Source organism: Hydrogenophaga sp. GW456-12-10-14-TSB4, assembly GCF_059424305.1.
Genome location: NZ_JBWKZH010000045.1, coordinates 1 through 50,302 on the forward strand (window position 1 = coordinate 1; position 50,302 = coordinate 50,302).

The 50,302-nt window shown below is 69.2% G+C and carries 43 protein-coding genes; 15 read left to right on the forward strand and 28 right to left on the reverse strand.

The features are described 5' to 3' along the window. Positions 1-1,082 (forward strand): murein transglycosylase A (mltA, locus tag AC07ZS_RS20085; protein WP_494800297.1); only part of this gene is annotated, 1,082 nt, incomplete at its 5' end. Here mltA and AC07ZS_RS20090 read toward each other — a convergent pair. The 18 genes from AC07ZS_RS20090 to wbaP are packed head-to-tail and all read right to left on the reverse strand — an operon-like array spanning position 1,022 to position 21,487. Beyond that, positions 1,022-1,489 (reverse strand): hypothetical protein, encoded by a 468-nt coding sequence (locus AC07ZS_RS20090; protein WP_494800298.1) that lies wholly within the window; start codon positions 1,487-1,489, stop codon positions 1,022-1,024. The genes mltA and AC07ZS_RS20090 overlap by 61 nt on opposite strands. Position 1,490: 1 nt before the next feature. Further along, positions 1,491-3,878: a GumC family protein gene (locus AC07ZS_RS20095; protein ID WP_494800299.1), complete on the reverse strand. Its 2,388-nt coding sequence runs from the start codon at positions 3,876-3,878 to the stop codon at positions 1,491-1,493. A gap of 13 nt (positions 3,879-3,891) precedes the next feature. Further along, the gene (locus AC07ZS_RS20100) at positions 3,892-4,629 is read right to left on the reverse strand and encodes a polysaccharide biosynthesis/export family protein (RefSeq protein ID WP_494800300.1); all 738 of its coding nucleotides are present in this window, start codon (positions 4,627-4,629) and stop codon (positions 3,892-3,894) included. Next, a complete protein-coding gene (locus tag AC07ZS_RS20105) occupies positions 4,626-5,909 on the reverse strand; it encodes a glycosyltransferase WbuB (protein ID WP_494800301.1) in 1,284 nt (427 codons plus the stop codon). Before AC07ZS_RS20105 ends, AC07ZS_RS20100 begins: the two co-directional genes overlap by 4 nt. Then, positions 5,906-6,787 carry a LamG domain-containing protein gene (locus AC07ZS_RS20110; RefSeq protein WP_494800302.1) on the reverse strand — a complete coding sequence of 294 codons (882 nt, stop codon included), beginning with the start codon at positions 6,785-6,787 and terminating at the stop codon, positions 5,906-5,908. Before AC07ZS_RS20110 ends, AC07ZS_RS20105 begins: the two co-directional genes overlap by 4 nt. A gap of 17 nt (positions 6,788-6,804) precedes the next feature. Beyond that, complete coding sequence (locus tag AC07ZS_RS20115; RefSeq protein ID WP_494800303.1) at positions 6,805-7,788, reverse strand: glycosyltransferase family 2 protein; 984 nt, start codon at positions 7,786-7,788, stop codon at positions 6,805-6,807. Positions 7,789-7,798: 10 nt separating this feature from the next. Next, the gene (locus tag AC07ZS_RS20120) at positions 7,799-8,755 is read right to left on the reverse strand and encodes a nitroreductase family protein (protein ID WP_494800304.1); all 957 of its coding nucleotides are present in this window, start codon (positions 8,753-8,755) and stop codon (positions 7,799-7,801) included. Then, on the reverse strand, positions 8,748-9,320 hold the full coding sequence (locus tag AC07ZS_RS20125) for an LbetaH domain-containing protein (protein WP_494800305.1): 573 nt from the start codon (positions 9,318-9,320) through the stop codon (positions 8,748-8,750). Before AC07ZS_RS20125 ends, AC07ZS_RS20120 begins: the two co-directional genes overlap by 8 nt. Beyond that, positions 9,317-10,468 carry a polysaccharide pyruvyl transferase family protein gene (locus tag AC07ZS_RS20130; protein WP_494800306.1) on the reverse strand — a complete coding sequence of 384 codons (1,152 nt, stop codon included), beginning with the start codon at positions 10,466-10,468 and terminating at the stop codon, positions 9,317-9,319. Before AC07ZS_RS20130 ends, AC07ZS_RS20125 begins: the two co-directional genes overlap by 4 nt. Further along, positions 10,465-11,577 carry a glycosyltransferase gene (locus tag AC07ZS_RS20135; RefSeq protein ID WP_494800307.1) on the reverse strand — a complete coding sequence of 371 codons (1,113 nt, stop codon included), beginning with the start codon at positions 11,575-11,577 and terminating at the stop codon, positions 10,465-10,467. The genes AC07ZS_RS20130 and AC07ZS_RS20135 overlap by 4 nt, the downstream gene beginning before the upstream one ends. Before the next feature lie 17 nt (positions 11,578-11,594). Beyond that, positions 11,595-12,581, reverse strand: a complete 987-nt coding sequence (locus AC07ZS_RS20140) for an acyltransferase family protein (protein ID WP_494800308.1) — start codon at positions 12,579-12,581, stop codon at positions 11,595-11,597. Position 12,582: 1 nt separating this feature from the next. Then, positions 12,583-13,908, reverse strand: coding sequence for an O-antigen ligase family protein (locus AC07ZS_RS20145; RefSeq protein WP_494800309.1), 1,326 nt, complete (start codon positions 13,906-13,908; stop codon positions 12,583-12,585). Next, on the reverse strand, positions 13,896-14,834 hold the full coding sequence (locus AC07ZS_RS20150) for an aldo/keto reductase (RefSeq protein ID WP_494800310.1): 939 nt from the start codon (positions 14,832-14,834) through the stop codon (positions 13,896-13,898). Before AC07ZS_RS20150 ends, AC07ZS_RS20145 begins: the two co-directional genes overlap by 13 nt. After that, the gene (locus tag AC07ZS_RS20155; protein WP_494800311.1) at positions 14,831-16,423 is read right to left on the reverse strand and encodes a GMC oxidoreductase; all 1,593 of its coding nucleotides are present in this window, start codon (positions 16,421-16,423) and stop codon (positions 14,831-14,833) included. Before AC07ZS_RS20155 ends, AC07ZS_RS20150 begins: the two co-directional genes overlap by 4 nt. Next, positions 16,420-17,742: a lipopolysaccharide biosynthesis protein gene (locus AC07ZS_RS20160; RefSeq protein ID WP_494800312.1), complete on the reverse strand. Its 1,323-nt coding sequence runs from the start codon at positions 17,740-17,742 to the stop codon at positions 16,420-16,422. The genes AC07ZS_RS20155 and AC07ZS_RS20160 overlap by 4 nt, the downstream gene beginning before the upstream one ends. Positions 17,743-17,755: 13 nt before the next feature. Then, on the reverse strand, positions 17,756-18,922 hold the full coding sequence (gene gmd / locus AC07ZS_RS20165) for a GDP-mannose 4,6-dehydratase (protein ID WP_494800313.1): 1,167 nt from the start codon (positions 18,920-18,922) through the stop codon (positions 17,756-17,758). Continuing rightward, positions 18,919-19,896: a GDP-L-fucose synthase gene (gene fcl / locus AC07ZS_RS20170; RefSeq protein WP_494800314.1), complete on the reverse strand. Its 978-nt coding sequence runs from the start codon at positions 19,894-19,896 to the stop codon at positions 18,919-18,921. The genes gmd and fcl overlap by 4 nt, the downstream gene beginning before the upstream one ends. Position 19,897: 1 nt before the next feature. Continuing rightward, the gene (gene wbaP / locus AC07ZS_RS20175; protein WP_494800315.1) at positions 19,898-21,487 is read right to left on the reverse strand and encodes an undecaprenyl-phosphate galactose phosphotransferase WbaP; all 1,590 of its coding nucleotides are present in this window, start codon (positions 21,485-21,487) and stop codon (positions 19,898-19,900) included. A 339-nt stretch (positions 21,488-21,826) separates the two neighbouring features. Here wbaP and AC07ZS_RS20180 point away from each other — a divergent pair, with 339 nt between their 5' ends. Beyond that, the gene (locus AC07ZS_RS20180; RefSeq protein ID WP_494800316.1) at positions 21,827-22,255 is read left to right on the forward strand and encodes a helix-turn-helix domain-containing protein; all 429 of its coding nucleotides are present in this window, start codon (positions 21,827-21,829) and stop codon (positions 22,253-22,255) included. A 127-nt stretch (positions 22,256-22,382) separates the two neighbouring features. Here AC07ZS_RS20180 and AC07ZS_RS20185 read toward each other — a convergent pair whose 3' ends face one another. From AC07ZS_RS20185 to AC07ZS_RS20215, 7 genes are all read right to left on the reverse strand, one after another. Next, on the reverse strand, positions 22,383-22,850 hold the full coding sequence (locus tag AC07ZS_RS20185) for a hypothetical protein (RefSeq protein ID WP_494800317.1): 468 nt from the start codon (positions 22,848-22,850) through the stop codon (positions 22,383-22,385). 63 nt (positions 22,851-22,913) lie between these two features. After that, entirely contained in the window at positions 22,914-24,764 is a 1,851-nt protein-coding gene (locus AC07ZS_RS20190; protein ID WP_494800318.1) for a carboxypeptidase-like regulatory domain-containing protein, read from the reverse strand. 111 nt (positions 24,765-24,875) lie between these two features. Continuing rightward, positions 24,876-25,691 (reverse strand): fimbrial biogenesis chaperone, encoded by an 816-nt coding sequence (locus tag AC07ZS_RS20195; protein WP_494800319.1) that lies wholly within the window; start codon positions 25,689-25,691, stop codon positions 24,876-24,878. Between the two features lie 7 nt (positions 25,692-25,698). Continuing rightward, complete coding sequence (locus tag AC07ZS_RS20200) at positions 25,699-26,160, reverse strand: hypothetical protein (RefSeq protein ID WP_494800320.1); 462 nt, start codon at positions 26,158-26,160, stop codon at positions 25,699-25,701. Then, positions 26,157-26,816: a hypothetical protein gene (locus AC07ZS_RS20205; RefSeq protein ID WP_494800321.1), complete on the reverse strand. Its 660-nt coding sequence runs from the start codon at positions 26,814-26,816 to the stop codon at positions 26,157-26,159. Before AC07ZS_RS20205 ends, AC07ZS_RS20200 begins: the two co-directional genes overlap by 4 nt. A gap of 132 nt (positions 26,817-26,948) precedes the next feature. Then, a complete protein-coding gene (locus AC07ZS_RS20210; RefSeq protein WP_494800322.1) occupies positions 26,949-27,539 on the reverse strand; it encodes a hypothetical protein in 591 nt (196 codons plus the stop codon). Between the two features lie 207 nt (positions 27,540-27,746). After that, positions 27,747-28,250, reverse strand: coding sequence for an Lrp/AsnC family transcriptional regulator (locus AC07ZS_RS20215; protein ID WP_494800323.1), 504 nt, complete (start codon positions 28,248-28,250; stop codon positions 27,747-27,749). Positions 28,251-28,432: 182 nt separating this feature from the next. Between AC07ZS_RS20215 and AC07ZS_RS20220 the strand changes: the two genes are divergently transcribed. From AC07ZS_RS20220 to AC07ZS_RS20240, 5 genes are all read left to right on the forward strand, one after another. Continuing rightward, positions 28,433-32,032 (forward strand): indolepyruvate ferredoxin oxidoreductase family protein, encoded by a 3,600-nt coding sequence (locus AC07ZS_RS20220; protein ID WP_494800324.1) that lies wholly within the window; start codon positions 28,433-28,435, stop codon positions 32,030-32,032. A 121-nt stretch (positions 32,033-32,153) separates the two neighbouring features. Beyond that, positions 32,154-32,480 (forward strand): preprotein translocase subunit YajC, encoded by a 327-nt coding sequence (gene yajC, locus AC07ZS_RS20225; RefSeq protein WP_291121741.1) that lies wholly within the window; start codon positions 32,154-32,156, stop codon positions 32,478-32,480. Positions 32,481-32,568: 88 nt separating this feature from the next. Continuing rightward, a complete protein-coding gene (gene secD / locus AC07ZS_RS20230) occupies positions 32,569-34,443 on the forward strand; it encodes a protein translocase subunit SecD (protein WP_494800325.1) in 1,875 nt (624 codons plus the stop codon). 15 nt (positions 34,444-34,458) lie between these two features. Then, complete coding sequence (gene secF, locus AC07ZS_RS20235; protein ID WP_494800326.1) at positions 34,459-35,412, forward strand: protein translocase subunit SecF; 954 nt, start codon at positions 34,459-34,461, stop codon at positions 35,410-35,412. Between the two features lie 148 nt (positions 35,413-35,560). Continuing rightward, a complete protein-coding gene (locus AC07ZS_RS20240; protein ID WP_494800327.1) occupies positions 35,561-37,903 on the forward strand; it encodes a DUF1631 family protein in 2,343 nt (780 codons plus the stop codon). 19 nt (positions 37,904-37,922) lie between these two features. Here the strand turns inward: AC07ZS_RS20240 and dprA are convergent, their stop codons facing one another. Both dprA and AC07ZS_RS20250 read right to left on the reverse strand, forming a co-directional pair. Next, on the reverse strand, positions 37,923-39,029 hold the full coding sequence (dprA, locus tag AC07ZS_RS20245) for a DNA-processing protein DprA (RefSeq protein WP_494800328.1): 1,107 nt from the start codon (positions 39,027-39,029) through the stop codon (positions 37,923-37,925). A gap of 8 nt (positions 39,030-39,037) precedes the next feature. Further along, positions 39,038-40,279 carry a LysM peptidoglycan-binding domain-containing protein gene (locus AC07ZS_RS20250; protein WP_494800329.1) on the reverse strand — a complete coding sequence of 414 codons (1,242 nt, stop codon included), beginning with the start codon at positions 40,277-40,279 and terminating at the stop codon, positions 39,038-39,040. 221 nt (positions 40,280-40,500) lie between these two features. Between AC07ZS_RS20250 and def the strand changes: the two genes are divergently transcribed. The 4 genes from def to AC07ZS_RS20270 are packed head-to-tail and all read left to right on the forward strand — an operon-like array spanning position 40,501 to position 43,073. Beyond that, positions 40,501-41,022 carry a peptide deformylase gene (def, locus tag AC07ZS_RS20255; protein ID WP_494800330.1) on the forward strand — a complete coding sequence of 174 codons (522 nt, stop codon included), beginning with the start codon at positions 40,501-40,503 and terminating at the stop codon, positions 41,020-41,022. Continuing rightward, positions 41,022-42,002 (forward strand): methionyl-tRNA formyltransferase, encoded by a 981-nt coding sequence (fmt, locus tag AC07ZS_RS20260; RefSeq protein WP_494800331.1) that lies wholly within the window; start codon positions 41,022-41,024, stop codon positions 42,000-42,002. The genes def and fmt overlap by 1 nt, the downstream gene beginning before the upstream one ends. Next, complete coding sequence (locus tag AC07ZS_RS20265; RefSeq protein ID WP_494800332.1) at positions 42,002-42,745, forward strand: AzlC family ABC transporter permease; 744 nt, start codon at positions 42,002-42,004, stop codon at positions 42,743-42,745. The genes fmt and AC07ZS_RS20265 overlap by 1 nt, the downstream gene beginning before the upstream one ends. Then, the gene (locus AC07ZS_RS20270; protein WP_494800333.1) at positions 42,738-43,073 is read left to right on the forward strand and encodes an AzlD domain-containing protein; all 336 of its coding nucleotides are present in this window, start codon (positions 42,738-42,740) and stop codon (positions 43,071-43,073) included. The genes AC07ZS_RS20265 and AC07ZS_RS20270 overlap by 8 nt, the downstream gene beginning before the upstream one ends. Positions 43,074-43,097: 24 nt before the next feature. Here AC07ZS_RS20270 and AC07ZS_RS20275 read toward each other — a convergent pair whose 3' ends face one another. Further along, positions 43,098-45,785 (reverse strand): sulfatase-like hydrolase/transferase, encoded by a 2,688-nt coding sequence (locus AC07ZS_RS20275; protein WP_494800334.1) that lies wholly within the window; start codon positions 45,783-45,785, stop codon positions 43,098-43,100. Between the two features lie 106 nt (positions 45,786-45,891). Here AC07ZS_RS20275 and AC07ZS_RS20280 point away from each other — a divergent pair, with 106 nt between their 5' ends. The 4 genes from AC07ZS_RS20280 to pgk form a co-directional block, all read left to right on the forward strand. Then, complete coding sequence (locus tag AC07ZS_RS20280) at positions 45,892-46,617, forward strand: response regulator (RefSeq protein ID WP_494800335.1); 726 nt, start codon at positions 45,892-45,894, stop codon at positions 46,615-46,617. Next, positions 46,614-47,960, forward strand: coding sequence for a sensor histidine kinase (locus AC07ZS_RS20285; protein ID WP_494800336.1), 1,347 nt, complete (start codon positions 46,614-46,616; stop codon positions 47,958-47,960). Before AC07ZS_RS20280 ends, AC07ZS_RS20285 begins: the two co-directional genes overlap by 4 nt. Positions 47,961-48,115: 155 nt before the next feature. Continuing rightward, on the forward strand, positions 48,116-49,786 hold the full coding sequence (locus AC07ZS_RS20290; protein ID WP_494800337.1) for a phosphoethanolamine transferase: 1,671 nt from the start codon (positions 48,116-48,118) through the stop codon (positions 49,784-49,786). A gap of 73 nt (positions 49,787-49,859) precedes the next feature. Next, the coding region (pgk, locus tag AC07ZS_RS20295; RefSeq protein ID WP_494800338.1) for a phosphoglycerate kinase at positions 49,860-50,302 on the forward strand (443 nt) is incomplete at its 3' end.

Sequence of the window (50,302 nt, forward strand, 5' to 3'; positions counted from 1 at the left end):
CCTATCCCCCCATGCCCCCCACGGGCACCGGGGTGCCCCCGGTGGTGACGGCGCCCGACGACACGGTGCTGCCGGCCCCGGTGCAGCGCGGCAAGAGCCTCTGGGTGCCGGTGCGCTGGAGCGAGCTGCCCGGCTGGGGGCAGGACAGCCTGCACGAGGTGTGGAATGCCTGGGTGCGCGGCTGCGAGCGGCCGGTGGCCGGCCACGCGGGCCTGTGCGCCGAAGTGCGCCAGCTCTCCATCGGCACCGCCACCGAGCAGCAGGCCTGGGTGATGCGGCGCTTTCTGCCCTACCGCGTCACCGAGCCCGATGGCAGCCTGCCCAGCGGCCTGCTCACCGGTTACTACGAACCCATCATGGCCGCCAGCCGCGTGCCCACCGCCACCTACCGCGTGCCGCTCTTCGGCCCGCCGCCGGGCTTGCGGCCCGGCCAGCCCTGGTACAGCCGCCAGGAGATCGATACCCTGCCTGCCGCGCAGTCGGCCCTGCAGGGCCGCGCCGTGGCCTGGCTGGCCGACCCCATCGACGCATTGATCCTGCAGATCCAGGGCTCGGGCCGCCTGAACCTCGTCGAGGCCGACGGCCGCACGCGCCAGGTGCGCGTGGCCTTCGCGGCGCACAACGGCCACCCCTATCAAAGCGTGGGCCGCTGGCTGCTCGACCAGCGCGCCATCAACGAGGCCTCGTGGTCGGCCATCAAGGCCTGGGCCCTGCAGAACCCGCAGCGCCTCAACGAAATGCTGTGGAGCAACCCTCGCACCGTCTTCTTCCGCGAGGAGGCGCTGTCGGAGCTGGACGCGCGCTTCGGCCCGCGCGGTGCGCAGAACGTGCCGCTCACGCCCGGGCGTTCCATCGCGGTCGATCCGCAGAGCATTCCCTACGGCACGCCGGTGTGGCTGGCGACGCAGGGCCCCACCCTGAACCTGCAGCGGCTGGTGATGGCGCAGGACACCGGTGGCGCCATCCTGGGCGCGGTGCGCGCCGACCTGTTCACCGGCTGGGGCGGGTGGAGCGACGAGGCCTACCTCACGGCGGCGGCGCTCAAGCAGCCACTGCAGCTGTGGGTGCTTTGGCCGCGATGACGCAGTGACAGCAGGTCCCTGGCCAGGTTGACCCGGGTGGCCGCGCCGGTGGGCCAGCGTTCGCCGGCGGCCTCGAAGTCCGGGTGCGTGAGGCGGATCATCAGCCGGTAGTGCTCGCGCAATTGCGCCGGCTCGAAATCCGGCGTCAGCCCCAGCAGGGTGTAGGGGTCCGAGCCCGGGCGCAGCATCACCGTGCGCACGAAGAAGCGCGCCGCGCGGCCCAGCTCGAGGTTGGTCGCGGCGGCGACCGGCAAGCCCTCCACCGCCCGCCCGGCGGCCAGCCGCATCACGCTGTCGATGTGCGCGAACAGCGGGCGCGGCTCGCGCCGCGCCACGGCGTAGCGACCGGGTGCTCGCTCGAAGGCGAGCAGGGCGGGCAGCAGGCGTCTCCCGTCGGGCGGGTTCATTTCAAGCGGTGGACGGGTCCAGGGTGGGCTCGATGCGGGTGCCTGGCGGCAACGCGACCGGGGGCGGGCTGCGCACCGGTGCCGGGCGCGGCGCGGGGGGCGCGCCGTGGCCGTAGTAGGCCGCGTAGGCGTGGTCGTTGTTGTGCTCGTTGCGCGCGTGCGTGAGGACCACGCCCATGGGCGACAGACCCGCCGTGCGCAGGCGGCGAAGCCCGTCCTTCATGCTGTCCTTGCGCGTGCCGCCGGCCTTCACCGCCAGCACGATGTTCGGGATCTGGTTGCCCAGCACGATCGCGTCCGCCAGGCCCAGCAGCGGCGGCCCGTCGATCACGATCTGCGTGTAGCCCAGGGCCTGCGCCTGCTCCAGCAGGGTGCCCAGCCTTGGGCCCATCAGCAGCTCCACCGGGTCCGGCGGTGTGGGGCCGGCCGTGATCACGCCCAGGTTCGCCACCGTGGTGTCCTGGATCGAGCCCGCGATCGCACGGTCGGCCTCCAGCAGGGTGGACAGGCCGCGCTCGTTGGACAGCTTGAGCATCTTGTGCAGGCCGCCCTTGCGCATGTCGGCGTCGATGAGCAGCACCTTCTGGCCCAGCTGGGCGAAGTTGATGGCCAGCGCCAGCGCGGTGGTGCTCTTGCCTTCGCCGGTGCCGCAGCTCGTCACCATGAAGCGCTGGGGCGGGCCCTCGGCCGAGCCGAACTGCAGCACGGTGCGCACGGAGCGGTAGGACTCGGCGAAGGTGCTGCGCGGTTCCCGGTGGGCCAGCAGGGCCACCGGTTCGCGGCGGACCCCGGCGCTGCGGGTGTACGGGATCAGGCCCAGCAGGGGCAGGCGGTACTGGCCCTCGATGTCGTTGACGCTCTTGACCGAATCGTCCATCTGCTCGCGCAGCAGGGCGGCCAGCATGCCCAGGAACAGGCCGAGCAACACGCCGAGCCCGATGTTGACCTTGAGGTTGGGCGCGGCCGGGAAGCGCGGCACCGAGGCCTGGTCGACGATGCTGATGTTGTTGGTGGTGATGCCCGCGGTCACGCTCACTTCGCGCAGGCGCTGCAGCAGGCTGTCGTACACCTGCCGGTTGGTGTCGAGCTCGCGGCTGAGCAGGTTCATGTCCACGCTGCGGTCCTGCACGGTGAGCACCTCGCTGCGGCTGGCGGCCACCTTGTTCTTGAGCTGCTCCTCGGCCTTCACGGCGGCCATGTACTGGCCCTGGATGCTGGACAGGATGTTGTTCACCTCGGTCTTGATGCGGCCGTCGAGCTCGGCGATCTGGGCCCGCGCCTGCACCATGGCGGGGTAGTCCGGCTTGAACACGCTGCGGTTCTTGGCGTAGTCGGCTTCCAGCCGGGCGCGCTGCTCCTTGTAGGCGCGGATCGCCTCGTTGACCACCGCCTGCGGCGCGCTTTCGGGGTTGAGCCGGACCTGGTTGTACAGGGTCTCGGCCTTGATGCGCTCTTGCTGCGCGTGGGTCAGCGCGGTCGAGAAGTCCACGAAGGTCTGGGTGGTGGCGCTGCCCTTGTCGCCCAGGTTCAGGATCTGGTTCTTCTTGGCGTACTCGTTGATGACGCGCTCGCTGTCTTCCAGCTTGGTTTTGCTCTGGCGGATCTGTTCCTCCAGGAACTGGCGCGCATAGACCGACGATTCCAGCCGGCGCTCGATGTGCATGGCGATGAAGGTCTTGGCCATGGTGTTGGCGATGGCGGCGGCCAGCGCCGGGTCGGCGTTGCGCACGCCGATCTGCACCAGGCGCGAGTTGCGCACCGGCTCCACGGTGACCGCCTGCTGGAACTGCGCCACCGTGGCCGCCCGGCTGAGCGAATCGGGGGCGGGCGGTGCCGGGGCGATCAGCGCGTGCAACTGGCTCCACGCCTGGCGGCCCACGGCCGCGGCCTGGTCCATCAGCCCGCTGCTGGCCGCCGAGGCGGCCTCGGGTGCGAGCGGTTCGGGTGCGGTGCTCATGCCACCAGGCTTGTGCAGGCCCATTTCATCGATCACGCGCTCGGCCAGGCTGCGGCTCTTGAGCAGCTCGACCTGGGTGCGCAATTGCAGCTGATCGGACAGCGGGCCCTCTTCCACCTCGACCTCGGTGTTGAAGCCCACCACCTTCTGCGCCGCGCGGTCGATCTGCAGCATGGCCGAGCTCTGGTACTCCGGCGTGATGCTCAGCGTGTACGCGCCGGCCGCCAGGGAGCACAAGGCGGCGATGCCCAGGATGGTCCCCTTGCGCCGCACCATCGCGCGGTAGATGGTGCGCAGGTCGAGGCGGTCCTCGGTCAGCGCGATGGTTTCGCCGCGGGAACGCGACCGCTCGGACGGGCCGGCCTCGCGGTACAGGCTCGGTGCGTCCCGTGGGTCCGGGACGTAGGGCAGGTGGTGTTGGTCGGTGGTCATGGCGGATCTCCCGTCACTTGAAGGGGTTGAGCGTGCTCAGGATGTCGCTGAAGAGCGAATCCCTCAGCGCGGTGCGCCGGGCATTGCGCTGGACCACGATCACGTCGTCCGATCGGATGTTCGGGTCTTTCTCCTGGCCGGCACGCACCTTGTCGAGGTCGTAGGTGAACTGCTCGCGCGCGCCGGCTTGCCCCTGGCGGTAGACGACGATCTGGTTGATGTCGGCATAGGGGGCGAAACCGCCCGACAGGGCCAGGGCGCGCAGCAGCGTGAGCTGGCCCGTCATCGGGTAGATGCCGGGGCGGATCACCGCGCCCTCGATGGCCACGCGCTGCGTGGTGAACTCCTTGATGAAGAGCGAGACCTGCGGGTCCTGCAGGTACTTCTCCTTGTACCTGGTGGCGATGCGGTCTGCCGCCGCTTTCGCGGTGAGGCCCGCCACCGGCACCTGGCCGATGAGCGGCAGCGAGATCTCGCCCGAGGCGTTCACGCGCACGTCGCGTTTCATGTCGGGCACGCCGAACACGTCGAACTCCATCAGGTCGTTGGCGGTGATCTGGTAGTCGGCGCCCGCGGTGGACGGCGCGGCCAGTGGTGCGCCCATGGCCTCGGCACTCGACGCGCTGCGTGCCACCACGGGGTGGGCCAGGGTGCCGGTCGGTGCTTCGGGGGTTTGCGCGTGCAGCGGCAGGGCGATGGCGAGGGCCAGCAGGCCCATGAAGCCCAGGTACTGGGTGGGGGTGGTTTTCATCGTGTCACTCCTTGCTGTTGTGGCGCCGGTGAATCGTGCAGCGCGCTGTCGCCCGGCACCAGGGCTTGCAGCTGCGTTTCAAAGCGGCGCAGGATCGTGTCCTGGCTCAGTTCGGCTTCGGCGTAACGACGGCCCTGGGCGCCCAGCGCGGCGCGGCGCGCCGGGTCGGCGGCCAGTGCGCGCAGGGCCTCGGCCATGGCGGTGGGGTTCTCGGGCGGCACGACCACGCCGCAGGCCGCGTCGTGCTCGACCACGCGGCACAGCTCGGTGTCGGCCCGCGCGGTGGCGAGCACGGCGCGCCCGCTGGCCAGCATGCCGGTGAGCTTGGAAGGCATCACCAGGTCGGCCGCGTCGGCGCGCTGCGGCAGCAGGTGCACATCGGCGAGGCCCAGCCAATCGCTCAGCCGCTCCAGCGGTTGCAGGTCCAGAAAGCGCACGTTGGACAGGTCCGCGCAGCGCGCCTGCAGATCGGCCTTGCCGGAGCCGTCGCCGCCGATCACGAGCTGGATGCGCGGGTCGTCCTGCACCAGGCGGGCCACGTCGGCGAGGATGTCGAGGCCTTGCTTGTTGCCCATGTTGCCGGCGTACAGCGCCACCACGGCATCGGGCGCGAGCCCGAGCTCGGCGCGGTAGGGGCTGGGCGCGGCCAGCGGCGCGATGCCGCCGATGTCGACCCAGTTGGGGAAGTGCACGGCGCGCTGGGCCTCCACGCCCTTGCCGCGCGCGCGCTCGACCATGCGGCCCGAGAGGGTGGAGACGCGGTCGAAGCGGCGCATCAGCCAGCGCTCGGCGCGCTCCACCCAGCGGCGCAGCGTGCCGCCCTGGATGAGGCCGAGGTCGAATGCGGCGTCGACCTCGTAGTCCTGGATGTGAAGCCAGCTCTTGGCACCGCGCAGCGAGGCGAAGGCCACGGCGGCGGGTGCGCACATCAGAGGCGGCTCCACCACCCACACCACGTCGGGCTTCCAGCGCCATTGCGCGATCAGCACCGGCAGGCTGCTGAGCGCGAAGCTGCCCAGGTGCAGCAGGCGCTTGAGACCGCCCGGCCGTTGCGGCACCCACAGCGGCGTGCGGAACACGCGCACGCCGTGCCAGGTCTCGCGGCGGTAGCGGTCGGCGCGGTGGCCCTCGCCGACCTGCCAGGCCGGGTAGTAGGGCGGCGCGGTGATGGCGCGCACGTCGTGCCCGGCCTCGGCCAGCCAGCGCGCCATCTCACCGGTGTACTTGCCGATGCCGGTGAGCTCGGGCGCGAAGTTGATGCCATAGATCAGGATCTTCATGGCTTCCCCTTGGCCTTGGCTGTCGGCGCGGCCTCGCTCGAGAACGCGCGCACGCCCATGAACTTCGTCTGGTAGTCGTTGACGTTCTTGCGGCTCTGCGACGACACGATCAGGTAGAAGTTCTGCCGGCGCGCGATCTCGGGCACATAGGGCGCGGTGGCTTCGAGCACCTGCTGGCCGTTGACCCACCAGCGCACGGTGAGCGTGGCGGGGTCGTACGACACGCCGAACACGTTGGGGCGCGTGCGGTCCAGCGGCACTTTCGAGGTCGGGTTGGGGTTCTGGATCTTCTTGTAGTTGGGGTAGATGCCGGTCCACGAGATGGCGGTGTGGTGGCCGCCCGGGCCGAAGCCGCCTTCGTCGATGTCGAGCTCGAACCAGCGCTCGAAGCTCCTGGGGTCGCCTTCGTACACGTCTTCCATGCGCAGGTTGTGCTCGATCGGCATGAGCCAGATGGCGGGGAAGTTGTCCGGGTGGGTGTTCGAGAGCACGGTCTGGGCTTCGATGTAGAACGGCCGGTTGCCCGCGAGCAGGGGGAAGCCGCCCGGGGTCGCATCGGTCTTCACGGTGGTGAGCAAGGCGCCGCGCTTGATCACCACACCGTCCTGCGCCGTGTCGTACATGCTGGGGCTCTTCGCGCCGATGGCGTAGAAGCCGGCGTAGTACTTCTTCCCGTCGGCGCGGCCGGTGAAGTCGACGTCTTCGACGCGCGGGCAGTCGCGAAAGAGCGGCTGCGTCGCACCCACCTGTTGGGCGCCGGGCGGCACCGACGCGTCCTGGCAGATCAGCGCGTCCTCACTCTGTGCCCATGCGGAGGCCGACACGAACAGGCTGGCCAGCAGCCAGGCGCGCGACGGGGTGAAGGAGGTGCTGCGCATGGGGTTCCTTTCGTTCTTCAGGGCCGCGTGGCCAAGGGGCGCGGCGGGACATCCGGGCGCGGTGCCTCCGGCGGGGGTGCTGGCGGCTGCGCCACCAGGCGGTGGCCGGTGAGCCGGCTCAGCTCCGCGCAGATGAGGGCTTTGTCCTGCAGGTGGGCCACGGCGCGCTCCAGCTCCATCACCTTCGCGCCGACCAGGAAGCGGTACCAGCAGCCCTGGAGGAAGTGGTAGACCAGGCCGCTGCGGCCGTCGAGGAAACCGAGCTGGACGATGTAGCGCCACAGGAAGTACAGGGTGGCGCTGACGGTGAAGGGAATGCGGTTGTAGATGCGTTCCTTCACCCAGCGTTTGAGTGCGGCCTGGGTCGAGGCGCTGTGCGCGTTGAGCGCCTCGTCGCGTGCGAACAGGTGCAGGCGCTGGTTCAGGACCTCGATGGCTTCGCGCGTGGCGTACTTGTTGTGCTTGTCGGTGAAGTAGCCCAGGTCGTGCAGGTTGTGGTCGGCGAAGCCCCCGTCGAAGGTGACGGTGCGACCGCCCCAGACCACCATGTGCTCGTCCATCCAGCGGTCTTCGATGCGGCCGTGCCCATGGCGCCACAGGCGCAGCATCACGAGCGGGTAGCGCCCGCCGTGGCGCACCCAGCGGTCCATGAAGATGTGTTTGCGCTTGAAGTTGATGCCCACCACATCGGCCGGCAGGCCGGGCAGCTCGGAGGCGATGCGCTGGGCCAGGTCGGGCTCGATGATCTCGTCGGCGTCCAGGCGCAGCACCCATTCGCCGCGGATGTCGAGCGTGTCGAGCGCCCACTGGAACTGTTTGGCCTGGTTGATGAAAGCGTGGGTGTGGACCTCGGCGCCGAGTTCGCGGGCGATGTCGCGCGTGTCGTCGTTGGAGCCGGAGTCGACCACGCAGATCTGATCGGCGAACGGCCAGATGGAGCGGATCGCGCGCTCGATGTGGATCGCTTCGTTGTAGGTCAGGATGATGGCGGTGATGCGCATGGCACTCTCCTCACGCGTGCAGCGTGGCGATTTCGGCCGGCGGTCTTCTCGGCGAGAAGGCCACGCGGGTCTGGGGTGCGATGGGTTCGCCGAAGGCGATCATCATGATCAGCCGCTCGCCCGCGGGGATGCCCCCCACCCGGCGGATCGCGGACTCGGTCTTGTGGTCGATGGCGAGGTTGAGCGGGCAGGCTCCCCAGCCCATGGAGCGGCAGGCGAACATCAGGCACATCGCGAACAGCGCGCCGTCCACATAGGCCTGGTTGCGCTGGCCGGGGCCACCCCAGGCGCAGATCTCGGAACTCACCACGAACAGGTTGCCCACCGTGGGCGCAAAGCCGCGCGAACCGCCTTGCAGGGCCAGCAGTTCCTGGATGCGCGCGCGGTCCTGATAGACGTGCACGCGAGAGGCCTGGCGGTTGCACTGCGAGGGCGCCTGCTGGGCCTGCGCGATGGCCTCGACGATGCGCTCGCTGGCCAGCGGCGTGGGCCGCATCGCGCGGATGCTCGAGCGGCTGGCCAGCAGGTGCGGCAGGTCTTCGGGCATCTGCCCCTGAAAGAAGACTTCGCGCGTGCCTCCCTTCCACGGCCGCGGGACCCTGGCCTCCCAGGCCTTCAGGAAGGCCGTGATCTCATCGAGCAAGGGGTCGGTCAGGCCGGCCTTCGCGTGGAAGTCGGCATAGGCCTCCAGCGCACCCAGGGACATGTGGGCCGGCACCGTCGAATGGGCGATGTCGTAGTGCGACAGCGCGTTCATGACGAAGCGGATCTTGTCCTTGCCGAACAGCGGCTTGGGATCCGGCAGCGACAGGCCCTTCTCGATGGTGTGGGCCTCGATGAGGATTTTGTAGAACGCGCGCTTGGACTTGTCCACGAACGGCGAATACGAGTTGAAGCGCAGGAACAGCACGGCATCGCGCATCGCCTCGCTGAAGATGCCGGTGACCTTGAGCAGTTTGCTAAGCATGGCGGTGCTCCCTCACCACGCGGTCCTTGATCTTCCGGCAAGGATGGCCGGCGCAGACGGACCAGGCCGGCATCTCCTTGAGCACCACCGATCGCGCCCCGATGACGGCCCCTTCCCGGATCACCACGTTGGGATGCACAAAGCTCTCGGCCGCGATCCACACGTGGTCCTCGATCGCGATGGGACCGGTGATCAGCGGGCGGGACAGGGAGCGGATGTCGTGCGAGCCGGCGCACAGGAAGCTGCGCTGGCTGACCGCGACCTTGGAGCCGATGGTGATGCGGTCCATGCTGTAGCAGTCCACGCCATCGCCCAGGGCGGAGAACTCGCCCATGACCAGGTTCCACGGCGCCCAGACGCGGCACGACGGCGCGATGCGGCAACCGGTGCCGATCCGGGCCCCGAACGAGCGCAGCAGGAAGCGCCGCCACCCATGCAGGGCCCAGCGCGGTGTGGGCCGGAACGCGAGCAGCCACACCACTTCCCACGCCCAGCGCCGCAGCTTGTCCGAGGCGGTGAACCGGTTGCGGTACCGAAGGGAACCGAAGTCGCTCATGGGGTTCATGGGGTCACCGCCTTCAGTTGCCCGCTCAGGAACTCGTTGCCGGCCTGCCGCAGGTCCGCCAGACGCCGGTCCACCGCGGCCCAGTCGATCTCCGCGGTCATCAGGGCTTCGGTGTTGTCCGCCGAGAACGACGGTGCAAAGCGACTTTCCAGACCGACGGCCCGCAGCAGGTGGAGGGCTCGGGCATTGGCCGTCGCCTTGTCGCCGGTCAGCCCGGCCACGATGAAGGGCTTCTTGAACAACAGCGAGAACACGGTGCCGTGGAAGGAGTTGGTCACGACAAAGCGGGCGTTCTTCACCAGGGCCACCCACTCGGCCGGATCGGGGTAGACCGTCTGGCCGATCTCGACCCAGCGCCGGTGCGGGTTGTGCGGCGAGAGGATGGGGCAGCCCAGCTGGCTGGCCACGAGCTCGGCCGTCTGGCGGATGTTGTCGGGCGAGCGCAGCCCGTAGCAGAAGAGGTACGGGTCGGCGACGGGGTCGGTGGGCGCCGGGTCGGTCAGCTCCGCGTAGTTGTTGAGCAGCAGGGTCGGGTCGGGCACGTTGGCGGGCCGCTGCCCGGTGGTCCGCTCGACCAGCGTGACCCCGGAGGCTTCGCGCACCGAAATGGCGTCGAAGTTGTGCAGCAGCTCGGGCAGCTGCGCGGCCTCGTCCGAGGACACGCGGTCGCGGCCGAAACTGGCGGCGTACGAGATCTTGCGGGCCCGGAACGACTGGGCGAAGGCCAGGAAGTAGTTCGGGTCGAACCCGAAATGCTGGGACGGGCTCCAGATCTGGTCGCTGCCCGCCACGATCAGGTCGTAGGCCTGCGCCGCGGCCAGCGAGGCGCCGTTGTCTGCGGGTGCGGCATCGGACGGGATGCCCAGGAAGTGTTCCCGGAAGCGGACGAATTTTTCCCGCTGGCCCCGGTGGCCGAAGTGCTGGTGCAGGAACGAAGACACCGCCAGGTAGACCACCTTCAGGTCGGCCTTGAGCTTCGCGCGCGACGTGGGCACGCAGAGCCGGCCGCCGTGTTCGATGTGCGCGGGCCGGTAGTCGATGAAGCTGGCGCGGTGGCCCCGCTCCGTCAGCCAGCGGCGCAAGGCGTAGGCCTGCAGCGCGGCACCGTAGTTGTCGCTGAAATGGAAGGTGAGAATGCCGATGTTCATTGGGACACCTCCGGTTTCCATGGGCGGTTGGCCGGCTCGGATGCCAGCAGGCGCAAGACGTTCTTTTGAAAGCGGGCGGCCACCGCGGCCCCACCCAGGCGGGCCGACTCGGCGGCGGCCAGCGAGGCGCGGTTCCAGTGGAAGTCCTGGCAGAAGCTTTGCAGGCGCTCGCGCAGCGAGCGGGCGTCACCGGCCTCGAAGACGTAACCGTTGCGGCCGTTCTCGATCAGGTCGCTGGCGCCGCAGCGGTTGCTGCAGATCACCGGGGTGCCCACCATCAAGGCCTCGTTGACCACCGCGCCCCAGCCGTCGAAGCGGCTGGGCAGCACCAGCACGTCGGCCGTGGCCATGGCCGCGACGGTTTCGGCGTTGGGCATGCCCGGCGAGAAGCGCACCCGTTCGGCGATGCCGAGTTCCCGGGCGAGCTGCTGGAGCGGTTGTTCTTCCGGCCCCTTTCCGATGAGGCGCAGGCGGGCCGCGGGCGCGGCGAGCTGGCTGAAAGCCTGCAGCAGCAGATCCACCCGCTTGCGCGGAATCAGCTGGCCCACGTACAGGATCTCCGGGTGCTCGCGCTGCGCGGGCGCAGGCGGCACCGGCGTGCGGTCCACCACGTGCTCGAAGGGCACGATGTGCGCCCGGGGGTAACCGCAGGCCGCGAAGAAGCGCGCGCCGCCGTAGCGGCCCGAATGGCCGATGCAGAACACGCCGCTCAGGTGGCGCCGGTAGCGCAGCGCGTCCCAGGTGTAGGCCAGCCAGCGGGGCAGCAGGCGCGCGCCCGGTTCGTAGCGGTTTTCGGTCATCAGGAAGCGGTGCACCGGGGCGCCCAGGCTGGCCTGGAAGGCGGTCAGCGGCAGCGCGAAACCGCGCAGGCCGAAGAACACCTGCACCGAGCCGGGCAGCGTGGCCAGTTCGGCGATCTGCGCCGGCGTGGGCGCCAGGTGCACCCGCACCCGGCCGGTGTCGGGCACCGGGTAGCCGCGCTCGCGGTAGTAGGCAGGCAGGTCCTGCGTCACGCACCAGTGCACGGTGTGGCCGGGCTGTTCGGCCAGGGCCCGGATGTACGCGGCCTGGTGGAACATCAGGTAGGAATGCCAGAAGACGTAGGTCATGTCGGTGCTTCAGGTGATCAGACGGGCACGGGGGGCAGCAGGCGCGAGACGCCGTTGACCATGCGGTTGGAGAGCCATTGCGTGAGGACGGAGAACACCACCAGCGGCACCAGGGCCAGCGGCAGCAGCACGGCGTGGCTGTAGGGGTAGTTCTGCGCCTCCAGCCAGTGGATCCACGCGGTCTGCGTGAGATAGATCTCCAGCGTGAGGCCGGCCAGCAGCGCGATGGCCGGGAAGAAGGGCATGGCGCGCAGGGGCCGGACCACCGTGTCGGCCGCCAGCACCTGGTAGCTGAAGAAGATGATGGGATAGAGCAGGACGTGGAAGACGAACTGCAGCTGGCCCAGGTCGAAGCGGAACACGGTGAGCTTGGCGACCAGGAACGCCAGCAGCGACAGCACCAGGCCCGCGATGGCCGCCAGGCTCAGCTCGGGCGTGAGCCGCAGGCGCGCGACCAGGCAGCCCATGAGGGTGATGCCGAAGTAGTTGATCCACTTGAAGTAGTCGTCGCCTTCGACGACGAAGCGGCTCAGATCGAGCTGGCTGTAGAAGACGGCGTAGGGGATCAGCAGCAGGCCCATGGCGATGGCGATGCCGCGCGCTGGCAGGCGGGCCAGGTAGAAGATCGGCACGTAGAACGCCATCACGGCCGAGATGAACCAGAACGGCGTGGGCCAGACGAAGGTCTTCACCAGGTCGGCCGGGCTGGCGATGTCGATCATGCCGACCGCGAGCATCACGCAGGCCACCAGGATGGCCGCCGGATACAGGCGCAGCACGCGCTTGCGCAGGTACGCCAGCAGCGACAGCTCGGCGCCGCCCGACCCACCGGCGTTCAGGCTCATGGTCAGCCCGAAGCCGGAGAGAAAGAAGAACAGCGCGTTGCCGATGGCCCCGCCGGTGGCGATGCGCGGGTCCGGCACGAAGGCGTCCAGGTGCGACAGGGTGATCAGGCACGTGGCCATGAACAGCATCAGCGTGGTGTCGGTGGGTCTGCGGGTCATTTCAAGCTCCCATCCTGGGTTCCTGACGCGACGTCAGGTGAGAGAAGGTCTCGCGACCGGGCGCCAGCGGGCCACGGGCGCGCGGGCGGAACTCGGGCGGGCGCCGGGTCTGTGGGATCGGGCGGGCGATGGCGATGGGGTGCAGGTTGAGCTGCAGCACCAGCACGAAGATCCAGAGCGAAAACGGATTGCCCACGCCGATCAGGTAGCGGTTGAAGATGGACTGGGCGAGGATGAAGACCACCATCAGCCCGGCGAGGAACAGCTGGTAGCGGGCATGGCCCGGGCGCAGGCCGTGGGTCAGGGCGCGGCAGGCCGTGACCACGAAGGTGAGCAGGATGAGCGTGCCGAACACGAGGCCGTGTTCCAGCGCCAGGTTGATGTAGGAACTCTCCACCGGGAAGCCGATGAGTTCGGGCAGCGCCGAGCGGATGCCGGTGCCGGTGAGCATGCGCACGCCGTCGGAGAAGATCAGCTCGATGCCCGCGCGCCAGATGTCGGTGCGCCCGGTTGCACCGGAGTCCACGCCCCGCGTGGGCGACTCCAGGTCGAGGATGAGGGTGAGGTAGGCCTGGATGTCGGCCCACTTGAAGACCACGAACGCCAGCGCGGCGATCGCCGCCAGCACCAGGCTCAGGCGCGAGCGGGCCGAGCCGCGCAGGGCGATCAGGATGACGCCGGTGGCGCCCGCGACGGCCAGGGCCAGCATGCCCGCGCGCGCCGACGCGGCCAGCAGCACACACAGGCACAGACCCACCATGGCCAGCGCGAAGGCCTTCTGCAGGTTGCGCGGCGCGGCCAGGAAGCGCTGGAAGAACAGCAGCGCGCCACCGCCGTACACGAGACCGCTCAGGTTGGGGTGCATGCCCAGGGGCTGGTAGCGGACCAGCCCGAGGCCGTACTCCACATTGCCCGTGAGAGACGCCAGGAGATCCTGGTGTTCGAGCAGCAGCACCGAGGCCACCAGCGCCACATAGGCCCAGCGGAACACGGCGATGAGCTCGCCCGCCGTGCGGTGCCGCACCAGCATCGACATGCCCACCAGCACCAGCAGCAGCATGGCGCCGTACAGGGTGGAGAGCACGTTGCCGGTGAACCAGGCCACCAGCATGGCGAACAGGAAGGCGGTGCCGAAGATCCATTCCACCAGGCTGATGCGAACGCGCTGGGTGTCGCCCGAGAGCACGGAGAAGAAGGCGGCCATCAGCAACAGGCTGATGGCGCCCATTTGCGCGGCCTGCAGCGCCGGGCCTTCGTAGTACCAGCCCGTGAGGTAGATCGAGGCGCCCAGGAGCCAGCGCGAGAGCTGCGTGTTCAGGGCGCGCATGGGACACCCGCAGGGGCGAAGGCCGCGTGGAGGTTCTGCATCGCGGGCCGCCAGTCGGGCGAGGCCGTGATGTGCCGCAGCTGCTCGACCGTGGTGACCAGGCGGCGCGGCTCGTTGGTCGACAGGAGCAGGCGGGTGTTGAAGCGGGCCAGCGCATAGGCCAGTGCCAGCGAGCCGCTCGCGCTGGCCGGCTCCGTGCCGCGAGGCAACAGGCTGGCCAGCTGCTCGGTGAGGCGGCGGTCGAGCGCCATGGCCTGCTGCACGGCGGGCGCGGTGAAGCGCAGGGCGCCGTGCAGCACATCGGAGGGGTCGACCGTGGTCCACGTGGCGTCGGGTGGCGGGCAGCGGTACTGCAGCACCGAGCCGAAGCGCACCAGCTGGTACAGCGGGTCGCCGGTGGAGCTGCCGTAGGCGCCCAGGCGCCCTGTGTCGACGTAGCGCTCGAACAGCGCTTCCAGGGGCGCGAGCGCGTGGTGGCTGCGGGCCTCGTGCAACAGCAGGAAGTCCACGCGATCGCGCTGCAGCTGCTGCAGGCTGGTCTCGAACGATTGGGCGACGAAGCCGGCGTCGAGGTTGCTCGGCGCCGCGCGCCGCGTCATGCCTTGGAGAACGGCCTGGCGCAGCCCCGGCACCCAGCGCGCCAGCGGCTTGACCACTGCGCGCGCCTTCTGCATCAGCCCCGGGGACGCGGGGCGCGCAAGGCCGACCTTGGTGGCGACCAGCACGTTCTCCTGCCGGCCCTTGAGCGCATCGCCCAGCACGGACTCGGACGACCCCAGGCCATAGGGCGGCGCGGTGTCGAAGTAGCGGATGCCCAGGTCCAGCGCGGCGTGGATCAGGCGCAGCGAGGTGGCCTTGTCGCGACCGCCCTTGAGGCGGCCACAGCCAAAGCCGAGCCTGCCCGTGAGCAGATCGGGGGTGTTCATGTCGAGGCCTCCTGGCGCAACTGCTCGGCCAGCCGGGCCGTGAGGGCCATGGCGGTGAACGTGGGGTTGGCGTAGCTGGAGGTGCGGAACACCGCGGCCCCGGCCACATAGAGGTTGTGGGTGCCGAACACGCGCAAGTCGCGGTCGACCACGCCGTCGCGCGGGTGGTGGCCCATGCGGGCACCGCCGCACTGGTGGTAGGTGTCGGTGGCGCGGTCGAGCGCGCGCGTGTCTTCGTCGGCGAGCAGCGCGTCGATCTCCACGCGGGCCAGTCCCGCCGCCTGCAGGCTGTCGCCGATGCGGCGCATGAAGGCGGCCATGGCGCGCAGCTCGGGCTGGCCGCCGATGCGCCAGTCCAGCGCGGCCAGCGGCATGCCGAAGCGGTCCTTGCGCTCGGGGTCGAGGGTGATGCGGCTGTCGTGCCGGGGCAGCTGTTCGGCGTGCATGACGAGCCAGACGCCGCGGTCGGCCGGGTTGTGGATGCGGTGGTGCCGCAGGTACTGCACGATCATCGGCAGCCAGGCGCTGCCCATGCCCCGCAGGTGGCGCAGCAGCTCGCCCAGGCCCTGGCGCGGCAGGGCACCGCGCATCAGCGAGCGGGCCATCACCTTGAGGTGCTGCAGGTGTTCGGCGATGCTGGACTCGAACGCGAAGTAGCCGGTGACCTGGAGCGCCGGGTCGGCGCCGATGCCGGCCGCGCCGGTGGCCAGCCGCAGCTTGGGCTGGTACTTGTGGCCGCCCAGCACGATGTTCTGGAAGGTGCGCAGGAAGCGGGGCTTGTCCAGCAGGTGCACGCGGCCGCCGCGCATCTCGAGGTGGTCCTGGAAGCCGCCGCCGACCCAGGGGTTGCCGATCCAGGGTGCCTGGGGCTGCTCGGCCGCGCAGGCCAGCAGCAGGCGGGCGATCTCGATGGTGCCGTTGGCCAGCACGACGCGCTGGCCGGCGACGGCGGTGAGGCTGCCGTCGGGCCGTGCCACGCGGACCGTGCTGACGCGCTCGCCATCGGGCGACAGGTCCAGGCCCGTGACATGGGCGTGCAGCAGCACGGTGAGGTTCGGCGCGTTCTGCAGGCGCTCGCGGAAGTGCCGCGCCATGGCGGGTTCCTTGAGCCAGCGCGTGAGGAACAGCGTGAACCCGGGAATCTCGGGGTATCCGCCGCCGAAGAGCTTGCGGGCCTGGGGCGTGTCTTCGTCGAGCGCATCGGCCAGGCGCAGCTCTTTCGCCACCGCTTCGTACCAGGGCAGCAGGTCTTCGTAGCGGATGGGCCAGGGCGCGTCGGACACGCCTTCTCGGGCCTCGAAGTCGGCCGGCACGAAGCCGGTGAGCTGGCCGCCCCAGAGGTTGGAGGTACCGCCCAGGGCACGCCCGCGCGCCACGGCGATGCCGCTGTGGGCCCGGCCGACGACGGTGGCGTCGTTGAGGGCCTGGGCCGGCGTCTCGAAGCCGCCGCCGCCGCTTTCCAGCACCACGACGCGCTGGCCCTGGCGCTCCAGCAACACCGCCAGCAGCAGGGCCACCGTGCCGCCGCCGACGATGACGACGTCGTGCGCGGTGTCCGGCGGCGGGGTGTGGTTCAGGTCGATGATCATGCGGCGACCTTCGGCGTGCGCAGGCGGCGCACGGCGCGCGTGGCGGTGAACCACACCAGGGCCTCGCCCAGCAACATGGCGCCCACCACGCCGGCCATGCCGGCCTGGCGCCAGGCCAGCCAGGCCACGCCGAGCGAGATCACGGCGGCGGCCACGCTCTGCCAGGCCAGGCCGCCGTGTCGGTTGATGGACATGAGCACGACGCGCGGGACCTGGGTGGCCGAGCACACGCCGGCGTAGAGCAGGAACAGCGCCATGCTGGTGGCGGTGAAGGGGATGTGGCCGTGGGTCCAGACCTCCAGCAGCGTGGGCGCGGCGCCGTACACCAGCAGCGCGCCTGCCGCGGCGATGAGCAGGCCCAGGCGGTTGGCCCGGCGGTAGAGCTTCCAGAAAGCGCCGTCGTCCTTCTGGCCGCGCAGGGCGGTGAGTTCGGGCCAGAGCGGGTTGCTCAGGGCGTTGGTGACCTGCACCACGATGCGGGCGATGGTGCGGTAGGTGTTGAACACGGCGGTGGCGGCGGGGCCCAGGGTGGCCGCCACGAGCAGGGTGAAGCCTTGCAGGCTCAGCGCGTTGGTCAGCGAGAGCGAGAGGAACAGCAGGCCCGGCGCCGCGGCCTGCCGGATGTCGGCCCGGCTGGCGCGCCGCACACCCCAGCGCAGGAAATCGGTGCGCCGCTGGCTCAGCCAGACGCTCCACACGGTGTAGCCCAGGCGCGCCAGCAGCGCCGAGGCGGCGACGCCGATGAAGGTCTGCGTGAGCACCAGGCCGGCCAGGCCGCCCGCCCACTCGACCAGGCGGCCGGTGGTGACCAGGTAGGTGCCTGCGGCGTAGCCACCGGTGGCCTTGTAGACCACCTCGGCCAGGCTGCAGAAAAGCCCGAGCACCACGCTGAAGGACAGCAGCATGAGCACCGCCTTCCAGTGCGGGATCTGCAGCACGCCGGCCGGCAGCAGCCACAGCACGGCGCCGACGGTGAGCAGCACCAGCAGCGAGGCCGACGACAGAAAGGCGACCGCACTCTGGAACACATCGGCCGCGCGCGCCTTCTGGCCTTGCGCGATCAGGCCGATCATCTGGTTGCTCGAGGCCGTGGAGATGCCGGCATCGGCCAGCGAGAGGTAGAACGGCAGCGCGGTCAAGGCCAGCCAGGTGCCGTAGGTGGCCATGTCCCAGTAATGCAGGAACAGCGGCAGCGCCACCAGCTGGGTGCCGATGCTGACCGCCTGCGCATAGCCGTACGCGCCCGCGCCCGAGGCGATGCGCCGGGCAATCGACGAGAGACCGAGGGTCGGCGTGGGCAAGGGGTGTGGGACAGACATTGGCGTGGGGCGTTCAGTGTTCGCTGGACACCGCAATGGCGTAACCGTGGTGCTTGAGCAGGGCGTGGCGCTGTGCGTCGGCGAGGTCGGAGACCACCATCTCCGCCACCATGTCCTGCAGCGTGATGTGGGGCACCCAGCCCAGCGTCTGCTTGGCCTTGGCGGGGTCGCCCAGCAGGGTCTCCACTTCGGTGGGGCGGAAGTAGCGCGGGTCCACCTTCACGATCACCTGGCCCGGTTTCAGCGCCGGGGCCTTGTCGCCCTCGACGGCCTGCACGACGGCGCGTTCGTTCACGCCTTCGCCCTCGAAGCGCAGGGTGATGCCCAGTTCCTTCGCGGCCATCTCGATGAACTGGCGCACGCTGTATTGCACGCCGGTGGCGATGACGAAGTCTTCGGCCTGCTGCTGTTGCAGCATCATCCATTGCATGCGCACGTAGTCCTTGGCGTGGCCCCAGTCGCGCAGCGAATCCAGGTTGCCCATGTAGAGGCAGCCTTCCAGGCCCTGCGCGATGTTGGCCAGGCCGCGCGTGATCTTTCGGGTGACGAAGGTTTCGCCGCGGCGCGGGGATTCGTGGTTGAACAGGATGCCGTTGCAGGCGTACATGCCGTAGGCCTCGCGGTAGTTCACCACGATCCAGTAGGCGTAGAGCTTGGCCACGGCGTAGGGGCTGCGCGGGTAGAAGGGCGTGCTTTCCTTCTGCGGGATCTCCTGCACCAGGCCGTAGAGCTCGGAGGTGCTGGCCTGGTAGAAGCGGGTCTTCTTCTGCAGCCCGAGGATGCGGATCGCTTCGAGCAGGCGCAGCGTGCCCAGGCCGTCCACATCGGCGGTGTATTCCGGGCTCTCGAAGCTTACGGCCACGTGGCTCTGCGCGCCGAGGTTGTAGACCTCGTCGGGCTGGGTCTCCTGCACGATGCGGATCAGGTTGCTGGTGTCGCTCAGGTCGCCGTAGTGCAGGTGGAAGCGCGCGTTGTCGATGTGCGGGTCCTGGTAGATGTGGTCCACGCGCTGGGTGTTGAACTGGCTGCTGCGGCGTTTGATGCCGTGCACGATGTAGCCCTTGTCGAGCAGCAGTTCGGCGAGGTAGGAGCCGTCCTGCCCGGTGACGCCGGTGATGAGGGCGACCTTGGGCGGGTGGTGGGGCATGGGCGGGTTGGTGGTCATGGTGTCGGGTGTCATAGAACGGCTTGTTGCAGGAAGTCCTGGTAGGTCAGGGCCAGCCCGGCGGGGAGATCGACCTTGGCCTGCCAGCCCAGGCTGTGCAGGCGGCTGCTGTCCATCAGCTTGCGGGGCGTGCCGTCGGGTTTGCTGGCGTCGAAGCTGATGTCGCCGTCGAAGCCGGTGACATGGGCGACGCGGTGGGCGAGTTCGGCGATGGTCATGTCCGACCCGGAGCCCACGTTGATGTGGCTGAGCATGGGCTGCGTGTGTTGCTCGTACCGGGCCTTGGGCAGGTTCATCACGTGCACGCAGGCGGTGGCCATGTCGTCCACATACAGGAACTCGCGCATGGGTTTGCCGCTGCCCCAGATGGCGACCTTGGGCACCCCGGACTGCCGGGCCTGGTGGAAGCGGCGGATCAAGGCGGGGATGACGTGGCTGTTTTCGGGGTGGTAGTTGTCGCCCGGGCCGTAGAGGTTGGTGGGCATGACGCTGCGGTAGTCCACGCCGTGGCTGGCGCCGAACTGGCGGTTGTAGCTTTCGCAGAGCTTGATGCCGGCGATCTTGGCCACGGCGTAGGGCTCGTTGGTGGCTTCGAGCGGCGCGGTAAGCAAGGCCTGCTCGCTCATGGGCTGTTCGGCGAGCTTGGGGTAGATGCAACTGGAGCCAAGGAACAGCAGCTTGCGCACGCCGTTGCAGAAGGCAGCCTCGATCACGTTGGCCGCGATCATGAGGTTCTGGTAGATGAAGTCGGCGGGGAACACGCTGTTGGCGTGGATGCCGCCCACCTTGGCCGCCGCGAGGTAAACCTGTTGCGGCTTGGTGCGCGCGAAGAAGGCGCGAACCGCGGCCTGGTCGGTCAGGTTGAGCTCGGTGTGGGTGCGTGTGACGATGTGGCTGGCGGGGTGGCCGGCGGCGCGCAGCTGGCGCACGATGGCCGAACCGACCATGCCGCGGTGGCCGGCGACGTAAATGGTTTCAGGGGTGTTCATTTCAGCAGGCTCCTTCTTGTCGGAGGACCACGCGCACGGTGCGCAGCATGATCACGAGGTCGTACCAGAGCGACCAGTTGCGCACGTACCAGAGGTCCATGTTGATGCGGTGCTGGAACGTGCTGGTGCTGCGGCCGCTGATCTGCCAGAGGCCGGTGATGCCGGGGCGGGCCTTGCCGTAGGCGGCGATGCTCTTGCCGTAGTCGCCCAGCTCGCGCGCCAGCAGCGGGCGAGGCCCGACCAGGCTCATCTCGCCGCGCAGCACGTTGATGAGCTGGGGCAGTTCGTCGATGCTGGTGCGGCGGATGAGGCGGCCGATCTTGGTGATGCGGGGGTCGTTGGCGAGCTTGAAATTGCTGGCCAGGTACTGCACGTAGAGTTTTTCGTTCTCGGTTTTCCAGCGCTCCAGGGCGCCGTCGGCGTCCATCACCATGCTGCGGAACTTGATGAAGTCGAACAGCTGGCCGTCCACGCCCACGCGCTTCTGCACGAAGAACACCGGACCGGCGTCGTCCTGCTTGATGCGCCACGCGACCCAGGCAAACAGCGGTGCCAGCAGGGCCAGCAGGGTGACGGAGCCGACGATGTCGAGCGCGCGCTTGAGCACCTGCGGGCCGCGCCGGTTGAGGTTGTTGCGGGCCCGCAGCAGCAGCACGTCGTGGCTGAAGAAGTGCGAGACCTCCATGCCGTAGATGGGCAGACCGCCGAGCGCGGGCACCATGACCAGGTCGTCGCGCGTGAGCATGAGTTCCTGCGCGAGTTCGCGCAGCCAGGCGTTGTCCCGGATGCCGAGCACGCCCACCAGCTGGTAGGGGCTGGGTTGGGCAAGGTACTGGCGCACGCCCGGGGTCAGCGCGGTGGGCGCGGCCACCTGTTCGCCCCCGAGCTTGACCAGCCTTGCGCCGGGTTCAGGGCAGACGACGGCCACGGGCTGATAACCGAGCAAGGGTTCGCTGGCCAGTGCCGCAGCGGCTTTCTCCACGTCGTCGGGGTGGCCGATGAGCACGTAGGGCTGGGCCAACAGGCCGGCGCGCAGCAGGTGGGTGCGCACCACCAGGCGCGCCAGCGGCAGGCAGATGAGCACCAGGCCCCAGGTCGCGCCGGTCCACAGGCGCGAGAGGGGCCACTTGGCCAGGTAGATGACCATGGCGTCGAGCAGCGCCGCGAGCACGATGACCTGGATCAGTTGGCGCGTCTCGTCCCACCAGGGCTTGCGTCGGTGGGCGCTGTAGTGACCCTGCACGGTCCACATCCAGGTCATCATGGCCAGCGCGATGGCCGCGAAGAGGATGAGGCGCAGGTGGCCGTTGGCGGCCCACCAGACATTCATGGCCTGTCCGAGCGTGACGTCGCCGCGCAGCCAGGTCGGCAGTCGTCCGGCGACAAAACAGAGCCAGAGCACGCTCAGGTCGGTGAGCACCAGCCAGGCTTTGACTTTCTGCTGGCGCTGCGTGAGGTCGGCCCAGGGCGCCAGGTTGCGGGCGAGGTCGTGCTCGTTGTAGAGCGGGACGACGACACCCGGCTGCTCGACGCCCGGCTGCTCTTTCGCGAGCGGTGGCCTCTTGAGCGAATGGATGCGCGCGCGGGCCATGTCAGCGCCCGCGTTCGATGTAGTGGGTCAAGGCGCGGACACCAGGCCGGTGCATGGCATGCACTTGCATGGCGCGCGAAAACATGAGGTGGCTGAAGCACGACATCGTTGGACTCCCTGCGTTCGTTGGTCATGCGCGGGCCTTCCGCCCTGCGCTCGCCTTTTCTTTGTAGGGCACGAAAAAGCGCGAGATGTAACGAGCTTTGAGTTAAGCCACGAGGCTTGTGTAGGACTGAACCTTGCTTCGTGGCGAGGTCGAACGGCGTGAGAGGGGTGTGCGCCTGAATTGATGGAACTTATGTTTTCGGGCGGACTCCGACAGCGCCAGGAGGTGAAGCAATGCGAGTGGCCGAGGCGATCGAGCTGGATGCAAAAACCGAGCGTGCCTTGCGCACGCTGTCCCAGGGACGGCGGGTCGAGGCCCGCGTGAAGCAGCGCGCCAGCGTCATCCTGCTGGCCGCGCAAGGCTGGCAGAACAAGGACATCGCCGACGAGGTCAAGCTCGACCGGCGGCAGGTGGCCTTGTGGCGGCGGCGCTTCATCGAAGGCGGCCTCGAGGTCTTGCTGCAGGACGCCCCGCGGTCGGGGCGCACACCGAGCGTGACCTCGGCGGTCGAGTCCTGCATCGTGAACACCACGCTGTACGAGCAACCGGCCACGGCCGCGCAATGGAGCACGCGCACGCTGGCCTCGTACCTGGGCCTGGGCGCCACGACCGTCCGCCGGGTGTGGCAGCGCAACGGCATCAAACCGCACGTGCCGGAGTGATCAGGTCATAAGTGCAGACCAAAATGGCGCAGTGCAGCAATTGGCCTGCTGAATGGGCCTTTTCACGCGGACGAGGGGTTTACATCCCGAAACCCGTTTTCGTGGACCAGCGGCCACGACGAACGGTTCAGATGGCCGAAATGTCGGTCTGCACCGGCCAGTGCAGGGCGTCGACCCGGCGGTCGCCGGTGCCGAAGCGGTGCTGCAGCAGCACGGTGTAGTGTCCCGGGCGGGTGCCGCAGAGCCGGTAGCCGTCGGCCACCGGGCTGAGCTGCATGTCGCTTTGTGGGGCGGCCTGCAGCTCCCATGTGCCGAGTTGGGGCGCGGCGCGGCGCAGGGAAACACAGAACCCGCGTTTCATGTTGGACTGCACCACCAGGCGCTGCTCGGCGCTGGCCTCGCCGGTGGCGGAGGTCTCGAGCTGCCGGGGGTGGCTGTTCTCCAGCACGCGCATGACGGGCGGGATGATGATGCGGAAGTCCAGCGCGGCGCCGGCCGAGCCCTCGCGCACCAGCACGCTTTCGCCGATGCTGGTCGCAGGGACCAGCAACAGGGCGCAGGCGGCCAGGGCGGGGAGGACTCGGTGGGAGGTCATGACCCACTATCGGCCCCCGTTTCAGGAACTTGAATCCCAAGATAAGAAGGGGATATCCCCCGCTTATTCGCTGCGCTGCACCGGAAGGCTGACGGAGGCGCTTTCCCGCAGGCGCACGTCCACCTTGGCCTGGCCCTGGTCCACCACGTTCCAGGGCAGGGGCAGCGTCTCGCCGCGCACGCTCACCGTGCGCGGGCCGCCGGCCACGAAGGGGAATTCGAAGCGGCCCTGGCTGTCGGTGCGCACGGCGTAGCGGTTGTCCAGGTACACGGTGACGTTGGGCACGCCCTGCTCGCTGGCTTCCTGGGTGCCGCTGCGGTTGGCGTCGAAGTACACCGTGCCGACGATGCGCCCGCCGCCGTCGGAGGCCCGGCCGCCCAGCGGCACGTTGCGGCTGCCGGCCTCCAGCTCGTAGCGCAGCACGGCGTAGAAGGAGCGGTCCGACTCGGGAATGACGATGGCCAGCGGTGGCGCCAGCGGGTCCAGCGAGGGGTTGAAGCGGCTGCGGCCGGTGGAGCGGTTGTAGTTGGCCTCCAGGCTCCAGCGCGGGTCGATGCGCCAGTGGCCGCCCAGGTTCAGGCTGTGGCGCGACTGGCCGGTGTCGCTGTGTTCGGTGTTGAGGTTGCCGCGCAGGCTGGCCTTGTTGGTGATGGGCGCGGACACGCTGAGCGCGGCGCTCCAGACCGATTCGGACGGGCGGCCCTGGTAGGCGTCGTATCGGCCGGTGCCCAGGCTGGTGGAGACCGCCCAGCTCTGCGGCACCAGCCATTCCTGGTCCCAGGTCAGCCAGCGCGAGTTGGCTTCGTTGTCGCTGTGCACGAACTCCAGGCGCAGGCCGCTGTTGCCCCAGCCGTTCTGGAAGCGCCAGTCGCCGTAGGTGCTCCAGGCGTCGCCGTCGAAGCGGCGCACCGTGGTGCCGGCGCCCAGGGTGTGGTCGCGGTTGAGGCGCCAGCGCGCCGAGCCGGTGGCGAAGAAGCCGCTGCCGCTGCGCCCGCTGATCGAGTCGAGCCAGTCCACCGAGCCTTCGGCCGACCACTGGCGGGTGCGCCAGCTGGTGCGCGCGTAGGCGCCCACGAGGTCGTTGGCCAGCGGCAGGTTGGCCCAGCTCAGGTCCTGCTCGAGCCGGTAGGCGCCCAGGCCGTGGCGGCGCGGGCCGTCGTCCCACTCGCCATCGATCCAGAAGCCGTTGCGCGCGCCGTTCACGTTGCTGGCCTGCGTGCGCAGCACCTGGCCCTGCATGCGGTGCTCGGCGCCTTCGTGCCGCAGCGCCAGCAGGGTGGAGTTGGCGTCGACGATGTCGCCGGCCTGCAGCGGCACGTCCAGGTTGGAGACCTTGCGCGCGTCCTCGTGCTGCACGGCGAGCGCCCAGCCGCGGTTCGAGAGCGGGTTCGCCTCGTCCGCGCCGAGGCGCCACTGGCCGCCGAAGGTGGTGCGCTGGCCCGGCAGCTTGCGAAAGCCGTTGGCGGGCAGGAAGTCCAGCCGCCCGGGTTCGCCCGTGCTGGCCTGCAGCTGCAGGCCGGCGCCGGGGTTCTCCCATTCGGTGCTGATGCCCTGCACGATCGCCGAAGGCAGGTAGATGCGCGCGGGCAACCGCAGGATGCCGGGCGCGGGCGGGTTGATCACGCCCAGTTCGTTGCTCATCAGCCAGCCGCCGGACAGCGGCATCGCGCGCTGGCGCAGCGTGAGCGTGCCGCTGCTGTCGCTGGGGGCGTAGGTGCCGTCGATGGACAGCGTGCCGTGGTTGGGGGTCTCCAGCAGGCCGTAGATGCCGTAGCCGATGCGGGTCTTGCGCGCGGTGTCGAAGGGCTGGGTGCCCAGGCGGGTTTCCAGGCGCAGGAAGCGCGGCCAGCCCTGGCGGTCGTAGGCGTAGGCCTCGGCATCTTCCGTGGGTTCGGGCGGCAGGCCTTCAATCACCCGGTCTTCGTAGGCGGGGGGGGGCCGCGGTCTGGGCCCAGGCCGCGAGCCAGGGCGTCGATGCGCCCAGGAGCGCCAGCAGGCAGTGGGCTGGGCGCGGCACCAGCCCCCTCATGGAGCGAAGCTCGCGTCCAGCGGCAGGCGGTTCTTGCCCCACTCCAGGTTGCCCTTGACCTTCAGCGGAAATCGGACCGTGGGGGCGGATTTGCCGCTCTCGACCACGGGCGTGATCGCGATGCGCCGCGTCTCGCCCGGCAGGATGGGCAGGTCGGACGGGGCCATCTCGAAGCGGGTGCCGGCGGCGTCGGTGCCGTTGACGAAGCCTTCGAGGCGGCCATGGGCGTTGCCCAGGTTGCGCACATCGACCACGGCGGTGGGCTGACCGTCCACCTGGGCCACACGGGTGCCGGTGATCTCCAGTTTCGGGGCGGCGTCGCCGATGGTGGCGTACACGATCACACCGATGCGGCCGCCCACCGGGAAGTTGAGGTCGCCTTGCACGCGCGCGGGCTCCAGGCCCTCGATCATCAGCGCGAAGCGGCACTCGCGCGCCGGCGTGCCGGGCGGGGGCGTGATCTCGAAGCGGTAGCGGTAGCGCGCACCGGGCTCGATCGTCAGCTCGCGCCGCTCGACCGCGACCCAGGGCCGGCAGCTGTCGGCGGCGAGCGCGTCGCTGAAGGCCACCGAGTTGTCGGGCAGGAAAGTCCAGTCGTTGGTGTAGACGCGGTAGTTGCCCTTCTGCTGCCCGACGTGCTGGATCTCCACCACCTGGCGCAGGTTCTGGCCGGGCGCGACCTGGACTTCAAAGCGCGGCGGCGTGATGTAGGCCGCGAAGCCCTGGGCCCAGGCGCCCGGTGAGACGCCGGCCAGGGCGAGGGCACACAGGGCGGCGGGGTGGCGGATGAAACGCGGGAAGGCAAGGTGCATGGCGGAATCAGTCGGCATCCAGTTCGAAATGGAAGTTCAGGCGGCGGCTGTTCGACTGCCAGTCGGCGTTCGAGCGCAGGCGCACCTGAAACTGGTCTTCCAGCGTGGGGGTCGTGATCGGGCCCGCGAAGACCAGCGCGCGCTCGCCCGACACCAGCCGGCCGGCCTGCAGGCGGCCCTGGGTGGTCCAGACCGCTTCCACGGTGGAGGCCTCGTCGCGCGGCAGCACCATGTAGATGCGCCCGCTGCGCCCGATCCAGTCGCGCGTGTCGATGCGGATGTTGACGCGCAGCCCGGCCTCCATGCCGCCCGCGAACGGCTGGCCCGACTTCAGGGGCAGCCATTGCATCTGCACATTGGGCGGCACCGTGTGGCTCAGCGAATCGTCCAGGCGGTGCGGGTTGGCCCACGCGGCGGTGGCCAGCAGGCCGCACAAGGCGGCCAGGGCGAGGCGTCGGAAAGCCGTCATGGGCTGCTGAGGGTGTAGGTCACCCGGCCGTTGTAGGTGCCCGCCGCCCGCACCGCGTTGTTGGCGTAGATGTAGGAGTGGCAGTTCTCGAAATACGTGTTGCCCGGGACCGTTGCCAGCGTCTGGGTGCCGCCGTTGAAGGTGCCGGCCGGGATCACATTGGGCGCGCTGCTGCCGGGGGCCGCCACGGTCCAGCTGATCTCGGTGAACGGAATGGCGTCGCCGCTGGCGTTGGTCAGGCTGGTGGGCGAGGAGACGGTGAGCGTGGCGTTGGCCGAACCGCTGTTGCGGCGGTAGCCGGCGCCGATCATGACCTGGCTGGCCGGCGTGGGGCAGGTGTTGTAGCCGTCGGCGTACAGGCTGGTGGACTGCGTGCTGTCGCTGGTCATGGCCAGGTCCGTGCCGTTGCCCAGTTGAGCCACCGGCACCGTGACCTGCACGAGGTTGACGGGCCCGCTGGTGCCGGCCGTGCCATTCAGGGTGCCGCTGGTGCCGCTCATGGCGCCGTTGCCCACGTGCAGGAACAGGCGGCGGCTCCCGGACGTGATCGTCAGGGACCAGGCATGGGCCGCCGCCATCTCCGCCACGCACAGCACGGCCAGACAGAAGCTCGCCGCGAGGCGGGGCGGGCTGGAGCGGGTCGTCGTGCGCTTCATGGTGTCTGGTGACCGTGGCTGTCCGGGGAAAACGGGGCGCCTGAAATGGCGACGGAGGGTTGCACGGGGCAAACCCTCCGGGAGCCGACGGGGCGGCGGGTGGACCGCCCTCTCAAGGTCTGCCGCGCAGACTCAGGGCATGGAGGCGGTGTAGGTCACGCGGCCGTTGGTCGTGCCGTAGGTACCCGGTGCCACCACAGCCGAGTTGGCGTAGCTGAAGGTCCAGTTGGCGGTGCGGTCGGTGATCTTGGTGCCCGAAGACAGCGTCACGTTGGAGGCCGCGCCCGCGCCGGTGTTCGGAATGGTGGGGCTGGGCAGCGCGGCCAGGCTGCTGGTGGCCGTGATCTCGGACCAGGCGATGGTGTCGGCGGTGCCGTTGGTCAGTGCGCCGGTGGTGGAAGCGGCCAGGGTGACCTGACCGTTGTTGCCCACCACGCGGACCGGCACCACGTTGCCGGTGACCACGCCGGCAGCAGCGCCCGTGCCGACGGCCGCGGGGTTGCTGGTGTAGTCGAAGGTCACGGTGTCGATCGTGGTGTTGGTGGCGAAGCCGGCGGCGCCGGTGCCCACGGCCAGGAACAGCACCCGGGGCACGACCACGCGGAAGTCCAGGCGGGCGACCGCACTGCCTGCGCCGGTGACGAGCTGGGATTCGGCCGAAGCCATCAGCGGGGTGGCCAGGGCCAGCGCCAGGGCGGATTGGAGCAGCAGGGCTTTTTTCACGACGTTTCCTTCAGGAAGGTGCAGAAGTGGGGTTTGTGCACTTTTAGGTACGCGGCCCACGGGTTGGTGATGGGCGCATGTTACGGAAAGTCACGATGGGGATCAATATGTGCTCAGGGAAAAATTTCACACTTTTCAAGCACTTACGGCCGCTTTGTTAACCGAAGGTAAAAAAACGGCGATGAGCGGTGAAAAAAGTGCTTAAGTTCACGCGCTTTTTGCCGTGCTCGTACTTCTGGTTACCAGGTGCTGCAACGGAAGTGCACTGCCGGACTTCACTTCCCCCAGGGAAAAGCTGGTGTGCAGGTCTTTCACGTTGGGCAGGTTGAGCAGGACCTCGCGGGCGAACTGGCTGAAGTGGTTCAGGTCGCGGCTGACCACCTGCAGCTCGAAGGTGCCGGAACCGCTGATGTAGTGGCACGACACCACTTCGGGGATGCCGCGGATGGCGTTTTCCAGCGTCCGCGTGACATCGCCGCTATTGCGGTCGGCGTCCAGGCGCACGAAGGCCAGCACGCCCAGGCCGATCTTTTCGCGGTCGATCTCGGCGCGGTAACCCCGGATGAAGCCCGACTCCTCCAGTGCGCGCACGCGCCGCCAGCAGGGCGCGGCCGACAGGCCCACCCGCTGGGCGAGCTCGGCATTGGTCAGGCGGCCGTCGTTTTGCAGTTCTTGCAGGATGGCGATGTCAAACTTGTCGAGTGTTTCCATGATGGCCTGTTTTGAGAATGAATCTTTCTCGATCATCGTAAAAACCCGCATGAAACGCAAACACCTGTCGCGCGCTGGGGCATACACTGTGCGCCACACTGGAGGCTCGCACCTACCCGTTGCGCGCCCCGTTCACGACCCGCCCACAAGGCAGGCCCCACATCCCCCACGGAGACAAGCCGATGAACGCCCCCCTGCCCGACCACATCCGCCGCGCGCTGGAGACGGTCACCCTGGACGACAAGTACGCGCTCGACCACGGTCGCGCCTTCATGAGCGGCGTTCAGGCGCTCGTGAAACTGCCCATGCTGCAGCGCCAGCGCGACGCGCTGGTGGGCAAGAACACGGCCGGTTTCATCAGTGGTTACCGCGGCTCTCCCCTGGGGGGCTACGACCAGGCTTTGCAGAAGGCGGCGCCTTACCTGAAGGCGCAGAACATCGTGTTCCAGCCCGGTGTGAACGAGGAACTGGCCGCCACCGCGCTCTGGGGCACCCAGCAGCTGGGCTTCGCCCCACCGGGCAGCAACCGCTTCGACGGCGTGTTCGGCATCTGGTACGGCAAGGGCCCGGGCGTGGACCGCTGTTCCGACGTCTTCAAACACGCCAACATGGCCGGCACCACCCACTGGGGCGGCGTGATCGCCGTGGCGGGTGACGACCACGTGGCCAAGAGCTCCACCGCCGCGCACCAGAGCGACCACATCTTCAAGGCCTGCGGCCTGCCGGTGTTCTTCCCGACCTCGGTGCAGGACATCCTCGACCTGGGTCTGCACGCCCTGGCCATGAGCCGCTTCAGCGGTGTGTGGGCCGGCATGAAGACCATCCAGGAAATCGTCGAGTCCAGCTCCACGGCCGAGATCGATCCCGGGCGCGTGAACATCGTGATCCCCGAGTTCGAGATGCCGCCCGGCGGCCTGCACATCCGCTGGCCCGACCATGCACTCGACCAGGAGGCCCGCCTGTTCGACTACAAGTGGTACGCCGCGCTGGCCTATGTTCGCGCCAACAAGCTCAACCACAACGTCATCGCCGGGCCGAACGACCGCTTCGGCCTGATCGCCAGCGGCAAGGCCTACAACGACACGCGCCAGGCCCTGCTGGATCTGGGCCTGGACGACGGGACCTGCCGCCGCATCGGCCTGCGCCTGCACAAGGTGTCGGTGGTCTGGCCGCTGGAGGCGCAGACCACGCGCGAATTCGCCACCGGCCTGCGCGAGATCCTGGTGGTGGAAGAGAAGCGCCAGGTCATCGAGTACCAGCTCAAGGAAGAGCTCTACAACTGGCGCCCCGACGTGCGCCCCAACGTGCTGGGCAAGTTCGACGAGGTCGAGGGCGATTTCAGCGGCGGCGAGTGGAGCATGCCCAACCCCAGTGCCCACACCCTGCTGCGCGCCAACGCCGACCTCTCGCCGGCCATCATCGCGCGCGCCGTTGCCAAGCGCCTGAAGAAGATCGGTGGCGTGCCTGCCGACGTGATGGCGCGCATCGACACCCACCTCGCGGTGCTGACGGCGCAGGAACAGTCGATGCAGACCTTGCTCACGCAGGGCGTGGCCGGCGCCGAACGCCAGCCCTGGTTCTGCTCGGGCTGCCCGCACAACACCAGCACGCGTGTGCCCGAGGGCTCGCGCGCCATGGCCGGTATCGGCTGCCACTTCATGACGATCTGGATGGACCGCGCCACCGTGGGCTTCACCCAGATGGGCGGCGAAGGCGTGCCATGGATCGGCCAGCAGCCGTTCAGCCACGACCAGCACATGTTCGCCAACCTGGGCGACGGCACGTATTTCCACAGCGGCCTGCTGGCGGTGCGCCAGAGCATCGCGGCCGGTGTGAACATCACCTACAAGATTCTTTACAACGACGCCGTCGCCATGACCGGCGGCCAGCAGGTGGGTGAACGGCCCGAGGGGCACAGCGTGGTCCAGATCGCGCAGAGCATGCGCGCTGAAGGGGCGGTGAAGATCATCATCGTCACCGACGAGCCCGAGAAGTACGACAGCGTGAAGGGACTGCCCGAGGGCATCGCGATCCAGCACCGCGACACGCTGGATGCCGTGCAGCGCGAGTTCCGCGAGATCAAGGGCACCACGGTCATCATCTACGACCAGACCTGCGCCACCGAGAAGCGCCGCCGCCGCAAGCGCGGCACCCTGGTCGACCCTGACAAGCGCGTGGTCATCAACGAGCTGGTCTGTGAAGGCTGCGGCGACTGCGGCGTGCAGTCCAACTGCCTGTCGGTCGAGCCGCTGGAGACCGAGCTCGGTCGCAAGCGCACCATCAACCAGAGCACCTGCAACAAGGACTACTCCTGCGTCAAAGGCTTCTGCCCGAGTTTTGTCACCGTCGAGGGCGGCCAGCTGCGCAAGAAGGAAAAGGGCAGCGCCAAGCCGGAATGGACCGGCGGCGCGCTGCCGTTGCCCGTTCTGCCGACGCTGGACTCGGAGGCCTGGGGCGTCATCGTCGCCGGCGTGGGCGGCACCGGTGTGATCACCATCGGGCAGCTGCTGGGCGTCGCTGCCCACCTCGAGGGCAAGGGCATCGTCACGCAGGACGCGGCGGGCCTGGCGCAGAAGGGCGGCGCCACCTGGAGCCATGTGCTCATCGGCGCGCGGCAGGACGACATCCGCACCACGCGCGTGTCGGCCGCGTCGGCCGACCTGATCCTGGGTTGCGACCCGATCGTCAGCGCCCACAAGGAAACCTGGGCCCGCCTGCGCGCCGGGCGCACCCACGTGGCGCTCAACGTGAACGCGACGCCGACCGCCGCTTTCGTCAAGAACCCGGACTGGCAGAACCCGGCGCAGGCCTGCGTGGACGCGCTGGTGAGCAGCCTGGGGACGGAAGCCGTCGGCGCCTTCGACGCCGAGACCGCGGCCACGCGCCTGATGGGCGACAGCCTGTACACCAACCCCATGATGCTGGGCTACGCGTGGCAGAAGGGCTGGTTGCCGCTGGAGCTGGCCTCGCTGATGCGCGCCATCGAGCTCAACGCGGTGCAGATCGACAAGAACAAGGCTGCTTTCGAGTGGGGCCGCCGAGCCGCGCACGACCCGCAGGCCGTGGCCGCGCTGTGGCAGAAGGCCGGCGCGGGCGAGCAGGTGATCCAGTTCAAGAAGCGCGATTCGCTCGATACCCTGGTCGCCCGCCGCGCCGAGTTCCTCACCGGCTACCAGAACGCCGACTACGCCGACCAGTACCAGCTCTTCGTGAGCCGCGTGCGCGCGGCCGAAGCCTCGCTGGGCAAGGCCACGCTGACGGAGGCCGTGGCGCGCAACCTGTTCAAGCTCATGGCCTACAAGGACGAGTACGAAGTCGCCCGCCTGCACAGCGACCCGGCTTTCCACGCCCGCCTGGCGAGCCAGTTCGAAGGTGACTTCAAGCTCAAGGTGCACCTGGCCCCGCCGCTGATCGCCAAGAAGAACGAACGCGGTGAGCTGGTCAAGCAGCCGTTCGGCCCGTTCATGTTCAAGGTGTTCAAGGTGCTTGCCCGCTTCAAAGGCCTGCGCGGCACCCCGCTGGACCTCTTCGGTCGCACCGAGGAGCGGCGGACCGAGCGGGCCCTGATCGGGCAGTACCGCGCCGACGTCGAGACCCTGCTGGCCGGACTGAACTCGACGAACCACGCGCTGGCGCTGGAGATCGCGGGCCTTCCCGAGCAGATCAAGGGCTTTGGCCATGTGAAAGAGCGCAACCTGGCCGCCGCGCGCAGCCGCCGCGAGGCCTTGCTGCAACAGTGGCGCCAGCCCCGCTCGGCGCCCAGCCTGGCCCGCGCCGCCTGATCGGCGGGACACCCCCCCGGCATACAATGTCTGGTTGAGTCCGGGGTGCCCGGGGTCGCCTGGTTCAGGCGGCCCCGGGCCTTCGGCGTTGTCCTGACCCCGAACCGTTTGGAGATCTCCCGTGTTCATTTCCTCCGCTTATGCCCAAGCCGCAGCCGCCGGTGACACCCAATCCACCCTGCTGGGCATGCTGCCCCTGGTGCTGATGTTCGTGGTGCTGTACTTCGTGATGATCCGTCCCCAGATGAAGCGCCAGAAGGAGCACAAGGCGATGGTCTCGGCCCTGGCCAAGGGCGACGAAGTCGTCACCGCCGGTGGCTTCCTCGGCAAGGTGTCCAAGATCGGCGAGATTTACGTGGGCGTGGAACTTGCCGACGGCATGGAAGTCCAGATGCAACGCACCGCTGTCGTGCAGGTGCTGCCCAAGGGCACGATCAAGAGCGTCTGAGCGTGCCGGCCCGGTGCCGTCGCGCCGGGCCCCTGAAATGCGCTTTCGCCTTCGCTGAACAACTCCAGGCCTCAGGCCCGGCCTCACCATGAACCGTTACCCGCTGTGGAAGTACGCGATCATCCTGATCGTCCTGTTGATCAGTGCGCTGTATGCACTGCCCAACCTGTTCGGGGAGTCGCCCGCCGTCCAGGTTTCGGCGGCCCGGTCCACGGTGCGGATCGACGCCGGCACGGTCACCCGTGTGGAGCAGGCGCTCGCGGCGCAGAACATCCAGAGCAACCGCATCCAGCTGGACGCCAATTCGGTCAAGGCACGCTTTGACAGCACCGACGACCAGCTCAAGGCGCGCGACGCGCTGGAAAAGGCGTTCAACCCCGATCCGGCCGACGCCAGCCACGTGGTGGCCCTCAACCTGCTGCCCCGCACCCCGAGCTGGCTGGCTTCCCTCGGTGCTTCGCCCATGTACCTGGGCCTGGACCTGCGGGGTGGCGTGCACTTCATGTTGCAGGTCGACATGCAGGCCGCCCTGCTGCGGCGCGCCGATGTGCTGGCCACCGACCTGCGCACCCTGCTGCGCGAAAAAGGCCTGCGCCATGGCGGCATCAACCGCAGCGGCCAGACCATCGAGCTGCGCGCCGGTGACGCCCAGACCCTGGGCGCCGCGCGCGACCTGATCCGCACCCAGTTCACCGACCTGCAGCTCACCGAGACGGCCGACTTCCGGCTGGTGGGCACCATCAGCCCCGAGGCGGCGCGGCGGGTGCAGGAACAGGCCCTCAAGCAGAACATCACCACGCTGCACAACCGCATCAACGAGCTGGGCGTGGCCGAGCCGGTGATCCAGCAGCAGGGCGCGGACCGCATCGTCGTGCAACTGCCTGGTGTGCAGGACACGGCCAAGGCCAAGGACATCCTGGGACGCACCGCGACGCTGGAAGTGCGCATGGTCGACGAAAGCGTGGATGCCCAGGCGGCCGCGCGCGGCACCGGCCCGGTGCCTTTCGGTGCCGAGCGTTACCCCGAGCGCGGCGGCCAGTCCGTGGTCGTCAAGCGCGAAGTGCTGCTCACCGGCGAGAACCTCACCGACGCCCAGGCCGGCTTCGACAGCCAGACCCAGGAAGCGGCCGTCCACCTCACGCTGGACGCCAAGGGCGCGCGCGTGTTCCGCGACGTGACGCGCGAGAACGTCGGCAAGCGCATGGCCATCATCCTGTTCGAGAAAGGCCGTGGCGAGGTCGTCACCGCGCCGGTGATCCGGGGCGAAATCGGCGGCGGCCGGGTCCAGATCTCGGGCGCCATGACCACCGTGGAAGCCAACGACACCGCGCTGCTGCTGCGCGCCGGCTCGCTGGCCGCGCCGATGGAAATCATCGAAGAGCGCACCATCGGTCCCAGCCTGGGCGCCGAGAACATCACCAAGGGCTTCCACAGCGTGCTGTGGGGCTTCATCGCGATCGTCGTGTTCATGTGCGTCTACTACGCCATGTTCGGCGTGTTCTCCAGCATTGCACTGGGCTTCAACGTGCTGCTGCTGGTGTCCCTGCTCTCCATGCTGCAGGCCACCCTGACCCTGCCCGGTATCGCCGCCATGGCGCTGGCGCTGGGCATGGCGATCGACTCCAACGTGCTGATCAACGAGCGCGTCCGCGAGGAACTGCGCCGGGGCTCGTCGCCGCAGATGGCCATCAATGCCGGCTACGACCACGCGTGGTCCACCATCCTGGACTCCAACGTCACCTCGCTGATCGCGGGCATTGCGCTGCTGATCTTCGGTTCCGGTCCGGTGCGCGGCTTTGCCGTCGTGCACTGCCTGGGCATTCTCACCAGCATGTTCTCGTCGGTGTTCTTCTCGCGCGGCGTGGTCAACCTCTGGTACGGCCGTCAGAAGAAGCTCAAGACCGTTTCCATCGGGACCGTCTGGCGTCCCGACGCCCAGAACGCCGCGGCCAAGGCCGACTGATCAGGACCTCACGCCATGGAATTCTTCCGCATCCGCCGCGACATCCCGTTCATGAAGAACGCGCTGTTGCTCAACGCGATCTCGTTCATCACCTTCATCGCCGCCGTCTTCTTCCTGACCACGCGCGGTCTGCACCTGTCGGTGGAGTTCACCGGCGGCACCGTCATGGAGGTGGCCTATGAGCAGCCGGCCGACCTGGAGTCGGTGCGCAAGGTCATCGAGTCGCTGGGTTACGCCGATGTGCCGGTGCAGAACTTCGGCACCTCGCGCGACGTGCTGCTGCGCCTGCCGGTGAAGGCGGGTCAGTCGTCGGGCCAGCAGAGCGAGACCGTGCTGGCGGCCCTGAAGGCGCAGAACCCGGCCGTGGAATTGCGGCGCACCGAGTTCGTGGGCCCGCAGGTCGGCCAGGAGCTGGTCACCAACGGCCTCATGGCGCTGGGGCTGGTGATCGTGGGCATCATGATCTACCTCGCCTTGCGCTTCGAGTGGAAGTACGCTGTCTCGGCCATCGTGGCCAACCTGCACGACGTGGTCATCATCCTGGGCTTCTTCGCCTTCTTCCAGTGGGAGTTCTCGCTGGCGGTGCTGGCGGCGGTGCTGGCGGTGCTGGGTTATTCGGTCAACGAATCGGTCGTGATCTTCGACCGCATCCGCGAGACCTTCCGGCGCCAGCGCAAGATGAACACGCACCAGGTGATCGACCACGCGATCACCTCCACCATCAGCCGCACCATCATCACCCACGGGTCCACGCAGGCCATGGTGCTGTCCATGCTGGTGTTTGGCGGCCCCACGCTGTTCTATTTCTCGCTGGCCCTGACCATCGGCATCTGCTTCGGCATCTACTCGTCGGTGTTCGTCGGTGCGGCCATGGCGATGTGGCTGGGCATCAAGCGCGAAGACCTCATCAAGACCAGCAGCAAAACCGAAGGCGACCCGGACGATCCGAACGCCGGGGCTGTCGTATAAGCGCGAAACGGCGCGCGCCTACCGCACCCCGCGCGGCTGGGACACCTGTGGATGCATCCATTCGTGTCATACTGCACACATTGTGTCGCCGCCCGATCAGCACGTTTCATCCCTGGCCAAACAGGCACGTGAACTCTTCGTGGTTCACGTGGGACGGGCGCTTCCCGAGTGGGTCAAGGTCTGTGACACACGGCTGACCTCGATCCTCGATCAGGCCGGCTCGGCGCGCGACATGCAGGCCCGCCGCGATGCCTGGACCGGCTTCCAGAAAAACCAGACCACCTGGCTCAACCAGAGCCGCAAGGCGCTGCAGCGCACGCTGCTGCCGCGCTTCTCCAACTCCGGCAGCCCCACCAGCGTGTCGGGTCAGCTCGAGCTGGTGGCCGAAGGCGCGATCGACGACCAGATCCTGGCTTCGCGTCTGGCCATGCAGGTGCTCGACAAGTCGTCCACCGAACTCAACGAGCTGCGCCTGCGCATCCAGCATCTGGAAGGGCGGCAGGAGCTGCCGCGGGGCGACGTGCTGTTGCCCGACGTCACCGCGCGCATCCTGGTGGACCAGTGGCTGGACGCCCACATGACGCGCGAGGCCTGGGTGCTGGTGCAGGACGCGCTGGCGCCGGTGCTGGCCAGCAAACTGCACGACGCCTACAAGGCCGCAAACGAGTTTCTGGTGGCCAGCGGGGTGATGAAGGAAATCGACCTGCAGGCGCTGGTCAAGCGGGTGCCCGGCAGCCGCAGCGAAGCGCATGTGGTCCGGCGCGACGCGTCGGCGCCGGCATCGGCCGCCAACGGGTCCCGGCCGATGCCGGCCGGGCCGCGCATGGCCGGTGGCGGCGGCCCGGCATCCATGCCGGCCTCGGCGCCGGGCAGCATGTCCGGCATGGGCCCCGGGTCCAACTTCGGCGCAGGCCGCGCCGGGGCGCCCACGTCCGGCATGGGGGTGCACGATGAAACCCGCATGCTGACGGGCACGTCTCCCCTGGCGCGGGCGCGCATGCGGGCCCAGGGCGTGGTCGGACGGCTCAAGCGCATGCTGATCGACCGCGTCGGCGGCGACTTCGAGGCCACGCAGCTGTTGCCGCCCTCGCCGCGCCTGCAGCAGGCCATCCAGCACCAGGCCGCGACGCCCAGTGCGGCGGCGAGCCTCTATGTGTCGGGCTCCTCCGGTATGGGGGCGGTGTACGTGGATGCCTCGCACGTGGAGCGCGTCGCCTCCTCGTTGCGCCAGCGCACCACCGAACTCAAGCAGGCCGCGAGCACGCCGACCGAGAAGGCCACCATCGAAGTGGTGGCGCTGATGTTCCAGAGCATCCTGGCCGAAGAGCGCATTCCGCCCAGCGTGCGGGTCTGGTTCGCGCGCTTGCAGATTCCGGTGTTGCGCGTGGCGCTGGCCGAGCCCGAGTTCTTCAGCGCCCTGCAGCATCCGGCGCGACGCCTGATCGACCGCATGGGCTCCTGCGTGATGGGCTTCGAGTCCAACGTGGGTTCGGCCGCGCTGGAAGCCGAGATCAAGCGCGTGGTGCAGGTGATCGAGCAGTACCCCGAAACCGGGCGGCGGGTGTTCCAGCTGGTGTTCGAGGAATTCCAGAAATTCCTCTCCACCTACCTCAGCGAACAGGGCAGTGCCAGCCGCTTTGTGAGCGTCGCGCAGCAGGTGGAGCAGAAGGAAACCCTGTCGGTGCAGTACACGATCGAGTTGCGCAAGCTGCTGGACGACGTGCCGGTGCGCGACGAGGTGCGCGATTTCCTGTTCAAGGTGTGGGTCGATGTGCTGGCCGTGGCCAGCGTGAAGTACGGCCTGAAGCACGAAGAGACGACCTCGCTCAAGCAGGTTGCATCGGACCTGCTGTGGGCGGCCAGCGCCAAGCCCAACCGCAACGACCGCGCGCGCGTGATCCAGCAACTGCCCGGCCTGCTGCAGCGCCTGCGCCACGGCATGGGGCTGCTGGGCCTGCCCAGCACCTTGCAGGACCAGCACATCAAGTCGGTGAGCGACACCCTGGCCGATGCCTTCATGTCGCGCACCGAACCGATTTCGCAGGAAAGCCTGGACAACCTGTCCGACCGGCTGGCCAACCTGGAAGATTACCTGCCGGCCAACGGGGTGGGCGACCTGGACCTGGACACCGAGAGCATCGAGATGATCACCGGTGTGGACGCCAGCAACATTGAGGTGATCAACCAGGGCGGCAGCCAGCCCAACGAGGCGATGCGCTCGTGGGCGGTGGAGCTGCAGATCGGCTCGTGGTTCGGTCTGGACCACAACGGCAAGCTCAACAGCGTGCAGCTGGCCTGGCGCAGCGAGCGGGGCCAGCTCTACCTGTTTGTGACCAACAGCGGGCGCTGCTTCCTGATCCAGGCGATGCGCGTGGCCTCCTACCTGCAGGCCGGGTTGCTCGTGCCCAGCGAGGAAGAGGCCCTCACCGTGCGCGCCACGCGCGACGCGATGGCCAAGCTCGAAGCGAACCCCGAGCGCCTGCTCAACTGAGCGGGCGAACCGCCCGGGCTCAGCCCTGGCCCTGCCGCTGCAGCAGCCCGCCCGGCAGCCGGGCCACTTCCCCCGACAGTTCCAGTTCGAGCAGGTGCGCCTGCAAGTGGGCCGTGTCCAGGCCAGTGCGGGCCTGCAGCGCATCGAGGCTGACCGGGTCGTGGCCCATGGCCTTGAGCAGGCTGTCTTCGTTCGCGCTGTCGCGTGTGCCCGGTTCCCCGTCGTCGCGAGGTGATGCCGGCGGGACAAAGTGCAGGTCTTCCAGGATGTCCTGTGCCGACTCCACCAGCTTGGCGCCCTGCCGGATCAGTGCATGGCAGCCCCGCGACTGCGGTGCATGGATCGACCCCGGGATGGCGAACACCTCGCGGCCCTGTTCGACCGCCATTCGTGCGGTGATCAGCGAGCCGGACTGCACGGCCGCCTCGACCACCAGCGTGCCTTGCGACAGGCCCGCGATGATGCGGTTGCGTTGCGGGAAGTGGGCGGGCAGCGGCGGTGTGCCCAGCGGGTACTCGCTGACGATGGCGCCCTGCATCGCGATGCGGTGGGCCAGCGCCAGGTGCCGCTTGGGGTAGACGCGGTCCAGGCCGGTGCCGACCACGGCCACGGTGGGAGCGCCGCCGAGCAGGGCGCCGTCATGGGCGGCGCCGTCGATGCCCAGCGCCAGGCCCGAAACCACGCAGACCTCGGCCTGGCCAAGTGCCTGGGCGAACTGGCGCGCGTTGGTTTCGCCCTGCGGCGTGGGGTTGCGGCTGCCCACGATGGCCAGCCGCCGGGGATGGTGCAGGGCCTGCACCTGGCCGAGCACGTACAGGAGCACCGGCGGGTCGGCCATCTGCAGCAGATCGGGCGGGTAGAGCGGGTCGCCCAGGGTCAGGAGGTGGCGGTCCGGGCCTTCGGCCAGCCAGGCCTCTGTGCGATCCACCTGGGCCTCCAGGTCTTCGGGGGGCTGTTGCAGGGCGTCTGCCGCGCGGGCGCCCACGACGGCCTGCCAGGCCGGGGCCGGTTGCGCGAAGACCGCTTCCGGCAGGCCGAAGGCCGCGAGCAGCTTCCGCGCGGAATCGAGGCCCACGCCCGGCGTGAGCAGCAACCGCAACCAGGCGGCCAGCTCGGGTCGGAGCATCGCGCCGATCAGGGGTTGACGAAGCGGTCGCCGACCTTCACGCCGTCGGTGATCTGCAGCACCAGCGCGTAGGACACCTTGTCGAAGGTGCGGAAGACCATCATCAGGCCGTTGCGCTCACCGGGGAGCCGCAGCTGCGGGCGGGTCTGGTCGGTGGTGTCGGTGAACAGGCCGCTCTCTTTCTGCAGCGCCAGCACGTGGCCGCGCTCGATGCCGTGCGCACGGCCCCGGTTGATGGTGACCACCTGGTTCTGGGCCGCGTAGCGCACCGCATTGCCGTACACCGAGACGATCTGGCCGTTCTGCGGGGTGCTGGGCGCGCGCGGAACGAAGTTGCTGAGTTCGCGCTCGGGCTCGGGCAGCAGCCGGTCGCCGACGCGGATCTCTTCCTTGGCCGCGACGATGTCGATCGTGGCCGGCACGATCTCGGCGGGCGTCTTGCCATTGCCGTCGGCGGCCGGTCGCTGGCTTTCGCTGCTCACCAGCTGCGCCTTGCCCACGTACTGGGCTTCGTAGCCCAGGATCTCATTGGTGGTGGGGTCGCGCAAAGGGGTGGCGTTGCGGAACACGCGGTGATCGATCGATTGGCCTTCCACGACCCGCAGCGGTTCGCTCTGTGGGCCGTCGCCGTACAGGGCCCGCGCGTAGGCGCGGTCGCCGCGGGTGAGCAGCACGCGGTGTTCCTGCGTCGCCACGATGCGCGGGGCGCGCGCGAACGTGGCTTCGTCCACGATCATCGGCTCGGTCAGGAACGACTCGATGGCTTGCAGCGACACCGGGGGGATTGCCGAATCGCTCAAGCTCTCGTAGCGGGTGCGCGGCGAGACCCGCACGGTGGAGGTGTCGCCGCCGTTCGCGGGGCGGGTGCTGAGCATGGCCCGGTCACCCGACTTGATCAGGTACAGCATCTGGCCCGGGTAGATGCGGTGGGGGTTCTGGATCTCCGCGCGGTTCATGCCCCAGAGCTCGGGCCAGCGCCACGGCGTCTTGAGAAACACGCCGGAAATCGCCCACAGGGTGTCGCCGCGCTGGACGGTGTAGCTGTCGGGCGCGTTGGGCGCCAGTTCGGACAGCGGCACGCCGTTCTGCGCCACCTGGTCGGCGGTGGCCCGCTGTCCCTGGGTGACGGGAAAGTTCTGCGCGGAGGCGCCGCTGGCGATCAGGGTGGCCAGCACAGCGGCGGCACAGGCCAGCGGGCGCAGCGTGCGCAAGGAGAGGAGGTCGGCGGACTGGCGGGTTTGCAATGGCATGAAGTGGCCCCTGAGCGGCGATCGTGTCTTGACAAGTCGCTTTTGATTTTGCGCCCAAGCCCTTGATTAGGCAACGCAAATGGCCGAGCACTCACACGCGCCGTCGCAAAAGTGGCGAAAATAGCGACATCGTCTTCCGCCTGTCACCGGCTTGCCGCCAGCCGTCGCCCCGGTACATTGGAAGCCCCTGCCCGACCCTGTCTCGAACCCCTTCGATTTCCATGAATTCGCCCTCGCTTCTGCCCATCCTGCGCTACCCCGACCCGCGCCTGCACACCGTGGCCAAGCCGGTCCAGGCGGTGGACGATCGCATCCGTGTGTTGATCGAGCGCATGTTCGAGACCATGTACGACGCCAATGGCATTGGCCTGGCGGCCACGCAGGTGGATGTGCACGAACGCTTGATCGTGATCGACGTCAGCGAGGCGCGCGACGAGCGCCTGGTGCTGATCAACCCCGAGATCGAATGGGCCAGCCCGGAGAAGCGCAAGGGCGAAGAGGGCTGCCTCTCGGTGCCGGGCATCTACGACGGCGTGGAGCGGTCGATCGCCGTGCGGGTGCGCGCGCTCGATGCCGACGGCGTGGAACGCACGATCGAGGCCGAGGGCATGCTGGCGGTCTGCATCCAGCACGAGATGGACCACCTGCTCGGCAAGGTCTTCGTGGAATACCTCTCGCCGCTCAAGCGCGACCGCATCAAGTCCAAGCTGGTCAAGGCGCAGCGCGAGGCCCAGCGCGCCTGATGAAGCTCATTTTTGCCGGCACGCCGGAATTCGCGCGCGTGGCGCTGGAGCGCCTGCTGGCCGCGGGCTTCACGGTGCCCCTCGTGCTCAGCCAGCCCGACCGACCCGCTGGGCGCGGCATGAAGCTGCAGGCCTCGCCGGTGAAGCAGCTGGCGCTCGAACGGCAGATCGCCGTGGCACAGCCGCGCAGCCTGCGGCTGGACGGCAAGTACCCGGACGACGCGGCCGCCGCGCGTGACGCGATCGAGGCCGCGCAGGCCGACGCCATGGTGGTGGCGGCCTACGGGCTGATCCTGCCGCAATGGGTTCTGGGCGCGCCGCGCCTGGGCTGCCTCAACATCCACGCCTCGCTGTTGCCGCGCTGGCGCGGTGCGGCGCCCATCCACCGGGCGATCGAGGCCGGTGATGCCCAGACCGGCGTGACCATCATGCAGATGGACGCCGGGCTGGACACCGGCGACATGCTGCTGATCGAGCGCCTGCCCATCCAGGCCGAAGACACCACCGGCAGCCTGCACGACCGCCTGGCTGTGCTGGGCGGGCGCCTGATCGTCGAAGCGCTGGAGATCGCCGTCTGCGGCGGCCTGAAGGCCGAGAAACAACCCGCCGAAGGCGTGACCTATGCGCACAAGATCGAGAAGGCCGAGGCCGCGATCGACTGGGCCGCGCCGGCCGAGACACTGGCGCGCCGGGTCCGTGCGTTCAACCCCTTCCCGGGTGCGGCCACCGCGCTGGCGGGCGAGGCCATCAAGGTGTGGTCTGCGCACGCCGAAGACGCATCGGCGCAGGCGGCGCCCGGTCAGGTGCTGGCGGCGGACGCCGATGGCATCCGCGTGGCCACCGGTCGTGGCGTGCTGGTGCTCACCGAGCTGCAGCGCGCGGGCGGCAAGCGCCTGGTCGCGGCGGATTTTCTGCGCGGTTTTGCCCTCGCACCCGGTCAGGTGCTGGACGCCGCACCGTCGCTGAAAGAGGCGCACTGATGTTCCACCGCCGCGAATACCGCAACCGACCCGAGTACTGGGACGGCGTGCGCGACCAGGTGTCCGTCGCCATGGGCATCGGCGCCTGGGGCCTGATGACCGGCGTGGCGATGGTGCAGTCGGGCCTGTCGGCGCTGGAGGCCGTGCTGATGACGCTGATCGTCTACGCCGGCAGCGCCCAGCTCGCCGCCGTGCCCATGATCGCCGCCGGCGCGCCGCTGTGGGTGATCCTGGCGGCCGCCTTCTGCGTGAACCTGCGCTTCGTCGTGTTCTCGGCGCACCTGCGGCCCTACCTGATGCACCTGCCGCGCTGGGAGCGGCTGATCAAGGGCTACATCACCGGGGACCTGAGCTACGTGTTCTTTGCCCGCCGCTTCCCGCACCCCGGTGCGAATGCCGAGGAGCTCGCGCAGCAGCAGGCCTACCTCATGGGCAACTGCGCGGTGAACTACGTGGCCTGGATGGGGGCGAGCCTGATCGGTATCGCGCTGGCCAACGCGATTCCCGTGGCGTGGGGCCTGGGCTTCGCCGGCATTCTTGCGCTGCTGGGGGTGCTGTGCTCGCTGGCCTCCTCGAAGCTGCGCTTCGTCTCGGCCGGCGTGGCCGGCGCGGCGGCGGTGGCGGCCTGGGCGCTGCCGCTCAAACTCAACATCCTGGTGGCGATCGCGAGCGCGGTGGCGATCTGCCTGGTGCTCGAAAAATTCAGGCCCGCGGCCCAGGGGCCGGGAGCGCACCATGCTTGACCTCGATCCGTGGACCCTGCTCACCATCGTCGCGCTGGGCTGCATCACCGTGATCACGCGCGGCTTCTTCTTCATCTCCAGCAAGCCCTGGAGCCTGCCGCACTGGGCCCAGCGCGGCCTGCAGTACGCGCCCATCGCGGCGCTGGCGGCGGTCGTCGTTCCGGAGGTGGTGATGAGCCACGGTGAGCTCATCGCCACCTGGAAAGACGCGCGCCTGTTCGCCGCCGCGGCCGGCATGGCCTGGTTCTTCTGGAAGCGCGGCGTGCTGGGCACCATCGTCTGCGGCATGGCGGTCTACCTGCCGCTGCGCCTCGGCCTGGGCTGGTGAGCCGGGGCGCCGCGGCTCAGCGGCTCAGCGGTGCCACTGCTTCTGGTACGCCCACTGCGCATAGCGCGCGTGCGCCTGCGCCTTCTCCACCAGCGCCGGGTTGCTACCGGGGCTGTCCCGCAGCTGGCCGTCCGTGTAGCTCATGAGGCGGGGCGCGGTGTCGGGCTGCAGCACCGCCACGGCCGAGCCTTCCATGTAGGCCTGGATCTTGTCGAACTGCATGATGGCGCGACCCGGTCGGGCGCGTTGCGCCGGGTCGCTCAGGTCGCGGCCGGTGAGGGGGACCTCGCCGCTCAGGCCCATCATGGAAATCAGCGTGGGCGCCAGGTCGAGCTGGCTGGCCACGGTGGGGATGCGCTCGGGTGAGCGGACCGTGCCGCCCAGGATCAGCCCGGGGATGTGAAAGCGCTCGATCGGGATGACCGAGGGACCGTACACGCGCGAGTTGTGGTCGGCCACGACGAGGAAGAGCGTGTTGTCCCAGTAGGCCGACTTTTTCGCTTTCTCGAAGAAGCGGCCCAGGGCGTGGTCGGCGTACTTCACCGCGTTGTTCACCGTGTTCTTTGGCTGCTCGTGCAGCTCGAAGCCGCCGTCCGGGAACTCGAAGGGGGCGTGGTTGGACGAGCTGAACACCAGGGCGAAAAAGGGCTTGTCGGCCGGCTGCCGGCTAAAGTGCTGGTGGGCCATCTCGAACAGGTCGCCGTCGGACGCCCCCCAGGTGGCGATGAAGGCATTCGCCGGCATGTCCTTCTGCTCCACCACGCGGTCGAAGCCGTTGCCCATGAAGTAGCTGCGCATGTTGTCGAAGTGCGATTCACCGCCGTAGAAGAAGGTGGACTCGTAGCCCTTCGGCTGGAGGAAGCTGGCCAGCGTGAAGAAGTCGCGCTGCGATTTCGCCAGTTTCACCGTGCTCACCGCCGAGGTCGGTGGAAAGCCCGCCACCACCGCCTCGATGCCGCGCACCGAGCGCGTGCCGGTGGCATAGAGCTTGTCGAACCAGATGCCCTGGTCGCCCAGGCGGTCCAGATTGGGCGTGAGTGGCAGGCCGCCCAGACGGCCGACGAACTCGGCACCCAGGCTCTCTTCGAGCACGATCACGAGGTTCAGAGGGCGTTCGCGCGGGTGCTGGCTGGTCAGCGTGTGGCGCAGGGGCGAGGCGGGGTCGGTGAAGGCGCCGGGCGGCAAGCCGGTCTCTCGCCGCACGATGTCGATCACGCGGTCCTGCGGCATCTCGGCGTAGGTGATGCCGCCTTCTTCGGCCTTTCGCGACTGGTAGATCGCGTACGTCACGGTATAGAGCGAGCTCAATGGCAGCTCGTTGACCAGGTGGTCGGTGGTCACGGCCGCCGTGGCGGGGTTGGCGGGCCGATGCCCCAGCGCACCGCGCGCGCACAGCGCGAGCACCACGAAAAGCAGCATCGACAAGGGAAGGGCCTGCCAGATCCTCAGGGTCTCGGGTGAGCGCGGCGCGGGGCGGGTCAAGCGGACGTAGGCCCAGCCGATGGTTGGCAGCAGCACCGCCGTGGCCAGCAGGTGCGCCCAGTAGTCCTTGATCAGTGTGCCGCCCACTTCCTTCGCATAGCCCAGGTACTCGACGAAGAGGTAGTTGGGCCGGCTGTCGTACTGCAGCACGAAGGCGGGCGTGGCCAGTTCCATGAACACCACGAGCAGCAGGGCGATGCCGCCGTACACGCGCAGGACAACACCCCACGCGCGCAGGCTGCGCCGATGGGTCGCCATCCAGGGCGTGAGCGTGGCGGGCAACACCCAGGCCAGGCCCATCAGCACGGCATCGAAGCGCAAGCCTTCCCACCACACCAGCGAGGCCGCCTGGGCCTGGGCGATGCGGTCCGCCAGCCACCAGGCCAGGCCCGCGCGCGACAACCACAGCACCGCCAGCATGCAGGCCATGGGCGCCAGCAGGGGCCGCAGCACGGCGAAGGTGTGGGCCGGGAAGCGCGGCGGACGACCGGCATTCCCTGCCGATGGCGCGCGCCGCGCGCCATCGGGCGTGGACAGCGCAGGCTGCGCCAGCCGCCAGACGGCCCATGACACGGTGGCCGAGATCAGCAGCGTCCACAGCGTGTGGCTGGGAAAGTGTGCACCCCGCAGCGTTTGCACGGCCCCGGCCAGCAGGCCCACGAAGAGAACGGCCGCGAGCCAGCGCAGGCCGATCGTGCGCCGGCGCCCGGTGCCCGCAGGGGCATCCAGCCACGGCAGGCACAGGCCGATGAACGCAAAGCCGCTGGATGCGTGCCCCCCGGGGAAGCAACGCCCGGGACCGCCATCGGCCACGCCCCAGGCCCAGTGCGACACCCACCGTGCCGATCCGCCGAAGGCCTGCAGGTCCCAGGGGCAACTGGTCAGGCTGGCGTTCTTCACGAGGTTGACCGCCAGCAGCGACAGCGTGGCCATCGCCACCACCGTCCAGCGCTCGCGCCGGGGCATCTGCAACCCTGGCCAGCAGGCCCAGGCGACCAGCAGCAGCCAGAAGCCGGTCATGGCCTGTCGCAGGCCGTCGTGCAGCACGCGCGAGAGCAGCCACGTGTCCTGCCACGCGAAGCCTTGCGGTGTGCCGATGGCGTGCATGACCGCCATGTCCAGGCCGCTCAGGTCCCAGAGCAGGGTGAGCGCGAGGAGGCCACATAGCGAGAGCGCGGGCGACGAAGAAACGGGGATGGGGGCCCAACGTGGGCGGAGCAGGGCGTGCATGGCCCGGCACTGTGGACGGGCCAGGTTAAATGCGCCTTAAGGCGGCGCTAAGGCGCGAACCCATAATGGCTGTGTTCAGCTTCAACGGACCCGACGTCCCCTCAACATGCGCGCTCTCGTGGTGGAAGACGACCCCGGCATTGCCAGCGGCCTGCAGGCCTCGCTGCGCCAGGCCGGCTATGCGGTGGACGTCTGCACCTCGCTGGACACGGCCTGGCGGGCTCTCGCCGTGGAGCCCTTCGACGTCATGCTGCTCGACCTGGGCCTGCCCGACGGCGAGGGGCTGGACCTGCTGGCGCGTCTGCGTCGCCGGCCTGCACCCTCGGCCGGGCGCGATACCCTGCCGCGCCCGGACATGCCGGTGCTGATCATGACCGCGCGCGACGGCGTGAGCGACCGCATCAGCGGCCTGGACAGCGGGGCCGACGACTACATCATCAAGCCCTTCGACGCCAACGAACTGCTGGCCCGGCTGCGCGCCATGCTGCGCCGTGCGGGGGGGCGCAGCAACCCGGTGATCGAGCACGGCGATCTGGTGATCGACCCGGCGACCCACACCGTGCAGCGCGCGGGTGAGCCGGTGGCGTTGGGCGGCAAGGAGTTCGCCCTGCTGCTCACGCTGCTGCAGGCGCGGCCGCAGGTGCTGTCCAAGGCGCGGCTGGAATCGGCGCTGTACGGTTTTGACGAAAGCCTGGAGAGCAACGCCATCGAGGTGCACATCCACCACCTGCGCCGCAAGCTCGGCGAGTCCCTGATCAAGACGGTGCGCGGCGTGGGCTACTTCGTTCCGCAGGAGGCGCCCGCCTCGCCGGCGAAAGCGGCGCGGCGATGAACGGGGCCACGGTGCCGCGCGCGCGAACCCTGCGCCACTACCTGCTGGCCTGGGCGCTCGGGGTGCTGGTGACGGTGTGGCTGGCCTTGATCGCCTTCACCTGGCCGACCGTCTTCCGCGAAGCGCGCCAGTTTTCCGATGGTCAGATGACGGCCGTGGCCAAACTCTGGTTGAGCGCGGCGCCTTACCGGCTCGAACCCCACCCGTCGGCCGATGTGTCCCACCTGCGGCACGAGTACCTGCAGGACGTGGCCGTGCTCGCCTGGGACGATGGGCGTCTGGTCGCCGACACGCATGGCATGGCCGGTGGCCTGGATGTGGCGACCCTGCCGGCACAGGGCTTCACCACCGTGCGCGTGAACGTCGCCGGCCTGGTGCCCGAGTGGCGCGCCTACTCGGCCCAGATCTCGCAGGAGGGCCGGCTGCGGCGCGTGGTCGTGCTCATGGACCTGAAGCAGCGCTACGACCTCGGCAAGGACATCGCGGCGCACGTGGCACTGCCCGCCCTGCTCGTGCTGCCGCTGGTGAGCCTGCTGCTGTGGTGGGCCATCCGCCGGGGCCTGCGCCCGCTGGACCAGCTCTCGAGCGAAGTGGCCGCGCTCGACGGCTTCGCGGGCCAGCGGCTGGATGCGCAGCACCGTCACAGCGAGTTCGCCAGCACCGTGGCCGCGATCAACGCGCTGGTCGACACCTTGCAAACGCGTGCCCAGCGCGAGCGCGAGTTCGCCTCCGACGTGGCGCACGAGTTGCGCACGCCGCTGGCCGCCCTGGCCTTGCAGGCCCGCGCCGCGCAGCAAGATCCTTCACCCGAGCGCCTGGCGCAGCTGGAGCAGGAATCGCTGCGCGCGGGCCGCATCCTCTCCCAGCTGCTGGAGCTGGCCCGCGCCCAGCGCAGCGCGATCGCCGGCGGGGGACCGCTGGCGGCCAGCCCGGTGGTGCTGGGCGAGCTGGCGGCGCGCCTGATCGCCTCCCACGCGCCGGCGGCGTACGAGAGCGGCCATGAGCTTTCGCTGGTGCAGCCGGACGAACCGGTGGTGGTGCCCGCCCAGCCGATGTTGCTGGAGCTGGCGCTGCGCAACCTGATCGAGAACGCGCTGCGCCACACGCCCCGGGATTCACAGGTGGCCGTGGCGGTGTGGCAGACCGGGACCCACCTCGGGGTCTCGGTGAGCGACGACGGCCAGCGTGCCCATGCCCACACGCTGCCCGCCGAGCGCGGCGGCCTGGGGCTGGGCCTGCGCCTGGTGTCGCGCATTGCGGAGCAGATGGGTGCCGAACTGGCGCGCGACCAGGGCGAAGCGCCCATGACGACACGCTTCACGCTGCGCTGGCCGCGCGCATAAGGTTCGTTTAACGTCGGCTGCGCACAGTGCCGGGGCCGGCATGTGCTGGCATTCGGATGCCGGCCATGCAGCTCTCGTTGCCCCTTGTCTTTCCCCGCTTCTTGCGTTTCCCCGCGCTTCACCCTTCCTCGCCAGGGGCACGCCGGCGCCCGTTGGTGGCGGTGTGGGGCCTCGCGCTCTGGCTGGCCAGCATGGGCAACCTGCCTTTGTGGCAGCGCATCGACGGCCTGGGTGGCTCACTGGGCCAGCGCCTGGCGCTGATGCTCGGCCTGGGCCTTCTGCTGTCGGGCGCACTTGCGGCGCTGCTCTCGCTGCTGGCGTGGCCGCGCGTGTTCCGGCCCGCCGCGAGCGCACTGCTGCTGATCGCCGCGTTCAACACGCACTTCATGTGGCAGTACGGCGTGGTGATCGACCCGACCATGCTCGCCAACGTGGTGCACACCGACGTGCGCGAGGTGCGCGACCTGCTCTCGTGGGCCCTGCCGGGCACGGTGCTGCTGGTGGCCGGCTGGCCGTTGTGGGCGCTCTGGCGACGGCCGCTGGCCCTGCGCCGGGCGGGGCCGCAGGCCGTGCGCAACCTGGCGGGGGCGTTGGCCGCCATCGTGCTGCTGGTGGTGGCCGCGTTGCTGAGCTACCAGGGTCTGGCCTCGCTCATGCGCAACCACAAGGACCTGCGCTACATGGCCAACCCGCTCAACACCGTGTACGCCGGTGCCCGCCTGGCGGTGGACCAGTTTCCGCGCCAGGTGCGCCCGCTGCAGCCGGTGGGTGAGGACGCCGCACTGGGCGCGAGCTACGCGCACCAGCCGCGGCCGCCCCTGCTGGTGCTGGTGATCGGCGAGACCGCGCGCGCGCAGAACTTCGGGCTCAACGGCTACGAGCGCAACACCACGCCGGCGCTGGCGCGCTGGCAGTCGCAGGGCGATCTGGTGAACTTCGGCCAGGTGCGCTCCTGCGGCACCAACACGCTGGTGTCTCTGCCCTGCATCTTCTCGCCGCTCACGCGCGCCCAGGGCGGGGACAAGACCCCCGAACACGAAAACCTGCTCGACGTGCTGCAGCGCGCCGGCCTGGCCGTGCTGTGGATCGACAACCAGGCCGGTTGCAAAGGCGTGTGCGACCGCGTGCCCAACGCCAGCGCGGGCGACCACGCCGTGCCCGGCCTGTGCGAGGGCAGCGAGTGCTACGACACCGCCATGCTCGATGGCCTGGACCAGCGCATCGCGGCGCTGGACCCGCAGCGCCGCGCGCGCGGCGTGGTTCTGGTGATGCACCAGATGGGCAGCCATGGGCCGGCCTATGCCCGGCGCGCGCCCGCCGACCGCAAGCCGTTCCAGCCCGAGTGCAAGAGCGTCACCCTGTCCGACTGCCCGCACGAACAGCTGGTGAACGCCTACGACAACTCCATCGCCTACACCGACCACTTCCTCGACCAGACCTTGCGGTGGTTGAAGGCGCGCGCCGATCAGGGCAGCGAAGACACCGGCCTCCTCTACGTGTCCGACCACGGCGAATCGCTGGGCGAAAACGGCCTGTACCTGCACGGCGTGCCTTATGCCCTCGCGCCGGAGCAGCAGACCCACGTGCCCATGGTGAGCTGGTTCTCGCGGGGCCTGCAGCAGCGCACCGGTTTGTCGATGAACTGTCTGCGCGAGCACGCGGCCGCACCGATCTCGCACGACCACCTCTTCCATTCCGTGCTGGGCCTGATGGACGTGCAGACACGCATCTACCAGCCTGCGCTGGACGCGCTGGCACCCTGCGGCGCGGCGTCGCAGGTGAAGGCACCTGCCGGACCGACCGCGCCGGTCGCGCACACCGGCTGAACGGCCGGCGGCCACGGGGTGGCCGTGTTTCCTACAATGCGGGCTTCTCTCTGACGACCCCACCCCGCCCACCATGTCCTTCATCCGTTTCTCCGACCTCTGCTCCAGCGGCCAAGCCAAGGGCCAGCGCGTCTTCATCCGCGCCGATCTGAACGTGCCGCAGGACGACGCCGGCCGCATCACCGAAGACACGCGCATCCGCGCGAGCCTGCCGGCCATCCAGCTGGCGCTGGACGCGGGCGCGGCCGTGATGGTCACCAGCCACCTGGGCCGCCCCACCGAAGGCGCCTTCAAGCCCGAAGACTCGCTCGCCCCTGTGGCCGCCCGCCTGGGCGAGCTGCTGGATCGCCCGGTGCGCCTGGTCGCCAACTGGATCGACGGCGACTTCTCCGTCGCCCCCGGCGAGGTCGTGCTGCTGGAGAACTGCCGCCTCAACGTCGGCGAGAAGAAGAACAGCCCCGAACTGGCGAAAAAGCTGGGCGCCCTGTGCGACATCTTCGTGCACGACGCCTTTGG

Excerpts from the sequence above, each read along its gene's own strand:
- AC07ZS_RS20090 (WP_494800298.1), bottom strand. The coding sequence starts at position 1,489 with ATGAACCCGCCCGACGGGAGACGCCTGCTGCCCGCCCTGCTCGCCTTC.
- AC07ZS_RS20095 (WP_494800299.1), bottom strand. The coding sequence starts at position 3,878 with ATGACCACCGACCAACACCACCTGCCCTACGTCCCGGACCCACGGGAC.
- AC07ZS_RS20100 (WP_494800300.1), bottom strand. The coding sequence starts at position 4,629 with ATGAAAACCACCCCCACCCAGTACCTGGGCTTCATGGGCCTGCTGGCC.
- AC07ZS_RS20105 (WP_494800301.1), bottom strand. The coding sequence starts at position 5,909 with ATGAAGATCCTGATCTATGGCATCAACTTCGCGCCCGAGCTCACCGGC.
- AC07ZS_RS20110 (WP_494800302.1), bottom strand. The coding sequence starts at position 6,787 with ATGCGCAGCACCTCCTTCACCCCGTCGCGCGCCTGGCTGCTGGCCAGC.
- AC07ZS_RS20115 (WP_494800303.1), bottom strand. The coding sequence starts at position 7,788 with ATGCGCATCACCGCCATCATCCTGACCTACAACGAAGCGATCCACATC.
- AC07ZS_RS20120 (WP_494800304.1), bottom strand. The coding sequence starts at position 8,755 with ATGCTTAGCAAACTGCTCAAGGTCACCGGCATCTTCAGCGAGGCGATG.
- AC07ZS_RS20125 (WP_494800305.1), bottom strand. The coding sequence starts at position 9,320 with ATGAACCCCATGAGCGACTTCGGTTCCCTTCGGTACCGCAACCGGTTC.
- AC07ZS_RS20130 (WP_494800306.1), bottom strand. The coding sequence starts at position 10,468 with ATGAACATCGGCATTCTCACCTTCCATTTCAGCGACAACTACGGTGCC.
- AC07ZS_RS20135 (WP_494800307.1), bottom strand. The coding sequence starts at position 11,577 with ATGACCTACGTCTTCTGGCATTCCTACCTGATGTTCCACCAGGCCGCG.
- AC07ZS_RS20140 (WP_494800308.1), bottom strand. The coding sequence starts at position 12,581 with ATGACCCGCAGACCCACCGACACCACGCTGATGCTGTTCATGGCCACG.
- AC07ZS_RS20145 (WP_494800309.1), bottom strand. The coding sequence starts at position 13,908 with ATGCGCGCCCTGAACACGCAGCTCTCGCGCTGGCTCCTGGGCGCCTCG.
- AC07ZS_RS20150 (WP_494800310.1), bottom strand. The coding sequence starts at position 14,834 with ATGAACACCCCCGATCTGCTCACGGGCAGGCTCGGCTTTGGCTGTGGC.
- AC07ZS_RS20155 (WP_494800311.1), bottom strand. The coding sequence starts at position 16,423 with ATGATCATCGACCTGAACCACACCCCGCCGCCGGACACCGCGCACGAC.
- AC07ZS_RS20160 (WP_494800312.1), bottom strand. The coding sequence starts at position 17,742 with ATGTCTGTCCCACACCCCTTGCCCACGCCGACCCTCGGTCTCTCGTCG.
- gmd (WP_494800313.1), bottom strand. The coding sequence starts at position 18,922 with ATGACACCCGACACCATGACCACCAACCCGCCCATGCCCCACCACCCG.
- fcl (WP_494800314.1), bottom strand. The coding sequence starts at position 19,896 with ATGAACACCCCTGAAACCATTTACGTCGCCGGCCACCGCGGCATGGTC.
- wbaP (WP_494800315.1), bottom strand. The coding sequence starts at position 21,487 with ATGGCCCGCGCGCGCATCCATTCGCTCAAGAGGCCACCGCTCGCGAAA.
- AC07ZS_RS20180 (WP_494800316.1), top strand. The coding sequence starts at position 21,827 with ATGCGAGTGGCCGAGGCGATCGAGCTGGATGCAAAAACCGAGCGTGCC.
- AC07ZS_RS20185 (WP_494800317.1), bottom strand. The coding sequence starts at position 22,850 with ATGACCTCCCACCGAGTCCTCCCCGCCCTGGCCGCCTGCGCCCTGTTG.
- AC07ZS_RS20195 (WP_494800319.1), bottom strand. The coding sequence starts at position 25,691 with ATGCACCTTGCCTTCCCGCGTTTCATCCGCCACCCCGCCGCCCTGTGT.
- AC07ZS_RS20200 (WP_494800320.1), bottom strand. The coding sequence starts at position 26,160 with ATGACGGCTTTCCGACGCCTCGCCCTGGCCGCCTTGTGCGGCCTGCTG.
- AC07ZS_RS20205 (WP_494800321.1), bottom strand. The coding sequence starts at position 26,816 with ATGAAGCGCACGACGACCCGCTCCAGCCCGCCCCGCCTCGCGGCGAGC.
- AC07ZS_RS20215 (WP_494800323.1), bottom strand. The coding sequence starts at position 28,250 with ATGGAAACACTCGACAAGTTTGACATCGCCATCCTGCAAGAACTGCAA.
- AC07ZS_RS20220 (WP_494800324.1), top strand. The coding sequence starts at position 28,433 with ATGAACGCCCCCCTGCCCGACCACATCCGCCGCGCGCTGGAGACGGTC.
- secD (WP_494800325.1), top strand. The coding sequence starts at position 32,569 with ATGAACCGTTACCCGCTGTGGAAGTACGCGATCATCCTGATCGTCCTG.
- secF (WP_494800326.1), top strand. The coding sequence starts at position 34,459 with ATGGAATTCTTCCGCATCCGCCGCGACATCCCGTTCATGAAGAACGCG.
- dprA (WP_494800328.1), bottom strand. The coding sequence starts at position 39,029 with ATGCTCCGACCCGAGCTGGCCGCCTGGTTGCGGTTGCTGCTCACGCCG.
- AC07ZS_RS20250 (WP_494800329.1), bottom strand. The coding sequence starts at position 40,279 with ATGCCATTGCAAACCCGCCAGTCCGCCGACCTCCTCTCCTTGCGCACG.
- def (WP_494800330.1), top strand. The coding sequence starts at position 40,501 with ATGAATTCGCCCTCGCTTCTGCCCATCCTGCGCTACCCCGACCCGCGC.
- fmt (WP_494800331.1), top strand. The coding sequence starts at position 41,022 with ATGAAGCTCATTTTTGCCGGCACGCCGGAATTCGCGCGCGTGGCGCTG.
- AC07ZS_RS20265 (WP_494800332.1), top strand. The coding sequence starts at position 42,002 with ATGTTCCACCGCCGCGAATACCGCAACCGACCCGAGTACTGGGACGGC.
- AC07ZS_RS20270 (WP_494800333.1), top strand. The coding sequence starts at position 42,738 with ATGCTTGACCTCGATCCGTGGACCCTGCTCACCATCGTCGCGCTGGGC.
- AC07ZS_RS20275 (WP_494800334.1), bottom strand. The coding sequence starts at position 45,785 with ATGCACGCCCTGCTCCGCCCACGTTGGGCCCCCATCCCCGTTTCTTCG.
- AC07ZS_RS20280 (WP_494800335.1), top strand. The coding sequence starts at position 45,892 with ATGCGCGCTCTCGTGGTGGAAGACGACCCCGGCATTGCCAGCGGCCTG.
- AC07ZS_RS20285 (WP_494800336.1), top strand. The coding sequence starts at position 46,614 with ATGAACGGGGCCACGGTGCCGCGCGCGCGAACCCTGCGCCACTACCTG.